Origin of the sequence: Pseudoselenomonas caprae, from assembly GCF_008271345.1 — a bacterium.
GTDB classification, from domain to species: Bacteria; Bacillota; Negativicutes; order Selenomonadales; family Selenomonadaceae; genus Selenomonas_A; species Selenomonas_A caprae.
The window spans coordinates 1-57,671 of sequence record NZ_VTOZ01000012.1 but is presented as its reverse complement, the minus strand read 5'-3'; the positions used below and the strand labels follow the sequence as shown (position 1 = coordinate 57,671).

At 56.2% G+C, this 57,671-nt stretch carries 45 protein-coding genes and 5 tRNA genes (1 of these 50 running past the window's edge); 6 read left to right on the top strand and 44 right to left on the bottom strand.

Annotated elements, in window-relative coordinates; translation table 11 throughout:
* Positions 1–165: the start of a tRNA 5-(aminomethyl)-2-thiouridylate-methyltransferase MnmM gene (gene mnmM / locus FZ041_RS07125; protein ID WP_149189073.1), read on the bottom strand. It extends 408 nt beyond the left edge of the window; only the first 165 of its 573 coding nucleotides appear in the window; its start codon is at positions 163–165; the stop codon falls past the left edge of the window.
* 160 nt (positions 166–325) lie between these two features.
* Between mnmM and FZ041_RS07120 the strand changes: the two genes are divergently transcribed.
* Both FZ041_RS07120 and FZ041_RS07115 read left to right on the top strand, forming a co-directional pair.
* Complete coding sequence (locus FZ041_RS07120; protein ID WP_149189072.1) at positions 326–1,441, top strand: SLC13 family permease; 1,116 nt, start codon at positions 326–328, stop codon at positions 1,439–1,441.
* A gap of 27 nt (positions 1,442–1,468) precedes the next feature.
* Entirely contained in the window at positions 1,469–2,395 is a 927-nt protein-coding gene (locus FZ041_RS07115) for a ketopantoate reductase family protein (protein ID WP_149189071.1), read from the top strand.
* Between the two features lie 75 nt (positions 2,396–2,470).
* Here the strand turns inward: FZ041_RS07115 and FZ041_RS07110 are convergent, their stop codons facing one another.
* The 29 genes from FZ041_RS07110 to pdxR form a co-directional block, all read right to left on the bottom strand.
* Positions 2,471–3,817 (bottom strand): threonine/serine exporter family protein, encoded by a 1,347-nt coding sequence (locus FZ041_RS07110; protein WP_082336167.1) that lies wholly within the window; start codon positions 3,815–3,817, stop codon positions 2,471–2,473.
* 8 nt (positions 3,818–3,825) lie between these two features.
* The gene (locus FZ041_RS07105) at positions 3,826–4,602 is read right to left on the bottom strand and encodes an alpha/beta hydrolase (RefSeq protein ID WP_149189070.1); all 777 of its coding nucleotides are present in this window, start codon (positions 4,600–4,602) and stop codon (positions 3,826–3,828) included.
* Positions 4,603–4,644: 42 nt separating this feature from the next.
* Positions 4,645–8,484: a PolC-type DNA polymerase III gene (locus tag FZ041_RS07100; RefSeq protein ID WP_149189069.1), complete on the bottom strand. Its 3,840-nt coding sequence runs from the start codon at positions 8,482–8,484 to the stop codon at positions 4,645–4,647.
* A gap of 30 nt (positions 8,485–8,514) precedes the next feature.
* On the bottom strand, positions 8,515–9,090 hold the full coding sequence (locus FZ041_RS07095) for a lytic transglycosylase domain-containing protein (protein WP_255449290.1): 576 nt from the start codon (positions 9,088–9,090) through the stop codon (positions 8,515–8,517).
* Between the two features lie 19 nt (positions 9,091–9,109).
* A complete protein-coding gene (gene coaE / locus FZ041_RS07090; protein WP_149189068.1) occupies positions 9,110–9,718 on the bottom strand; it encodes a dephospho-CoA kinase in 609 nt (202 codons plus the stop codon).
* 24 nt (positions 9,719–9,742) lie between these two features.
* Positions 9,743–10,570 carry a bifunctional DNA-formamidopyrimidine glycosylase/DNA-(apurinic or apyrimidinic site) lyase gene (gene mutM / locus FZ041_RS07085; RefSeq protein WP_149189067.1) on the bottom strand — a complete coding sequence of 276 codons (828 nt, stop codon included), beginning with the start codon at positions 10,568–10,570 and terminating at the stop codon, positions 9,743–9,745.
* A gap of 1 nt (position 10,571) precedes the next feature.
* On the bottom strand, positions 10,572–13,187 hold the full coding sequence (gene polA / locus FZ041_RS07080; protein ID WP_149189066.1) for a DNA polymerase I: 2,616 nt from the start codon (positions 13,185–13,187) through the stop codon (positions 10,572–10,574).
* 66 nt (positions 13,188–13,253) lie between these two features.
* Positions 13,254–14,486 carry a L,D-transpeptidase gene (locus FZ041_RS07075; protein WP_149189065.1) on the bottom strand — a complete coding sequence of 411 codons (1,233 nt, stop codon included), beginning with the start codon at positions 14,484–14,486 and terminating at the stop codon, positions 13,254–13,256.
* 139 nt (positions 14,487–14,625) lie between these two features.
* Positions 14,626–16,689: an elongation factor G gene (gene fusA / locus FZ041_RS07070; protein WP_075442637.1), complete on the bottom strand. Its 2,064-nt coding sequence runs from the start codon at positions 16,687–16,689 to the stop codon at positions 14,626–14,628.
* A 188-nt stretch (positions 16,690–16,877) separates the two neighbouring features.
* Positions 16,878–17,315 (bottom strand): nucleoside-diphosphate kinase, encoded by a 438-nt coding sequence (gene ndk, locus FZ041_RS07065; protein WP_075442636.1) that lies wholly within the window; start codon positions 17,313–17,315, stop codon positions 16,878–16,880.
* A 43-nt stretch (positions 17,316–17,358) separates the two neighbouring features.
* Complete coding sequence (locus FZ041_RS07060; protein WP_075442635.1) at positions 17,359–17,877, bottom strand: gamma carbonic anhydrase family protein; 519 nt, start codon at positions 17,875–17,877, stop codon at positions 17,359–17,361.
* 95 nt (positions 17,878–17,972) lie between these two features.
* Complete coding sequence (locus FZ041_RS07055) at positions 17,973–19,214, bottom strand: tRNA nucleotidyltransferase/poly(A) polymerase-related protein (RefSeq protein ID WP_149189111.1); 1,242 nt, start codon at positions 19,212–19,214, stop codon at positions 17,973–17,975.
* Between the two features lie 69 nt (positions 19,215–19,283).
* Positions 19,284–20,216 carry a homoserine kinase gene (thrB, locus tag FZ041_RS07050; RefSeq protein ID WP_149189064.1) on the bottom strand — a complete coding sequence of 311 codons (933 nt, stop codon included), beginning with the start codon at positions 20,214–20,216 and terminating at the stop codon, positions 19,284–19,286.
* Positions 20,216–21,514: a homoserine dehydrogenase gene (locus tag FZ041_RS07045; RefSeq protein WP_149189063.1), complete on the bottom strand. Its 1,299-nt coding sequence runs from the start codon at positions 21,512–21,514 to the stop codon at positions 20,216–20,218. Before FZ041_RS07045 ends, thrB begins: the two co-directional genes overlap by 1 nt.
* A gap of 22 nt (positions 21,515–21,536) precedes the next feature.
* Positions 21,537–21,983: an ACT domain-containing protein gene (locus tag FZ041_RS07040; protein WP_033170805.1), complete on the bottom strand. Its 447-nt coding sequence runs from the start codon at positions 21,981–21,983 to the stop codon at positions 21,537–21,539.
* Between the two features lie 141 nt (positions 21,984–22,124).
* Positions 22,125–22,721 carry a glycerol-3-phosphate 1-O-acyltransferase PlsY gene (gene plsY / locus FZ041_RS07035; protein ID WP_149189062.1) on the bottom strand — a complete coding sequence of 199 codons (597 nt, stop codon included), beginning with the start codon at positions 22,719–22,721 and terminating at the stop codon, positions 22,125–22,127.
* Complete coding sequence (gene der, locus FZ041_RS07030; RefSeq protein ID WP_075442630.1) at positions 22,721–24,052, bottom strand: ribosome biogenesis GTPase Der; 1,332 nt, start codon at positions 24,050–24,052, stop codon at positions 22,721–22,723. Before der ends, plsY begins: the two co-directional genes overlap by 1 nt.
* A gap of 34 nt (positions 24,053–24,086) precedes the next feature.
* Positions 24,087–25,481, bottom strand: a complete 1,395-nt coding sequence (locus FZ041_RS07025) for a DUF512 domain-containing protein (RefSeq protein WP_149189061.1) — start codon at positions 25,479–25,481, stop codon at positions 24,087–24,089.
* Between the two features lie 125 nt (positions 25,482–25,606).
* Positions 25,607–26,656, bottom strand: a complete 1,050-nt coding sequence (gene rpsA, locus FZ041_RS07020; RefSeq protein ID WP_255449292.1) for a 30S ribosomal protein S1 — start codon at positions 26,654–26,656, stop codon at positions 25,607–25,609.
* Positions 26,657–26,658: 2 nt separating this feature from the next.
* The gene (gene ispH / locus FZ041_RS07015) at positions 26,659–27,486 is read right to left on the bottom strand and encodes a 4-hydroxy-3-methylbut-2-enyl diphosphate reductase (protein ID WP_149189060.1); all 828 of its coding nucleotides are present in this window, start codon (positions 27,484–27,486) and stop codon (positions 26,659–26,661) included.
* Between the two features lie 114 nt (positions 27,487–27,600).
* Positions 27,601–28,197, bottom strand: a complete 597-nt coding sequence (locus tag FZ041_RS07010; RefSeq protein ID WP_075442626.1) for a lysophospholipid acyltransferase family protein — start codon at positions 28,195–28,197, stop codon at positions 27,601–27,603.
* Between the two features lie 9 nt (positions 28,198–28,206).
* On the bottom strand, positions 28,207–28,863 hold the full coding sequence (gene cmk / locus FZ041_RS07005) for a (d)CMP kinase (RefSeq protein WP_177207164.1): 657 nt from the start codon (positions 28,861–28,863) through the stop codon (positions 28,207–28,209).
* Positions 28,864–28,905: 42 nt separating this feature from the next.
* A complete protein-coding gene (gene aroA, locus FZ041_RS07000; protein WP_149189059.1) occupies positions 28,906–30,204 on the bottom strand; it encodes a 3-phosphoshikimate 1-carboxyvinyltransferase in 1,299 nt (432 codons plus the stop codon).
* A gap of 42 nt (positions 30,205–30,246) precedes the next feature.
* On the bottom strand, positions 30,247–31,491 hold the full coding sequence (locus FZ041_RS06995; protein WP_149189058.1) for a BaiN/RdsA family NAD(P)/FAD-dependent oxidoreductase: 1,245 nt from the start codon (positions 31,489–31,491) through the stop codon (positions 30,247–30,249).
* Positions 31,488–32,216: a pseudouridine synthase gene (locus FZ041_RS06990; RefSeq protein ID WP_149189057.1), complete on the bottom strand. Its 729-nt coding sequence runs from the start codon at positions 32,214–32,216 to the stop codon at positions 31,488–31,490. Before FZ041_RS06990 ends, FZ041_RS06995 begins: the two co-directional genes overlap by 4 nt.
* On the bottom strand, positions 32,216–33,445 hold the full coding sequence (locus FZ041_RS06985; RefSeq protein ID WP_149189056.1) for a D-alanyl-D-alanine carboxypeptidase family protein: 1,230 nt from the start codon (positions 33,443–33,445) through the stop codon (positions 32,216–32,218). The genes FZ041_RS06990 and FZ041_RS06985 overlap by 1 nt, the downstream gene beginning before the upstream one ends.
* Before the next feature lie 76 nt (positions 33,446–33,521).
* A complete protein-coding gene (locus FZ041_RS06980; RefSeq protein WP_255449289.1) occupies positions 33,522–36,920 on the bottom strand; it encodes a DNA polymerase III subunit alpha in 3,399 nt (1,132 codons plus the stop codon).
* 147 nt (positions 36,921–37,067) lie between these two features.
* Positions 37,068–38,576, bottom strand: coding sequence for a methyl-accepting chemotaxis protein (locus FZ041_RS06975; RefSeq protein WP_222931145.1), 1,509 nt, complete (start codon positions 38,574–38,576; stop codon positions 37,068–37,070).
* 305 nt (positions 38,577–38,881) lie between these two features.
* A complete protein-coding gene (pdxR, locus tag FZ041_RS06970; protein ID WP_255449288.1) occupies positions 38,882–40,294 on the bottom strand; it encodes a MocR-like pyridoxine biosynthesis transcription factor PdxR in 1,413 nt (470 codons plus the stop codon).
* Positions 40,295–40,399: 105 nt separating this feature from the next.
* Between pdxR and FZ041_RS06965 the strand changes: the two genes are divergently transcribed.
* On the top strand, positions 40,400–40,930 hold the full coding sequence (locus FZ041_RS06965; RefSeq protein ID WP_255449287.1) for an ECF transporter S component: 531 nt from the start codon (positions 40,400–40,402) through the stop codon (positions 40,928–40,930).
* Positions 40,931–41,026: 96 nt separating this feature from the next.
* Here FZ041_RS06965 and FZ041_RS06960 read toward each other — a convergent pair whose 3' ends face one another.
* The gene (locus FZ041_RS06960; RefSeq protein ID WP_255449286.1) at positions 41,027–42,625 is read right to left on the bottom strand and encodes a ribonuclease J; all 1,599 of its coding nucleotides are present in this window, start codon (positions 42,623–42,625) and stop codon (positions 41,027–41,029) included.
* A gap of 361 nt (positions 42,626–42,986) precedes the next feature.
* Here FZ041_RS06960 and dcuC point away from each other — a divergent pair, with 361 nt between their 5' ends.
* Positions 42,987–44,261: a C4-dicarboxylate transporter DcuC gene (gene dcuC, locus FZ041_RS06955; RefSeq protein WP_149189053.1), complete on the top strand. Its 1,275-nt coding sequence runs from the start codon at positions 42,987–42,989 to the stop codon at positions 44,259–44,261.
* A gap of 40 nt (positions 44,262–44,301) precedes the next feature.
* The gene (locus FZ041_RS06950) at positions 44,302–45,435 is read left to right on the top strand and encodes a M20/M25/M40 family metallo-hydrolase (RefSeq protein WP_149189107.1); all 1,134 of its coding nucleotides are present in this window, start codon (positions 44,302–44,304) and stop codon (positions 45,433–45,435) included.
* A 64-nt stretch (positions 45,436–45,499) separates the two neighbouring features.
* Here FZ041_RS06950 and FZ041_RS06945 read toward each other — a convergent pair whose 3' ends face one another.
* A complete protein-coding gene (locus FZ041_RS06945; RefSeq protein WP_149189052.1) occupies positions 45,500–46,897 on the bottom strand; it encodes a cache domain-containing protein in 1,398 nt (465 codons plus the stop codon).
* 167 nt (positions 46,898–47,064) lie between these two features.
* On the opposite strand from FZ041_RS06945, the gene FZ041_RS06940 reads away from it, so the two are divergent.
* Positions 47,065–47,814 carry a sulfite exporter TauE/SafE family protein gene (locus FZ041_RS06940; RefSeq protein ID WP_149189051.1) on the top strand — a complete coding sequence of 250 codons (750 nt, stop codon included), beginning with the start codon at positions 47,065–47,067 and terminating at the stop codon, positions 47,812–47,814.
* A 49-nt stretch (positions 47,815–47,863) separates the two neighbouring features.
* On the opposite strand, the gene FZ041_RS06935 is transcribed toward FZ041_RS06940, so the two are convergent.
* The 12 genes from FZ041_RS06935 to FZ041_RS06880 form a co-directional block, all read right to left on the bottom strand.
* A complete protein-coding gene (locus tag FZ041_RS06935) occupies positions 47,864–48,667 on the bottom strand; it encodes a class I SAM-dependent methyltransferase (protein WP_149189050.1) in 804 nt (267 codons plus the stop codon).
* A gap of 14 nt (positions 48,668–48,681) precedes the next feature.
* Entirely contained in the window at positions 48,682–50,673 is a 1,992-nt protein-coding gene (gene mutL / locus FZ041_RS06930) for a DNA mismatch repair endonuclease MutL (RefSeq protein ID WP_149189049.1), read from the bottom strand.
* Entirely contained in the window at positions 50,670–53,267 is a 2,598-nt protein-coding gene (gene mutS / locus FZ041_RS06925; RefSeq protein ID WP_149189048.1) for a DNA mismatch repair protein MutS, read from the bottom strand. Before mutS ends, mutL begins: the two co-directional genes overlap by 4 nt.
* Before the next feature lie 18 nt (positions 53,268–53,285).
* Complete coding sequence (gene miaB / locus FZ041_RS06920; RefSeq protein ID WP_149189047.1) at positions 53,286–54,593, bottom strand: tRNA (N6-isopentenyl adenosine(37)-C2)-methylthiotransferase MiaB; 1,308 nt, start codon at positions 54,591–54,593, stop codon at positions 53,286–53,288.
* A 16-nt stretch (positions 54,594–54,609) separates the two neighbouring features.
* On the bottom strand, positions 54,610–55,530 hold the full coding sequence (locus FZ041_RS06915; RefSeq protein WP_149189046.1) for a hypothetical protein: 921 nt from the start codon (positions 55,528–55,530) through the stop codon (positions 54,610–54,612).
* 143 nt (positions 55,531–55,673) lie between these two features.
* Positions 55,674–56,525 carry an RsiV family protein gene (locus FZ041_RS06910; protein ID WP_173372680.1) on the bottom strand — a complete coding sequence of 284 codons (852 nt, stop codon included), beginning with the start codon at positions 56,523–56,525 and terminating at the stop codon, positions 55,674–55,676.
* A 129-nt stretch (positions 56,526–56,654) separates the two neighbouring features.
* A tRNA-Cys gene (locus tag FZ041_RS06905) sits at positions 56,655–56,728 on the bottom strand.
* A gap of 8 nt (positions 56,729–56,736) precedes the next feature.
* Positions 56,737–56,811: transfer RNA gene (locus tag FZ041_RS06900), tRNA-Gly, on the bottom strand.
* A gap of 14 nt (positions 56,812–56,825) precedes the next feature.
* A tRNA-Cys gene (locus tag FZ041_RS06895) sits at positions 56,826–56,899 on the bottom strand.
* 7 nt (positions 56,900–56,906) lie between these two features.
* Positions 56,907–56,981, bottom strand: a tRNA-Gly gene (locus FZ041_RS06890).
* Positions 56,982–56,985: 4 nt separating this feature from the next.
* A tRNA-Asp gene (locus FZ041_RS06885) sits at positions 56,986–57,062 on the bottom strand.
* Between the two features lie 99 nt (positions 57,063–57,161).
* Positions 57,162–57,629, bottom strand: coding sequence for a hypothetical protein (locus FZ041_RS06880; protein ID WP_149189044.1), 468 nt, complete (start codon positions 57,627–57,629; stop codon positions 57,162–57,164).
* Positions 57,630–57,671: the final 42 nt, after the last annotated feature.

Here is a 57,671-nt window from a genome sequence, read left to right as displayed (position 1 = left end):
CTGGATATCAAAGGCATAGATCTGAGCCGTCTCTTTTGTATGCTCAGCTAAAAACAACGTATCATGGCCATTGCCAGCCGTCGCATCGACAACAACCTCCGCCCGCTCAAGCACGGGAACCAGCGCCATATGCATCAGCTTCAAAACATTACTTACCGTCTGCATCGTAAACTTCTCCTTCTCTTTTTGACCTATCGCTTTTATTTTACCGTCAATCACCGACTGGTTGCAAACCTTCTTGGAAAGCAGGCAGATTTTCCTTGGTCTTCACACGATTCTATATTAAAATAGGTCTATCGTTATTTTTAAAGGAGAATCGTTTACCATGTCCGTTACATCCTGCCGTCAATACTTGCGTCACAATCCAGATCTTGCCGCCGCACTCGTCTTTGCGCTTGCCGCCAGCTGCTTTGTCCCCTTCTCACCAGCTGCACTGCTTGGAAGCATCAACCTGCCGCTGCTCGGGCTGCTGTTCTGCCTCATGAGCATCGTCGCGGGTCTTAGGCAAAGCGGCCTGTTTGCTGCACTTTATCAGCATCTCTTCCAGGGCGAGACATCCAGCCGCACGCTCGGCCGCTTTTTCATCTTCAGCTGTTTTTTCAGCTCCATGCTGATTACCAACGATGTCGCGCTCATCATCTTCGTGCCGCTGGCCATCCTCGTGCTGACGGAGGTCCGCGCAATCCGCCTGCTGATTCCCGTCGTCATCTGGCAGACCATTGCCGCCAATATGGGCAGCATGCTGACGCCGATCGGCAACCCGCAGAATCTCTTCATCTACTCGTACTATGGCTTGTCGCTGCCAGATTTCCTGCGCATCACGTTCCCGATCGTGCTTATCAGCGGCGGCATCATCTACCTGGCTACCTTTTTCCTGCAGGACAAGCCGGTAACCATCGCCGCGCAGACCGGAGAGCACCTCGACTGGCACCGCATCCTTCCGCTGCTGCTGCTCTTCACCTTCTGCCTGCTCAACGTGCTGCGCCTCCTGCCTTTCCCCGCACTCATGCTTCTCGTCGTGCCGGCCATCGCCTTTCTCGACCGCCAGTTGTTCCGCGAGGTAGACTATAAGCTGCTGCTGCTCTTCACCTTCCTGTTCCTCGGCGTCGGCAGCCTTGCCCGCATCCCTTACCTGCAGACAGGGCCTGCCGAGCTGCTCACGGGACACGAGTTCTGGGTCTCCCTGCTGCTCAGCCAGGTCATCAGCAATGTGCCGACCACAGTCATGCTGACGCAGTACACAACGGCTTCGGCTCCGCTTCTGCTCGGCGTCAACCTCGGCGGGCTCGGTACCATCATCGCCTCGATGGCCAGTGTCATCTCCTTCAAGGCCTATCAGGGCACGCGTTTCCATAAAACCGGCCCCTACCTTTCGTTGTTCACCCTGGCCAACCTCGGCCTGCTGGCCATCCTGCTTGTTTATTATTATCTCTGCCTGTGATAGAATAGGCACCAAGGAGGGATTCACATGAAATTTGCAATCGTTGGCACGGGCGGCACGGGCGGCACGCTCGGCGCGTATCTCGCCGCCAGTGGCCAGGATGTGACGTTCATCGCGCGCGGCAGGCATCTTGCCGCTATGCAGCAGCATGGCTTGACGGTCCGCACGGAGCATCGCGGCGATATCGTCATCCAGCCGGTCAAAGCCTGCACCATGGATGACTACGCAGAAACACCTGACGTCATGCTTGTCTGCGTCAAATACTACGGGCTGGCAGATGCCATCGCACTGGCCCGCCGCACAGCCGACCCCAACACCTTGATTGTCCCGATCCTCAATGTCTTTGGTACCGGCGAAGTCATGCAACGCGAGCTGCCGGACTGCACCTGCCTCGATGGCTGCATGTATGTCTTTGCCAAGATTGGCAAGCCGGGCGTCATCCTGCAGCCCGAAAAGATCCTGCGCGTCTTCTTCGGATTCCGCCCGGGACAGGATCAGCGTCTGGCACCCCAAGCCCAGGAGCTTGAGCAGATCATGAACGCGGCTGGCATCCGCGCGCATTTCACGGCGCATATCCAGCGAGACGCCCTGCAGAAGTTCGCCTTCGTCTCGCCGATGGGAGCAGCAGGACTCTACTGCGATGCCGTAAGCGACGACTTTCAGCACGAGGGCGAGGTGCGCGAGCTGTTTGCCGGACTCATCGCCGAAGTCGTAGCCATTGGCCATGCGATGGGCATCGAATGGGAAAATGACCTCGTCGCCACGGGGCTCAAGATGATCGATGCCTTCAAGCCTGGCCTGCGCACATCGATGCAGCGCGATGTCCTGGCTGGAGGCGTCTCCGAGTTCGACGGTCTTGTCAACCGCATCGTCGCCCTCGGCCAGGAATACCATGTCCCCACCCCCCTTTACCAGAAGGTCAGCGACTGGGGCAAAGCCCATCATATCCAATAACCGCGAAAAACAAAAGGCGATGCCGCAAGCTTTTCTCTGCTTGCGGCATCGCCTTTTCCAGACCTCAGGCCTGCATCAATCGTCCATATCGCCGTAGCGCTGGGCAAGCAAGCGCTGTTCTGCACTGTACTTGCGCTGCTGGATATAACGATGGATGAAGATATTGGGGATCGCCACGCCAACGGCGATCGCGATGATGATGATGACGGCCGACACCCCGCTGCGGATTCCCGCGAGCAAGGCCTCCGAATTGATGGACTCGATATTGAGCAGGGCAAAGAGCAGCCGGTATAGCAATACACCTGGAATCATCGGGATAGCCGAAGGTATGGTCATGATGATGTTCGGTGTATGGAACCAATGGATGGCCCGGAGCGCGATGATACCGACAACAGCCGCGCCGAAGAAGGAACCTGCCGCCTGGGACCAGCCGAGCTCCAATACCGTGATATTGCGCAGCAGTACCGTGATGATGCCGCCCACAGCCACCACCGGCAGCAGGCGTTTCGGGATATTGAAGATGATGGAAAAGCCCATCGATGCAACGGCAGCGGCAATCGCCTGCGAGAGATAGAACGTATCCGGCGTCAGGCTCACGCTCGTGAAGTCAGTGACGCCGCCCAGGCGGATAGCCGTCACGATACCGAACGTCATGCTGCCGACGACGAGCAGCGTATGCATGGCCCTTGTCATGCCCGATACGATGAAGTTGTTGAGCAGATCATCCACCGCATTGATCAGCGGAATGCCTGGCACCAAGAACAGCGTGCAGGCTATGAGCGGATACCAGTTGAGTCCCCCCGTCAGGAACTGCGTCGCCCAGGCCAGCATCGTCGTCGCAAAGGAAGTGATAGCAATAGCCGCATAGGTGTTGAACCCATAGCCCACGCAGCAGCGGCGGATCAAAAAGCCCAGCAGTGCACAGACCGCCGTCAGCACAAAGTCAAGCCAGCTGCCGCCAAAGAGCTTGCAGAAACCGCCGCAGGCTGCCCCGGCCCCCAAGGCCGTGAGCCATACCGGATAATTGCGCGGCAGGTTGCGGATATTATCCAGCTGCCGCTCGTAATCCTGCAGCGAGTAGTTTTTCGCCATGGCCCGCCAGGTCAGCTTGCTGATTGCTGATAGCACCGTCATATTGACGCCATGTTTCGTGCATTTGCGGAACTCCGTATAAGAACGCTGCTCATCATTGACATTGAGCATCAGCGTCGTGTACATGACATGCTGATGGATATTCTCTTTCGGAATCCCCATGAATGCTGCCGCGCGCATCATATCGCGGACCGTGCGGTCCGAGTCCGCACCATTTTCCATCAGCAGCTGCCCCGTATGCAGGAGCAGATGCATCTTCGGCCCGATTTCTGCAAAGGGTTGGCTGAAGACCTTCTCCTTATTCTCCTGTTTCTCACCCAAGCGTTCCATGCTTTGGCTCATTCCTCCTTATCGCACTTGAAAAAATCCACGATCTGGCTGATAGCCAGCGCCATGTGGTTCTGGTTCTGGAAGGGATGGTTCGCCCCTTCGACAGGCACGAACTCGATGACATTGTTCTCGGCAAACTCCTGGGACTTTGCAAACGGAATCATCTCGTCCCTGGTCCCATGGATGATCCGCATTGCATCGGCAAAGTCGAAATACTCCTGCTCCATGACATCAAAGGCCGCCAGATCATCGAGAAAGCTCTGGTCGAGTTTCATCTTGCGCTCGAAGCCCACCTGTATCTCCTTGCCCTTGGCAAGTTTTGACCGGTCAGCCTCGCTGATATGATTGCACATCGAGTCCAGCATCGTGACAGCCGGGCTGCGCAGCGCTATCTTCGTGAAGGGATTCTCCTGCTCACGGATATAGCGCAGCGTCAGATATGCGCCAAAGCTCGTCGAATAGTTGTAGACATGTTTTGCCTGCAGCTCCTGCCGGGCATAAGCCGTCACCAGCCGCAGGTACGTCAGGCATTCGGTCACCGAAAGCTTCTTGCGCGCATCCTCGCCATGACACGGCCAATCAAACGCGATAGCCGCATAGCCCTTGTACTTGGCGACAAGATGCTCACCGAAATTTGCCGTACCCGCGGTGTCCTTGTGGCTGCCGAAACCATGCGTGATGATGGCGACATCCTCGAACGTCCGCGTGGTCTTGTCGCTGTCACGCACGAACAGCTTGCAGCGGATGCTATAACCTTCTTCGTTGATATCAAACTTCTTTTCCATGGGGTACTCTGACTTCCTTTTATCCTAGATAACTGATTTGCTTCAACTGAACAGCGCGATCTGATCGCTTTCGCCCATGCCCTCAAGGCAGCCATGTTCCCGCAGGATCTCGATGTTGGTCTTCGAGATGCCCGTGCGGCGGCGCATGTCCTCGATGCTCGTGAACTCGCCATCCTTGCGCGCTTCAACGATGCTCTGGGCCGCCTTCGTGCCCATGCCGCTGAGGCTGGCAATCGGTGGCAGCAGCGATTTTTCGTGGATGACGAATTTCTCCGCATCCGACTCGTAGATATCCACATACTCGCAGCTATAGCCGCGCAGATACATCTCCCAGGCCAGCTGGAGGACGATGAGCGTCGCGTTCTGCTTGGCATCAAGCTTCTTCTCCTTGGCCGCCAGCTCCAGCTGATGGATCTGCTCGCCGACATAGTCCTTGCCCCGGGCAATGACATTGGCGTCGAACTCGGCCGCACGGATCGAGAAATACGCAGCATAATAGGCCAGCGGGTAATGCACCTTGCAGAAAGCGATGCGGTACGCCATCATGACGTATGCCGTCGCATGGGCGCGCGGGAACAGATACTTGATCTTCTGGCATGACTCGATATACCATTCGGGGATACCGCCCTTACGCAGGATCTCGACCACATCATCGGCTATCCCCTTGCCCTTACGGACTTTCTCCATCGTCTTGAAGGAGAGCAGCGGATCGATGCCGTTGTGGATCAAATACATCATGATATCATCACGCGCCGAGATAGCGTTCTTGATGGTGCACTGCCCGCTGCGGATAAGGTCCTGGGCATTGCCGAGCCAAACGTCGGTACCATGCGAGAACCCCGATATGCGCACGAGATCCGAGAACACGTCCGGATTCGTATCGTCAATCATCTGCCGCGTGAACGGCGTGCGGAACTCGGGGATGCCAAAGGTACCCGAAGTCGCCCCAAGCTCTTCCGGCGAAAGTCCCAAGGCCACCGTCGAATTGAACAGCGACATCGTGGCCTTATCGTCAAAGGGTATCGTCTTCGGGTCACGGCAGGTGAGGTCTTCAAGCATCTTGATGACCGTCGGATCATCGTGGCCGAGGATATCGAGCTTGACCAGACGGCTGCTTATCGAATGATAGTCAAAGTGGGTCGTGATCGTGCCGCAATTCATATCGTTGGCCGGATGCTGGATCGGCGTGAAGAAATGCACATCCATGTTGCGCGGCACAACCATGATGCCGGCCGGATGCTGGCCCGTCGTCGACTTGACGCCCATGCAGCCATGGGCAAGCCTGTCGATATAGGAGATATGCTTCTTGACGCCCTTTTCCTCGAAGAACTTCTTGACATAGCCAAAGGCCGTCTTATCGGCGACAGTCTGGATGGAACCTGCGCGGTAGACGTTGTCCTTGCCGAAGAGCACCTCGGTGTACTTATGGGCCACCGGCTGATAGGTACCCGAGAAGTTCAAGTCGATATCAGGAACCTTATCGCCATCGAAACCGAGGAAAACCGCAAACGGAATATCGTGCCCATCCTTGATGAGCGGTTCGCCACAGACCGGACACGTCATATCCGGCAGGTCATAGCCGCAGCCATAGGAACCATCGGTAATGAACTTGCTGTACTGGCAGTGCGGGCAGCGCCAATGCGGCGGCAGCGGATTTACCTCGGTGATGCCCGTCATCGTCGCGATGAAGGACGAGCCGACCGAACCACGGGAGCCGACCAGATAGCCGTCGTCGTTGGATTTTTTGACGAGACGCTGGGAGATAAGATACAGAACCGAGAAGCCATGGCCGATGATCGGCTTCAGCTCCTGCTGCAGTCTCGCCTCAACGATCTCGGGCAGGTTCTCGCCATACATGGCCTTGGCCCGGTTATAGGACATCGTGCGGATCTCATCGTCAGCACCCGGGATCATCGGCGAATAGAGATCATCCGGAATCGGCTTGAAGGACTCGATCATCTCGTTGATCTTGCGCGGATTCGTGACGACAGCCTCATAGGCCAGCTCCCCGCCGAGATAGTCGAATTCCTGAAGCATCTCCTCCGTCGTGCGCAGGTAGAGCGGCGGCTGCAGTTCAGCATCATCAAAGCCCTTGCCCTTCATCAGGATAGCACGATAGATGCTGTCCTCGGGGTTCAGAAAATGCACATCGCAGGTCGCGACGAGCATCTTGCCCAGCTTCTGCGCCAGCTCTGCTACCTTGAGGTTGATATCGATAAGATCCTGATCCGTGGTGATGTCGGGGAACTTATCGCTGCGCTTCAAGAAGTCGTTGTTGTGGATTGGCTGGATTTCCAGATAATCGTAGAACTTCGCGATCTCGATAAGCTCCTCATCCGACTGGCCCTCGACGATGGCGCGGATGAGCTCGCCGGCCTCGCAGGCCGAACCGATCAGGATGCCCTCGCGGTACTCCTGGACAATCTTCTTGGGCAGGCGCGGCTGACGATGATAATACTTGACATGGGCCAGCGAAACCATCTGATAGAGATTGCGCAGACCGTTGGGATTCTTCGCCAGGAAGATGATATGGTTGGCGCGTTTCTGCTCATAGTCGTCACCGGTCAGATAGCCCTCCATGCCATAGATGACCTTGATGCCGGCATCCTTGGCGGCCTTGGCCGCATCCGGGTAGGCCTGCACGACGCCGTGGTCCGTGATGGCAATAGCCGGCCATCCCCAGCGCCCTGCCGTCTTGATGAGGTCCTTGACCGAAACGACAGCATCCATTGCGCTCATCGTGGTATGGGCATGCAGCTCGACGCGCTTGACCTCGGCCGTATCCTCGCGCTGCTGCTTCTCCTTCTTGGCCATCGCATCGATGAACAGTACATACTCGTTCATATAGGTATCAAAGCGAACCGAACCGCGCACGCGCACTTCCATGCCCTCTTTGAGCTGGCCGATGATCTCGTCGTAGTCCTCCTCAGGGCCGTTCTTGCCGCGCTTTGGCTTGAAGAACTTTTTGCAGGCAATGCCGTTGGACTCATCAGCCAGGCAGAACGTGAGCAGCTTCGTGCCCGTCTTGAACTCGATGGTCTTGAGGCCGGAGCCAGCGCCCTCGCCGATAAAGCCCTCGAGGATGACATTCTTCGCCTCACCATCGAGCTCGTCGATGAGCTTGCGCTCGCCCATGACGCCGCGGCCGAAGATCAGATTGCCTGCGCCCTGCACCACGACCGGCTTGTCAAAGTCATCATGATGCTTGGGCAGCTGCGGCTTGTCCGCTGCCTTCGGTGCCGGGCTGGGCGCACGTTTCGCCGCCGGCGCAGCCTTCGGGGCTGCCGCCCGCGTCTCAGCCACGCGCTCTTTCTGGCAGGCCGCCAGGTATTCGGGCGTATTGAAGCTGTCGTCCACCTCCAGGTTCTGCAGCACCTCATCGCTGGCATTGCACTCAACAGGGCAGCGATAGCCGAGCAGCTGCTTGATGGCACGGCTCATGAGCTGCGTGACCGAATGGGCGCGCATGATCTCGCCGCCGAGCTCGCCAGGCACGTCGATGACGAGCTTGCTGCCATCAACGCTGTACTTGGAGCGCTTGAGCAGCTGGAACACCGTCGGATTGCCCTCAGAGACCACAGTCACGAGCTTGGGCCAGATCTGCTGGATGCCGTCCTCGATATTGATGACATCCTGATAGAAGACGACACTTTCGAGCTGGCACTTGCGCCGTATCTGGGCAGCCGCCTCCTGCAGCAGCGCATCGGGGATAAGCGTCTGGCTTGTCAGGGCGATCTCCCAGCTACTCCGCTTCGTGCAGACCTCCACATGCCGGATGGTCGCCGCCTTCATCAGTTCCTTCTGCCCCTCATCGAGTGACATTCCCTGAACCAGCTGCCAGAACATATTCTCTTGTTTCGGTACGATCCGATACTTCTGCATGCTGCCAAACTCCCTCAAACTACACGCTGTTTACTCGGGATAGAGCTCCCGGTATTTCTTCTGGTCAGCCAGGACCTGACGGACGTATTCGCGCGTCTCCTTGAACGGAATCGCTTCGATATCCGCAAAGTCATAGGACCAGTCGTTCTCCTTCATCCATTCCTGCACATTGCCGCGCCCTGCGTTATATGCCGCCAGCGCCAGCACATCATTGCCATGGAATTCCTTCTGCAGGGTGGCCAGATACCAGGTACCATAACGGATATTGCGGTCCGGCTCATGGAGCCCCTCCTCTGAGTAGCCCGTATCGCCGAGCTGCGTCGATATCCATTTGGCCGTATCAGGCATGATCTGCATGAGCCCAACCGCCCCGCGGTGTGAATGCACATCGCGCTTGAACTTGCTCTCCTTCTTGATGACCGCTGCCGCCAGATTGCTGTCCACCCGGTACATCGACGCATATTTCATCACGGTATCATGATAAGGATACACATAAAAATAGCTGCGCTGCACAGGCTCGAACTGCAGGATGAGGTAGGCGCTGAGGCTCATCACCAATATGAACAACGCGACACAAAAGCAGGCAACCATGCGGCGATGCTGCATCTGCCTACTCTGCCGGACCCTATTGTGAAAATCCGTCATGCGTCCACTCCTTCCATAGGAGGTCAACCTGCCGCAGGGTCGCCGGCAAGTCGCCATTATTATCGATCAGGCGGTCGGCGCGCCGCCGCTTTTCCGCCAGCGGCATCTGTGCAGCAATGCGCGCACGGGCCGCCTGTTCGTCATAGCCGTCGCGCTGCATCAGCCGCGCAAGCTGCACCGCCTCGCTGACATCGACCAGACAGTTTTCTTCTGTCATTTTATCCCATCCGGACTCAAAGAGCAATGGAACATCCAACACGATAAGCGGCACATCTTGTCTTTTTTTCTCAGCGAGCTGCCGCTTGATCTCTGCCTGTATCAACGGATGTGCAGACCGGTCGATCCAGGCGCGTTCCTCCGGCTGAGCAAAAACGATCTTCCCGATGGCCGCGCGGTCCAGCCGGCCATCAGCCTGAAGCACCGCCGCCCCGAAATGCCTGCGATACGCTTGATAGAGACTGCCCCCTGGTTCGGCCAGTGCATGGGCGATTGCATCCGCATCGAGAATAGCTGCGCCCTTTTCACGCAAATACCGGGAAACGGTGCTTTTGCCGCTGGCAATGCCACCTGTCAGCCCGATTACCTTCATAGTTCTCCCCATTCCTTCTATCCCTTATGGCCGCTGGCATTGCGGGCATAAATGCGTCCCCCGCCCGCCAACGGTCATCTTCTCGATCTCTGTGCCACACCGGCGGCATGGCTGTCCTTGACGGTTATAGACATACAGCTGTTCCTGATGGCTGCCCTGCTTGCCCTCACCGTTCTTATAATCCCGGAAAGTCGTTCCACCGTCGCGGATACCCGCTGCGATGACCGTGTTGACCGACTGATGCAGTCTTTGGCACTCTGCCGCCGACAAGCTGCCAACAGGCCGCAGCGGATGTATCCCGGCCAGGAACAAGGCCTCATCGGCATAGATGTTGCCAATGCCGCCGATGTATTTCTGGTTGAGCAGGAACGATTTGACCGCCGTTCGGCGGCCTTTCGCCGTCTGCTGGATATACGCCGGCGTAAAATCCTCGGTGAGCGGCTCCGGCCCCATTTCCGCAAGGCCATGGATGCGCCAGCGCTCACCAGGGGATAGCGCATAGAGCGTCCCCAGCGTGCGCGTGTCACCATAAACCAGCAGTCCGCCGCCATCCAGATGGAACAGCAAGCGGGCATAACTGTCGTGATTCACGCCGTCCGGCTCATAGACGAGCCGTCCCGTCATGCGCAGATGAAAGACAAGCTCACTGCCGTTATCCAGCGCCATGAGCAGATATTTGCCGCGGCGGTTCATACCGGCGATCGTGCGGCCAATCGCCATCGCCCGGTACCCTTCCGGCTCCGGCCATTTGATCTGGCGCGGCAGCAGGAGTTCCACCCCCATGATGCGCTGACCGGTCAGCTGCTTATCCAGATAGCGGCAGATGATTTCTACCTCAGGCATTTCTGGCATATCATTTCGCCTCCGCCCAATCTTTACCACTATGGATATCAATGACGAGCGGCACGGAAAGATTGGCGACGTGCTCCATCGATTCCTTGAGGATTGCACGGACCTGCTCCAGTTCTTCCTGTGTCGTCTCCAGCACAAGCTCATCGTGTACCTGAAGCAGCATGCGGCTCTTGACGCCGGCGGCCTGCAGGCGCTTATAGGCATCTATCATCGCGAGCTTGATGATATCGGCCGCCGTTCCCTGGATTGGCGTGTTCATCGCCATGCGTTCAGCCAGCGAACGCTGCATGAAATTGCGGCTCTTTATGGCCGGCAACTCGCGGCGGCGGCCATAAAGCGTCTTGACCCCGCCCGTTTCATGGGCCTCAGCTACCGTATCATCGAGGAATTTCTTGACCCCCGGATAACGCGCGAAATAGTTCTTGATATACTCAGCCGCCTCTTTCTTCGGGATATGCAGATCACGCGACAGGCCATAGTCGCTGATACCGTAGACAATCCCAAAGTTTACGGCCTTGGCCTTACGGCGCAAGTCCGGTGTGACCTCAGCAAACGGCACATCAAAGACTTCAGCTGCCGTGCGCGCATGGATGTCCTGATTCTGGCAGAACGCATCGATGAAGCTGGCATCCCCCGACATATGCGCGAGCAGGCGCAGCTCGATCTGCGAATAATCCGCCGACAGCAGGCAGTCATAGCCTGCGCCCGGTTCAAACAAGGCGCGGATTGTCTTGCCCTCCTCGGTGCGTACCGGGATATTCTGCAGGTTCGGATCTGAGCTCGACAAGCGTCCCGTCGCCGTAACCGTTTGATTGAAGCTCGTGTGGACGCGGCCCGACTCGGGATGGATAAGCTCGCCGATACCGTCCAGATAGGTCGATTTCAATTTTGTCCACATACGGTAAGCCAGGATCTGCTCGACGATGGGATGCTGGAACCGCAGCGACTCTAACACCTCAGCATTCGTCGAATAGCCCGTCTTCGTTTTCTTGGTGGGCGGCAGCCCCAGGCGCTCGAACAATACTTCGCCCAGCTGTTTGGGCGAATTGATGTTGAACTCCATCCCGGCCAGCGTATAGATGTCCTGCTGGATTTCTGCAATCTTGCTCCCGACCTCTGCGGCTTTGCGCTCGAGATGCGCACGATTCACATAGACACCGTTCTGCTCCATAGCCGCCAGCACTTCCACCAGCGGCAATTCCACCGTTTCATACAGGTCCTTCATGCCAAGCGACGTAAGCTCAGCCATGAGTTTATCCTGCAACATGCCAAGTATCCTGGCATTCCAGACCGCCTGCTCGGTTTCATCAGTAAATTGCTCGGGAACAGACTGCTCCGGAAAATACTGATGGGAAAGATTAGCCAGCTCATATCTTGCCAGTTCCGGCTGCAGCAAATAAGCCGCCAGCTTCACATCAAAATATTTGTTTCCCGCCTTGAGACCGGCATGATAGTAGCGCTTGAGTTCAAATACCGTAGCAGGCTTTTGCTCCATCGCGGCTAAGACCAGCGAAAATGCCGGCGTGTCCGCTGCCACAAAACCAGCTTTGCCTACAGGTGCTGTCACCACGGCCAGTCCTTCGAGCTGCTCAAACGGCGCCTTGCCAGTAAAGATACCACTGACCGCCAAAGATTCCGCCTGCGCCAGCATAGTTTCGGCCTGCTCTTTCTCCCAACGGTCATAGGTCAAATCAAGCGTAACAGTCTCGGGAATATCCATCCCTGCAAACAAGCCATCGCCCTCGGCTCCATAGATTTTCGTGAAATTCTTCCAAACTGCCTTGAGCTCATAACGGTCGCAGAATTGTTTCATCCGCGCATGATCCGGCGTAATGGCATAGCTGTCCATCTGCAATTCCAGCTCTGGCACCTGCAATTCGATGGTAGCCAGTTCCTTCGACAAAATGGCCTGCTCGCGGTTCTCCGTCAGGCGCTCCTTTAGTTTCTTACCCGAAATATCCGCAATATGTGCCAAAACATTTTCCAGCGTGCCATACTCGATAAGCAGCTTGGTTGCCGTCTTCGGCCCGACCCCGGGCACGCCAGGGATATTATCGGACGTGTCGCCCATAAGCCCTTTGAGGTCAATCATGCGCAGCGGCTCAAAGCCGTATTCCTCCGTAAAGACTGCCTCATCGTAGGCCTTGAGCTCCGATATTCCCTTTTTGGTCAGCATGACGCGCAGATTCGGCCGCACAAGCTGCAAAGCATCCTTATCGCCCGTCACCACCATGACATCATGACCAGCCGCAGCTGCTTTCGTTGCCAGCGTACCGATGATATCATCGGCCTCATAGCGCTCCTTTTCGATGAATGAAATGCCAAAAGCTGCTGCAAATTCATGCAGCAGCGGGATTTGGGCGAGGAGCTCTTCCGGCGTCTTATCACGCGTTCCCTTGTACGCAGCGTAACGTTCCGTGCGGAACGTCTTTTTCCCCTTGTCAAAGGCGATGACCAGTGCGTCGGGCTCCAGCTCACTCAATAGCTTGGTCAGCATATTCGAGAAGCCAAAGATCGCATTGGTCGGCTCGCCCTGGGAATCTGTTAGCGGTGGCAGCGCATAAAACGCACGATACATAAGACTGCTGCCATCTAAAATCACAAAACGCTGGCTCAACAGGATTCCTCCTCATATTGTTCAATTAAAAATGTACCAAACGATCATCTGCCAGTGGCCCGGCGCTTACTTCGTTGCCTCCTGGTAGATTTCCGTCAACGATTTCTTGCTGGCACTGCCATCCGCCAGCACCGGCTTCTCCTCAGCCTTCACCTGGCTGGCAGCAGCCTTCTTGTCCCCGGCGATTTTCTGGTCAGCAGCCACAGGCTCCCGCTCCACGCGGGGCTCGGCAGCAGCTGCCTGCAGCGAATAATTCTTCTCCTTGTCAAGGCCGCCGGTCAGATGGAACAAAGTCCGTACATCTTTATCCGTGCAATAGAGCACATCGCGTTTGTCAACGCCTGGCGCCTTGCCATACGTGCTCATGAGGGTCTGCGCTTCAGGGATCCAGCCCAGGTTGACCTTCACGGCGTCTGCCAGATCGATGGCCGGCAGATACATCACACCATCCTGCTCGACGGCATTGTTCTTCAGACGTTTGCCATTGACATACAGCGGGTAGACCTTGCCGACATACGTCGGATTGCCATCCGACTCGGCGATTTTCTTGTCGATTTCCTCGTCGCTGACGAAATTGCCGACACCATAGCCGCCGAGCCATTTATGCACTTCCTCGGTCGTAATCTTCTGCCAGCCATACTCATCCGGGTAGATGTAATATACCACCGTACCATCAGCCGGCGCTTTCTCGACGACCACACGGTTATACGTGATCTCGATTGGCGTGCCGATATGGATCAGGCTGTAAAGCTCCTCGACATCCTTCTCGAACATGCGCATGCAGCCATGTGACGCATACGTGCCGATAGAACTCGGGTTGTTCGTGCCATGGATGCCGATATTGCCCTGGACGCCGATCCAGCGATAACCCAGCGGGCATTCCGGACCCGTCGGGATGGATATACCAGTCTCCGGATCTGTCCAAGTCGGATTGACTTCTTTTTCGCGTACCTTGTAATAGCCCGTCGGCGTCGGCGTCGAGGCCGTTCCCGGTGCGATCGGATACAGGCGGACCTTTTCCGCGCCACGGTACAGTGCCAGCGAACGCGCCGCCAGATTGATCGAGATCTTCAGCTGGTCTTCTTTCTTCTGCTCGTCCTTCTTCTCTTCTGCTGCCACATCAGCCACCGGCTCCTGCGCAGCAGGCTGTGCAGCAGGCTGCGCGGCCTGCTCTTTCTCAGCGGCAGGTGCCACGGCCACCTGCGGCTGCACACTGCCCTTCTCAGCAGCCGAAACACCGGCCGCCGTCCCCGTTATCATCATCGCGCCCAACATTCCAGCGCAAACTTTTTCCCACATAATACACTATCTCTTTTCTTTGTTTTTTTTGCCGCAGACACGGCAGCAATTACCTTATTAGCTTAACATCTTTACCCCGTGTTTGCAAGTGAAAAGGGCCTCTCCGCAAAAGGAAAGGCCCTGAGGCTTGCACATATTCCTACCGTGCCTGTGCTTCGGCAATGATGTCTGCGGCCGCGCGCTCCGGCACCGGCTCATAGCGGGCAAATTCCAGCTGATACGAGCCGCGTCCCTGTGTCAGCGAACGCAGGTCCGTTGCGAACTTATAGAGCTCTGCCAGCGGGATCAAGGCCTGGATTTCACTCATATCACGGTCTTTGCTATCGACGCCGAGCACATGGGCGCGCTTGCTGTTGAGCCGTCCCATGACATCACCTAGATAATACTCCGGCGTCAGGACCTTGATGGTCTCGATCGGTTCGAGCAGGATCGGGTCTGCCTCCATGACTCCTTTGCGGATGGCCAGGGCTGCCGCCGTCTTGAATGCTGCCTCCGACGAATCGACAGGATGATAGGAGCCATCGTAAAGATTGACCTTGACATCAACAACCGGGAATCCTGCCAACACGCCCTGGGCCAGCGTCTCAGCTGTCCCCTTCTCGACGGCTGGGATATACTGCTTCGGCACGCTGCCGCCAAAGATCGTCTCGGTGAACTCGTTGCCCGAACCAGCTTCGCGCGGCCCGATCTCGAGCCAGACATCGCCGAACTGTCCATGACCACCGCTCTGCTTCTTGTGGCGTCCCTGTACCTTGACACTCTGGCGTATCGTCTCACGGTATGGCACCCGTGGCTTGCTGAGCTCGATCTCCGCCCCGAATTTGCGCTGGAGCTTCTCGGCCAATATCTCCAGATGGACTTCGCCGACACCACGGACCAAGGTCTCCCCTGTCTCTTTGTTTTTGCTTACCAGGATGGTCGGATCTTCATCCTGCTGCTTGGCCAGCGCACCGAATACCTTATCCTCTTCGCCTTTTTTGTGGGCCGAGGCTGCCATTTCCAGCATCGCCTCCGGATACGCGATTGCTTCATACTGGATAGCATCGCTTTTATCGCAGAGCGTGTCGCCAGTCTTCACCTGCTGCAGCTTCGTCGTCACGACAATATCGCCAGCCGCCACCTGATTCAGATTGTGCTGGACCTTGCCCTGCATCGTGAACAGCGTGCCGATGCGCTCCTCGTTTTCCTTGTTCGGATGGAAATACGATGCATCCCCGCGCATATCCCCCGACAAGATACGGATGAAACTCTGGCGCCCGACAAAGGGATCGACGATTGTCTTGAATACCTGTGCCGAGAAGGCATCCTCGGTATGGCGCTCCTTGAGCTCGCCGCTCACGGGGTCAAGGCCGATTGATACCTTGAAATACGGCGTCGGCATGTACTCGACGATGCCATTCATCAGCTTGCGCATGCCGATGTTCTGCTTTGCTGACCCGCAGAACACCGGAAAGATCTTGCCAGCCTGGATGCCCTCGATGAGCGCCGCGGCAATCTCCACTTCTGTGATATCGGCCCCCTCGATATATTTCTCCAGCAGCTCATCGTTGAACTCAGAAATCGCTTCGATCATCTTCTGCCGTGCCTGCTCGACTTCTGCTGCCATGTATTCAGGCACCTCGTCCTTGATGACCTCCTTGTCATGGGTGACGATCTTCATATGCAGAGACAGCAGGTCCACAACACCTTGGAACGCTGCCTCTTTGCCGATTGGCAGCTGCACCGGCACGACGCCGTCGCCGAAGCGCACGCGCAGCTCCTCGACGACCCCGTCGAAGTCCGCATGCTCACGGTCCATCTTGTTGATGAAAAAAGCCCGCGGCAATTCGTTCTCCTCTGCATAGTACCATGCATTCTCCGTACCAGACTTGATGCCCGACGAAGCCGAAATGACAATCAAGGCACTATCGGCCGCCGCCATCGCATCCTTCACTTCGCCAACGAAATCCGGATAGCCCGGCGTGTCAATGAAATTGAGCTTGAAGTCCCGCCATTCGCAGGCTGCCAGTTTCAGGTTGACCGTCATACCGCGTTTCGTCTCTTCAGGCTCATAGTCCAAGGCACTGGTGTTATCCTCAACACTTCCGAGACGTTTCACGGCTTCCGTATTGAACAGGCAGGCATCCAGCAGGCTTGTCTTGCCTGTTTTCCCATGTCCCACGACAGCGACATTGCGGATATTGGTACTCTTATAGTTCTTCATTGACATTCCCTCCTATTGTTATGATATTATCTGTATTCTCCGAAAATTTATAATATCCTGCTGCCGCTGCTATATTTTCCCAGAAACTCTGCCAATCCCATAGATACCAGGCTCCACTGCCAAAGGCTCTACCGCAGGCAGCAAAAAAGCTCCAGGCCGTAACCTGGAGCCTCTGCTCCTATCGCAGATCACTCTTTGGCATGATACTGGCCATCGAGGATCTCCGTCTCATTGAAGAAGATATGTATCTCGCGGTTGGCATTCTCGACGCTATCCGACGCATGGACCGCATTGCGGCTGCCGCTGGCAGCAAACTGCTTGCGGATTGTACCCTCCTCGGCCTCAGCCGGATTCGTCTTGCCATGCAGCTTGCGGACGCGGGCAATGGCATCCTCGCCTTCAAGGACCAGCGCAATCAGCGGTGCTGACGTCATGAAGCTCACGAGATCGTCATAATACGGACGGCCAATATGCTCCTCGTAATGGATGGATGCCAGCCGCTCATCCATCTTGAGCAGCTTCATCGCCACGATGCGGAAGCCTTCCTGCTCATAGCGCTTGATGATATCCCCGCTGTAATGCTTGCTGAACGCATCCGGTTTGATGAGTACGAGTGTTTTTTCCATTGAAACAAATCCCCTTGCCTAAGTATAGAAATATTAAAATCAATCAAAGCATCTCTGCCTTGTAATTTTCTGCTACCTTGCGATAGTCGAGCGCCGAATCATGCAATGCCTCGATCTCGTCCTCGCGCAGTGCCCGGATGATCTGCGCCGGGTTGCCATAGACGAGCGAATTGCTTGGGATCTTCTTATGCTGAGTGATCATCGTCCCCGCGCCGATCACGACGTTGTCACCGATCTCGGTATAGCCCAGAATGATCGACCCCATCCCCACCAGGCAGTTGTTGCCGATCTTGCGTGCATGGATGATCGCATTGTGCCCGATCGTGACATCATCGCCGATCTCCGTAGGAACATTCGCCATGACATGAATCACCGCATTATCCTGGACGTTGGTATTCTTGCCGATCCGGAGGGGTTGGAAATCCCCGCGGACCACCGCATTGAACCAGATACTTGCTCCCTCACCGATTTCGACATCACCGACTACCGTAGCCGACGGAGCTAGAAAAACACTTGGATCGATCTTTGGTGCCACCGATTTATACGGAATGATGTAGCTCATGAGCTGTCGCCTCCTCAGCATCTCCATATCGACTGACGCTTTTCGTGCGCCATTTATTATCTTAATTATAGCGACTTTTTGAAAATTTGGCAACTCTAATCGGCACAATCCGAATCAATCAAGAGATTTCGATAAACTTTGACCTGCTGATTCCGTACCCATACGCCTACCTGCGGGCCTGTCATGCCTGCAGGACAATCGCGGCCGCTCACGCGCTTCAGCTGCCGGACGATGGCCGGAGCCTGCGCGAGATACCATGGCAGGCTGTGATGATCCGCACGGATCACCGCATTGAACTCCGGCCAGCTCAGGCAGCTTTTGTCTACTGCCAGCAGCAAATCGACGATCTTGGCCGCCTTGCCGATGCGCGGGGCCCGCATATGCTGGGCAATCACGAACAGGCCACCCTGGAGCCACTCCCTGGGCAGTGTCATGCGCGCGTTCCAAGCCTTGAGGATTGCCAGCCCCCGCTCCTCATGTCCGTAATGGTGCGGCTCCATTTCCTTGGGCGTCTGTCCTTTGCCCAAGTCATGCACCAGGCCGGCGAACCGTGCCAGCAGGGAATCCGTTTCGGCAGCCACCGTATCGACGACCAGCATCGTATGCGCAAATGCATCGCCCTCGGGATGGAACGCCACAGGCTGCGTTTTGCCGATTAATGCGGCCAGCTCCGGAAATACCACAGCCAACAGGCCAGCTCGGGCAAGGCTGCGGAAATACACGGACGGCTTTGGTGCCTGCAGGGCACGCCGCAGCTCAGCCAGCAGCCGCTCGGCCGGCTCTGCACCAAGCTCTTCTTGGCAAGCAGCCATCAGCGCATACGTGTCGTCGCTGATGGCGAAGCCGAACTCAGCCGCCTGACGCGCAGCCCGCAGGGCCCGTACAGGATCTTCGCAGAAATGCTCCGATACGGCGCGGATGCGCTGCTGCCGGATGTCAGCGATGCCACCGTAGAGATCGATGATTTCCCCCTGGGGCAGTTCCATGGCCAGGCTGTTCATGGTCGTATCGCGGCGGTAGAGATCCTCCTCCACCGTCACCTCAGGGTTATAGTCAACGGAAAAACCGTTATAGCCGCTGCCCGTCTTGCGTTCCTTGCGCGCAAAGGCGACCTCGGATCGCTGGCCGTCGATCGTGACCAGATAGACCGGGAACGATCGGCCCACCTTGACAGCCTCCGGCAGGAGCGCCGTGAATTGCTGCTCGGTGATGCCGGAGACCATATAATCCTTGTCATGGGGCGTGACGCCGCGCACATAGTCACGCACCCAGCCACCGACCAAAAACACACGTGCACCAGCCGCTCTCAGCCGCCGGGCAAATTCTTCTTCCTTCATCGTGTTCCCCTTACTCTCCTGTATCATCAAAAACACCTTCCCCCGCAGGAGAAGGTGTCGGTATGGCTCTTATTTCACGATATGCGCACCGCGCGTATCCAGATCCATGATGAGGATCTTCGCCTCCACATCATGCTGGCGGAAAGCAGCCTTCATCGCTTCCCCCACCGCCTCTTCACAGTGGCGACGCTCGAGCGCATAGGCAATCAGGCAAGGCCCGGCTCCACTGAGGTTAGCTCCGAGCGCTCCCGCCTTGCGGGCAGCTGCGAAGACATCATACATGCCCGGGATCAGCTTGGCACGATACGGCTGGTGCAGTGCATCATCAAACACATTGCGCAGGAACTTCTCATTGCCTTTGCAGAGTGCCGCCACGAGCATCGAAGCCCGGCTGATATTGTTCACGGCATCGGCCATCGGCACCTGTGCCGGCAGCACAGCGCGTGCCTTGCGCGTCGACAGCGGGAAATCCGGCACGGCCACGATGAGCTTCATGCGGAATTTCGGCAAGAACGAGAAGCACTCCACATCCCCCCGCGTCACGGTGCTCACGGTAAAGCCGCCAAAGATCGCCGGAGCTACATTATCGGGATGTCCCTCGATATCCGTAGCGAACTGCAGCAGCTCCCGCCGGTTGAAGCGGTTGCCGATCAATACATTGGCGGCCTTCAGGCCGGCGACGATCGCCGTGGCACTGCTGCCCAGGCCCCGCGACAACGGCACGTTGTTCTCCATATGGATGACCGCACCGGGATATTGGTCGAGAAGGCCTGCCTTGCGCAAAAGATACTGCACAGACCGCCAGACGATATTGCGGCCATCGCAGGGGATGTTTGCAGCTCCCTCGCCACTTATCGTGATCTTGACGCCTGCTTCCTTCTTGAGCGTGAGCTCCAGATCGTTATAGACGGTGCAGGCCAGTCCTATCGCATCAAAGCCCGGGCCGCAGTTGGCACTCGTGCCCGGAACACGGACTCTTATCGTATGATCTGCAAAAGACATCAAACCTGCTCCTTCTCTACGCGAATGACATTGCGGATCTCATCGACCACCGGCATCCCCTTGAGCTCCTGCAGAGCTGCCTGGATGCTCGCATGACGGACCGCATGGGTGATAGCGACGATCTCGGCATGGTCGACGATATTCCGCTGGGTCTGGATGACCGATTTGAGGCTGACGCCGGCATCGCCGAACGCCGTCGCGATAAGGCCGAGGACGCCGGGCTTATCATCCACCAGCAAGCGCACGTAGTAGGACGACTCCGTCTCTTCCAGCGGGCAGAGACGCTTCTGCTCATAGCAGGTGCAGCGCACGCGCCCAAAGGTATCATTGACGATATCGCGGGAGACATCGATGATATCTGCGACAACAGCTGAAGCTGTGGGCAGCGAACCGGCTCCCTGGCCATAGAACATCGCCTCGCCGATCGCATTACCGCGGACAAAGATCGCGTTGAACACGCCATTGACCGCTGCCAGCGGATGCTCCTTGGGCAGGAACACCGGATGCACGCGGACATCGACGCCATGCTCGGGCGAATCCTTGCCAACAGCCAGCAACTTCACGACATAGCCGAGGTTGCGCGCGTATTCGATATCATCTGGCGTGATCTTCGTGATGCCCTCCACCGATACGTCCTTGAGCTCCACGCGGGTATTGAATGCCAGCGAAGCAAGGATGGCCGCCTTGCGTGCAGCATCGAGGCCATCGACATCGGCTGAAGGATTCGCCTCGGCATAGCCCTTGGCCTGTGCCTCCTTGAGCACCTCATCGTAATCACTGCCGCACTCGGTCATCTTCGTGAGCATGTAGTTGGTCGTACCATTGACGATCCCCATGATCTCCGTGATCTTATTTGCCGTCAGGCACTGCTTGAGCGGCGTGATGATGGGAATGCCGCCGCCGACGCTGGCTTCAAACATGAAATCGACATCATGCTTCTCCGCCATGGCAAACATTTCCTTGCCGAACTGCGCGACGACGTCCTTGTTCGCCGTCACGACGCTCTTGCCATGCTCCATGGCCTTGAGCATATACTCACGGGCCGGCTCAAGGCCGCCCATGAGCTCGACGACGACATCAATCTCTTCATCCTTCACGATATCATCGATATTGTCCGTCAGCACATAGCCCTCAAGCTGCGGACGTTTCTTGGCCAGATTGCGGACCAGGACGGTCTTGAGCTGGATCTGTGCGCCGACGCGCTCGGTAATCTGCCGCCGATTCATCTCCAGTACTTGAATGACACCGGAGCCCACGGTACCGGCTCCCAGTAGACCTACACGAATCACTTTCTCCATATCGACGCACCTCCTTTTCTGCTTAAGCCTGTCCCAGTACTTCCAAACGCTTCACGCCATCAACCATGCGCAGCTTGTCGAGCAGAGCCTCGAGGTCTACGCTGAGGTTGGCCGTCTCGATCGAGACCGTAGCATTGGCTACGCCCTGAAGCGGAATGCCCTGATTGATGGTCATGATGCTGCCTGAATCCGAAGAGATCGTGTTGAGCACACTCGAAAGCACACCCTTCTTATGCTCAAGCAGGAACGTCAGCGTGACGATCTTGTTCTGGCTTGCCTCATAGAACGGGAATACATAGTCTTTATATTTATAATACGCACTGCGCGACAGCTCCATTTTTTCCACGGCTTCGTTAATCGTACGAGCATCACCGCGTTTGAGCATCTCTTTGACTTTGATGGTCTTCTTGATGGCCTCTGGAAGGATTTCTTCGCGAACGAGGAAGAATCCGCTCTTTTGATTATTCATATATTACGCCTCCAATGGATATATTTCTACTGACAAAAGATAGTATACCACAAACCGTGGACGATTGCCAATATATTTTTTACAAATGTCCATCACACTTGTAAAATTCATATGTTTTTGCGTGAATTATTGTAAATAGTGTCAACGATGTCCAGCTTTGATCTTACTTTCGGTTCCACTCAGAAGACGGCCGATATTCGCGTGATGGCGGATGATGATAAAGGCCGCGGCGAGCACGCCAAAGCCGATGTATTCCACCGGATAACCAAACTGCCAGGCCAGGACCGGTACCAAGGCAGCAGCGACGATCGACCCCAGCGAGACATAGCCGCTGATCTTGACGATGGCCAGCCAGACCAGGAAGACGATGAGCGCTGGCAGCGGCATCATCATGACGATGACACCGAGCCCCGTCGCCACGCCCTTGCCCCCCTTGAACTTCAGGAACAGGGAACACGAATGGCCAACAATCGCCAGGACGCCAGCCAGCACCATCGCCATCGGCGTACCAGCGAGCAGTGAGCCCAGCCAGACACTCAAGGCCCCCTTCAGGAAATCCAGCAGGAAGATCAAGAAGCCCGGCCCCTTGCCCAGGGTGCGCCAGGCATTTGTCGCACCGATGTTGTGGCTGCCATGCTCGCGCAGGTCAATGTGCCAGAGCAGCTTGCCAAAGACAAGGCCATTCGGGATCGAGCCGAGCAGATACGCAATGAGACATGCAATTGCCATATTCTCCATCAATACTCGTCCTCCTCATCCCGGGCGCGCACGATCAGGCGCAGCGGCGTTCCCTCGAAACCGTACATCTCGCGCAGGCGGTTCTCGATGAAGCGCAGATACGAGAAGTGCATGAGTTCCGGATCGTTGACAAAGATGATGAACTTCGGCGGCTTGACATCGGCCTGGGTCATGAACAGGATCTTCAGACGGCGGCCGCGGTGCATCGGCGGCGGATTGATCGATACCGCATCGCGGATGAGCTCATTGAGAACGCTCGTCTTGATGCGCATCGACTGCTGCTCGGCAACATACTTGACCAGCTCAGTCACGCGGCCGACACGCTGGCCCGTGAGCGCCGAAGCATAGAGAACCGGTGCATACTGCAGGAAGCCGATCTCCTCACGCAGCTCTTCGGTGAAGCGCAGCGTCGATTTGTCATCCTTGTTCGGATAGATATCCCATTTGTTGACGACAATGACGACACCACGGCCCGACTCATGCGCATAGCCGGCAATCTTCTTGTCCTGCTCCGTGATGCCCTCCGAGGCGTCAATCATCATCAAGACAACATCCGCACGATCGATAGCGCGCAGCGAACGCATGACACTGTAACGCTCCACCGGCTCGTCGATCTTGCCGCGGCGGCGCATGCCAGCAGTATCGATCAGCATGAACTTCATGCCATCCTTGACAAAATGCGTATCGATGGCATCGCGCGTCGTACCAGCCATATCACTGACGATGACGCGTTCCTCGCCGAGCAGCTGATTGACGATCGAGGATTTGCCCACATTCGGGCGGCCGATGACCGCGATGCTGATCTCATCCTCATCTTTATCCTCGAGCTCATGCTCCGGGAAAGCTGCGACGATGGCATCGAGCAGATCGCCGAGGTTCATCGCATTCGATGCCGACAAGGGAATCGGATCGCCCAGGCCGAGGTTGTAGAATTCATACGAATTCATCTCCAGCTGCGGGCTGTCGATCTTATTGACACCGAGGATGACCGGCTTCTTCGTGCTGCGCAGGATCTTGGCGACCTCTTCATCCGCCGTCGTCAGGCCAGCACGGCCATCGACAAGGAACAAGATGACATCGGCCTCCTCCATGGCAATCTGTGCCTGATCGCGCATGGATTTGAGGATATGGTTGCTCTCGTCGAGCTCGATACCCCCCGTATCGATCATCGTGAACTCGTGGTTGAGCCACTCCGCATCGAGATAGATGCGGTCACGCGTCACGCCCGGCATATCGTCGACGATAGATACGCGCTTCTTGCCAATCTGGTTGAACAAGGTGGATTTGCCAACATTCGGACGGCCGACAATGGCCACGATTGGTTTGCTCATGATATTACCTTCTTTCTAATTGAATATCTCTTCCTCAATACTGGATATTTTTCGTATAGCCTGCATTGCTCTGCCAGGTGTAGGCCGTTTCGCCTTGGCGATCCTTATGATACGTCGTCCAGCCGGACAACGCCTCACGGAAATCCCTGCCGCCCTGTACCGGCTCAATGCGAGCGTCCGGATAATGGGCCTGCAGCTCCTGCAGCGTCACATCGTCCAAAAAGATGTCTTCGCCCGACCGCAAGGCTGACTCAGGAATCAAGATGCCCGTCCGCCTGCCCTCCAGGCCGTCGAGCGTGCGCATGATATCCTTGGCTGTGAGCAGCCCCGAAACATTGACCGTGTGCCCGAAATGATCATTCTCGACCGGCACGATGCGTACATGCAGATTCTCCTTCGGCAGCGAGGCCGCGAGTTTTTCCAGCATCGGGGCCACCGATGTCCCCGAAACGACATCGAGATAAACCGGCTCGTCATAGGCAGCAGCCGCAGATGCAGTCTTTTCCCAATCGTTGATGAAATTACGCGTAAGACCAATGCCGTTATCGAGCTGCGGAAAACCGTCATAGAACTCGGACGGCGGTACCTCCCGGCCTGCCAGCAGATAGAACTCATCGCCCAGATAGATGAAGGTGCGGCCCTCTTCCTGCTGGATCTTGCGCTGCCACTTCTCCACCTGGTCGATGACGCGGGCAGCCCCGGCTGCGTCGAACTGGGTGAGCGGGAACGGATCGGTGCGGTACTTCGTGATGCCCACCGGCACGATGGCCAGTGACTGTGCATGGGGCCGCCGCGCGACGATCTCGCGGATTGTGCGCTCAAGCTCCTCCCCATCGTTGAGGCCGCTGCAGAGCACGACCTGCGTATGATAGTCAGCCCCAGCCCGCTCGAGATTGTCGAGCTGCTCAGCGATCCTGGCAGCCCCCTTGCAGCGCAGCATCTGGGCGCGCAGCTCCGGATTCATGCACTGGACCGAAACATAGAGCGGTGACAGATGGAACTGCTCGATGCGCTTGAAATCAGCCGGACCCATATTCGTCATCGTGACGAAATTGCCATAGAGGAACGAAAGACGATAGTCGTCATCCTTGATGGACAAGCTGCCGCGCATGTTCGGGGCAATCATGTCGACAAAGCAGAAATAGCAGTGGTTCGCGCAGTTGCGGATGCCGTCAAAGACAGCTGACTCGAATTCGACACCGAGTTCTTCGTCAAGTTCCTTGTCGAAGGAAATCATCTCCTGCTCACCATCGGCATGTTCGATCAGCAGATCGATCTCCTCATCGGCCATGGCAAAGCTCAGGTCGATGATATCCCGGAGCTCCTGCCCATTGATGGACACAATCTTGTCGCCCGGCACCAGCTCGAGCTCCTCAGCCAGGCTGCCGGGGTATATGCGCAGGATCACACCTGCATGTTGCTTGCTCATACATCGTCTCTTTCTTTCGGTTCAGTCCCGATATCCTTTATCTTTTCTCCCATCAAAAACAAAGGAGTGATGCTATATCATCACTCCTCTGAGTTATTCTATCCAGTTGATGTACCGATCAGTGATCAGTCTTTTGCTTTCGTGATGGACAGGGAGATGCGTTTACGCTTCGTATCGATGCGCAGAACTTTGACCTTGACCTCATCGCCAACATGAACAGCCTCATCAGCGCGCTCAATGCGTTTCTCAGCGAGCTCGCCCATCGGGATCAGGCCATCGAAGCCCGGCTCGATTTCCATGAATGCACCGAAGTCCGTCAGTTTGATGACTTTGCCTTCAATGATGTCGCCCTCAGCATATTTCTCTGCATTGTCGAGCCACGGATCGCGCATCGTATCTTTGATGGACAGGGAGATGCGTTTTGCTTCCGTATCAACGGATTTAACAAATACATCGAGTTCCTGGCCAACTTCGAGAACATCCGACGGATGTTTTACACGGTGCCAAGCGAGGTCGGAGATATGAGCCAGACCATCTACGCCACCGATATCGATGAATGCACCGTAGTCAACGATACGTTTGACCGTACCGCGAACCGTCGTGCCAGCCTCGAGGGTGGAGAAGATCTCGTCTTCTTTGGCAGCGCGCTCAACTTCGAGAAGTGCACGGCGGGAAAGAACGAGACGCTGTTTGTGTACGTCAATCTCGATGATTTCGCACTCAACCGTCTGGCCAACATAAACCGACAGGTCTTTTACGAAATGGAGCTCCATCTGGGAAGCCGGGATGAAACCACGCAGGCCATTGACCGATGCAACGAGGCCGCCTTTGACAACCTGGTTGACCTGAGCCTGAACGTGCTCACCGCGCTCTTTGACAGCTTCCATGTCTTTCCAAGCAACCATGCGGTCAGCTTTTACCTTGGAAAGGATGCCGCCGTTGTCGCCACCAAGGGAAACAACATAAACATCGATTTTATCGCCAACTTTGACTACGTCCTCAGCGGACTCCGGAGCCGGATAAGCAAGCTCTCTCTTCGGAATAGCAATCTCCTGCTTGTATCCGATATCAACATAGGCTTCATCGCGGGAAACCTGGATAACGGTACCTTCAACAACCGTACGCTCCTGGATATCCGGCATCGAGCTCTCTGCCTGTGCTAATAATTCTTCCATATTCATCTGTTCTGACACTTTATATATACCTCCTTGATAATCCAGTCAGGCGTAGAAGCGCCCGCTGTAATACCAATTTTTTCAATTTTATCAAACCACTCGTCCTGCAGCTCCGCTGCAGTTTCGATGTGATAAGTTCTGCATTTGTCTGCACAAAGCTGTGCAAGCCGCGTCGTATTGGCACTGTTCTTGCCACCAATAACCAGCATCATGTCTACCTTCGCAGCCAACTCCATAGCTGCTGCCTGCCGCTGATCTGTCGCTGTACATATCGTGCGCAATACTTTAATTTCACAAGATTTTTCGACTAAATGCGATACAATCTCGCGAAACTTTGCTCCTGAGAATGTGGTCTGACAAACAACACCAAGCTTCGCACATTTGGGCAATGCATCAGCTTCTTCGACTGTTTCAAGGATTACCGCCTTAGCCGCTGACCATTCAAATATGCTGCGAACCTCCGGATGTTCCTTCTCGCCGACGATGACGACCGAATAGCCTTCATCAACGAGAGATTTGGCAGACAACTGCGCTTTCTTGACATGCGGGCAGGTTGCATCGACCACTTCCAGGCCACGGGCCTCAGCCGCATCATATACCTGCGGGCCGACACCGTGGGAACGGATGATGACAGTTCCCTTCTCCATCTCATCCAACGCATCGACAGCACCGACGCCCTCTTGCTTCAGGCGTTCGACCATCTGCGGATTATGGATGATTGGTCCCAATGTACAGGCGGTTCCATCAGCGGAAGCATTTCCCTTGGCGATCGTTATCGCGCGCTTGACGCCATAACAGAATCCCAGATAGTCTGCTAAAATGACTTCCATACATCAACCACCAACATTCAATCATGCGAATTTGCTATATTAGCTATCATTTTTCGCAATCTAATGCTTAGTTTATCATATAATGCAGTGACAAGCAAACTATTTTTTAACAATTTAAAGATTTTTTTCCTTGAGTTCGGCAATCCGCTCCATGATCGCTTGCGAGAAGGCTTCGAGCTGCTCTTTGTCCTTGCGGTCACCGGTGAAATGCATCGGTTCGCCATAGATGACCTTGAGCTTGGGAAAGTGACCGCCGTTGGCAAAGATGCGGTCCGTGCCGATGATGGCGGCAGGTACGACCGGAGCATCCGTCAGCGAGGCGATCAAGCCGACTCCCGCTTCAGCCTTCTTCATCTTCCCCGTGCGGCTGCGCGTGCCCTCGGGGAAAAGACCGAGGCATCTGCCCTGCTTGAGCACCTGCATCGCCGCCTTGATGGCACCGCGGTCAGCAGCCCCGCGCTTGACAGGAAATGCGTGGCAGGAGCGGATTGCTGCACCGAAAATGGGATTCTCGAAGAGCTCGATCTTGGCCATGTAGCTGACAGGCCGTTTGAGGAACGTCGCCACAAACGGCGGGTCCCAGTTGCTCATATGATTGGCGGCCAGGATAACGGCACCGTCCTTTGGCATGTTCTCGCGGCCGATGATCTCCGCGCGGAAAAAAATCTTGAAGAATGCGCCGAAGACAATCTGAAGTATTCCGTATAGCATCGGCTCACCTCACTGGCACATCGAGAGGATCCGTGCGACAACCTCGTCAATCGAAAGGCCCGTCGTATCCAGGAGCGTTGCATCCTCTGCCTGCACCAGCGGCGAGATCTCCCGTTCACTGTCAGCCTTGTCGCGGGCAGCGATATCCTGCTGCAATTTCTCGAGGGTCATATCATAGCCCTTCTGCTGGAGTTCCTTCCAGCGTCGCTGCGCACGCTCCTCGATCGAGGCCGTGAGGAAGATCTTGACATCGGCGTTCGGCAGCACATTGGTCGCGATGTCACGGCCGTCCATGAGCACACCGCCGCGCTCTGCCATCTTGCGCTGCAAGTCAACCATCTTGACGCGCACCGGCCCCAACGCCGCTACCTGCGAGACAATGCCGCTGACTTCCGGCGTGCGGATAGCCGCACTGACATCCGTGCCGTCAACCGTGACCTTCGTCTTGCCATCCGCATACTGCAGATTGACATCGATGTTTTTGACGACTTCGAGGATCAGCTCGTCCGTGACCTCCTGGCCCTGCTGCAGCGTCTTCCAGGCCACAGCGCGGTACATCGCACCGGTGTCGATGTACGTATAGCCAAGCTGCTTGGCCGCCAGCTGGGCAACCGTGCTTTTGCCGGCACCTGCCGGTCCATCAATGGCAACAACTAAATTCTTCAAAATCAATTCCTCCTATTAATCCGGTCAACGCTCGACCGCTAATTACCGCAATTCCTCCAGCGTCTGGTAGAACGCCGGATACGAGATGTTGACGCACTCCGGCCGCTCGATGGTCACGCCCTCACCGGCAGCGCCCAGGATGGCCAGCGACATGGCGATGCGATGGTCATCATAGGAAAATGCCGCCGCCGGCTCGATTTTCCGGCCGCCATGGATGATAAGTCCATCCTCCTGTCCTTCGACAGCGCCCGGTGCCAGCTTATTGAACTGATCCGTGATGGCCTGCAGGCGGTCCGTTTCCTTGACGCGCAGCTCGCCTGCCCCTGTGATGACCGTATCGCCTTCCGCGAACAACGCAGCCACTGCAATGACAGGGATCTCATCGATAAGCCGCGGCATGATCTCAGCGCCAAACCGGGTGCCCTGCAGCCTGCTGTACCGCACGCGGATATCCGCAGCCGCCTCACCACCGCTCGTGCGTTCATTCAGTACCTCGATGTCTGCGCCCATATCCTTGAGCACATCGAGAATGCCCGTACGCGTCGGATTGACACCGACATTGCGCAGCATGAGGTCGCTGCCTGGAATGATGGCACCAGCCACCAGCCAGTAAGCCGCCGAGCTGATATCGCCCGGCACCTCTATCTCCTTCGGCGCACGGAACTCGTCCACCGGATGGATCGTCACCGCCGTGCCCTGCTTTTCCGTATGGACACCAAAGGCCTCCAGCATACGTTCCGTATGGTCGCGCGAGGTGAACGGCTCGACGACCGTCGTATCGCCTTCCGCGTACATGCCCGCCAGCAGGACAGCCGATTTGACCTGTGCACTTGCTACGGGGCTGTTGTACGTCATCCCCTGGAAACGGCCCTCGGCCGGCACGATCGTGATCGGCAGTTTCTGGTTCTGCTGGCGGCCAAAGATCTTGGCCCCCATCTGGGACAAGGGCTTTATGACGCGTCCCATCGGCCGTTTGTGCAGCGAAGCATCGCCCGTGAACGTCGTGAGGAAAGGCTGTGGAGCAAGAATGCCCATCATCAGACGCAGGGTCGTCCCCGAATTGCCGGCATCGATGATCATGTCCGGCTCCTTGAGACCATGCAGGCCATTGCCGGTCACGATGAGTTCCGTATCGCTGAGGAATTCCACCTTGGCACCGAGTGACTGCATGCAGGCTGCCGTCGACATGCAGTCCTGGGCATGCAGGAAATTCGTGATATGCACGGGCGTGCTGCCGAGTGCCGAGAACATCACACTGCGATGCGATATGGATTTATCGCCCGGAATCTGGATCTCACCCTTGAGACCACTTACTGCTTTTGCTATCGTTTTCGTATCCATTGCTCCACAACTCCTCTATTTTCTGCTGTAACAATCGCTGCATCAGTCGTTCCAGACGCTCCAGTTGCCGGCAGCTGCCCCCATCGAGAACGCCGCCTGCAAATTGTAGCCGCCTGTATAGGCATCGACATCCGTGACCTCACCGGCAAAGTAAAGCCCCGGCACGAGTTTCGACTCCATCGTCTTCGGGTTGATTTCCTTGACCGACACGCCGCCAACGGTGACTATCGCCTCAGCCAGCGGCCGGGTGCCTGCAATGACCAAGGTCAAGTCCTGCAGGGTCTCCACCAGACGGTGGCGCTCCTCCAGCGTGATCTGATGCACAGGCTTATCCGCCGCCAGGAATGCGCTGTCGAGCACAGGGGCGATAAGCTTATGCGGCAAAAGATCCACCAGCGCATTGCCCAGCTGCTTGCGCTGATACTTCTCGAAGTCGCGCTGGACGCGCGCATCGAGTTTCTCCTGGGACAGTGCCGGCTTGAGGTTCAGCGACAGTTCGACGAAATGACTGTCATCGGCCAGATACTCCGAGGCCATGCGGCTCATCGAAAGGATGATGGGCCCGGTCACGCCGTAATGGGTGAACATCATCTCACCGAACATCTCCTGCACCTTCTCGCCGTCGACACGCAGCGTGCCGCGCACATTGCGCAGCGACAGCCCCTGCACGTCCTTGACCCATTCCTCCTCGGTCACCAGTGGCACCAGCGAAGGGCGCACGGGGACAGTCGTATGACCGACGGCTTCCGCCATCGCATAGCCATCACCGGTCGAGCCCGTTCCCGGATACGATGCACCGCCGACACAGACAATGACCGCATCAGCCTTATAGATGGCCCCGGACTGAGTGCGCACGCCGGCGATGCGGCCTTCCTGGGTCAGCAGGTCCTTGACCGCCACCTCCGTCTCGATCGTCACACCGAGCTCATGCAGCCGCTGCACCATGGCATCGACGACGTCCTGGGCCTTGTCACTGACCGGAAACACGCGATTGCCGCGCTCTACTTTTGTCGGTACGCCCTGGCCCTCAAAGAAGCATATGACATCCTGGTTGTCGAACGCCCGCATCGAACTGTTGAGGAAGCGCCCGTTGCCATGGATGTTGCGGATGATTTCGGGCACATCCGCTGCATTCGTGATGTTGCAGCGGCCCTTGCCCGTGATCATCATCTTGCGGCCTGGCTTCTTCATCTTTTCGAGCAGTGTCACTTCGGCGCCGTTTTCCGCGGCCTTGATGGCAGCCATCATACCGGCTGGCCCCGCGCCTACCACTAAGATATGTTTCATCGTTTTATCCCCGCCAATCTGAACAGTGCCAGGAGCTCTGCCGGTGTCAGCTCGCGGTATTGGCCGCGTTTGACGCCCTGCAGGGTAAGCCCCGCGAATCTTACGCGCTTGAGTGCCCGGACATCACAGCCGATAGCGGCAAACATGCGGCGCACCTGCCGGTTGCGACCCTCATGGATGGCGATTTCCACGCGGCTCTGGCCGCCGCCCTGTTCCAGGAGCCGCACCTTCGCAGGCGCAGTCATGCCATCTTCCAGCCGGATGCCCTGGCGCAGCCGGTCGAGCGTCACCTCATCCGGCTCGCCCATGATGCGGGCAATGTAGGTCTTCTCGACCTCATATTTCGGATGCAGCAAACCATTCATCAGCGTGCCGTCGTTCGTGATCAGCAGCAAGCCCTCCGTATTGTTGTCCAGACGGCCCACCGGATAGACGCGCTCGGTCACCTCCGGCAGCAGGTCAAGCACCGTGCGGCGGCCGCGCTCATCGTGCGCCGTCGACAGATAGCCTTTGGGCTTGTTGAGCAGGAAATAGACATGCCGCTCGGCAGCGGATACCCGCTTGCCGTCCACGCGGATATCCGCCGTGGCGGGGTCAACCTTGCAGCCAAGTTCCGTCACCACCTTGCCGTCGACCTTGACCCGTCCCTCGGCAATCATTTTCTCTGCCGCCCGCCGGGAGGCTACTCCCGCCTGGCTGATGATTTTCTGCAACCGTTCCTGCATCAGAACAATCCTTTCGTAAGTCTTGCCCACCATTCCTTGATGGTCATCCACCAGGAATGATACGCCACATCCTCCGTTGCCAGCAAATCCACGCGGTCGACGACCTTGCCATCGGCATAGCAGATCATCTTGCCGACTACGTCGCCCTTTTTGACCGGCGCATCGATGCTGCCTGGCATATCGAGCTTCTTCTCGATCTTCGGCTTAGCGCCTGCCTCATAACCGATCACTGAATCGCGGGCAGCCACCGCCTGGATCTCGCCCTTGGCCCCCGTCGACACATCGACAGTGCCAGCGACCTCGCCCCGCTTGAGGATTGGCAGCGGCTCGACCTTGGAAAAACCGTAGTCGAGCATCGAGTAAGCGTCCGTCCACATGAAGTCGCTGTCCAGCACCACGGCTACCAGCTGGATGCCGTCGCGCTTGGCCGTCGACACGACGCAGCGGCCAGCCTTCTGCGTATAGCCTGTCTTGCCGCCATTGCCGCCTTCGTACTGCCAGAGCAGCTTGTTCTCGCTGATCACTTCCTTGGACGTATCGTTATACCAGTTGAATACCGCCCGGTCTGTGCTGACAATCTCCTCGTAGCCCGGAACCGTGAAGCCATATGCCGTGATGAGCGCCAGGTCGTGTGCCGTCGTGTAATGGTTGTCATCGGGCAGGCCATGCGAATTGACAAAGTGCGTATCGGTGGCACCGATTTCCTGCGCCTTGTCATTCATCATCTTCGCAAAGGCCGTCATCGAACCGGCCACATGCTCGGCTACGGCAATCGTCGCATCGTTGCCGGACCGCATCATCATCCCCATCAGGAGTTCCTTCATGGGGATCTTATCGCCTTCGGCCAGATTGAGTGACGAGCCCTCAGCCCCCACAGCCCGCGGCCCGACGGTAACGATCTCGTCCGGTTTGCTATGCTCCAGCGCAACGATAAGGGTCATGATCTTCGTCGTGCTGGCCGGATAACGGCGCGTATCTTTCTCGCGCTCATAAATGACTTTGCCCGTCTTGGCCTCAATCAGTACCGCTGAATGCGCCATGAGTTTCGGCAGTGCATCACCAGCCTTGACACGGATGCCAACCGTCGACGGATCTGGCAGTCTCGCCAGATCTGCTGCGGTGATTGCTGGTTTTGCGGTCCCAGCCGCCACTACTGCTCCCGGTGTCCCCATAAACATGCCTGTTCCCAGCAGGCAGATTGCCACACTCTTCTGGATCGATTTCCTCAAAAAACAAACACTCCAATTCCGTTAAGATATACCTTACTATTTTATCATCCGCCTCAGGGCTTGGCAACACCGGCCATCAACGCTTCTTGACGGCCTGCGGGCCCAAAAGCCCGGTGAGCTCAGTGAGCACCTCGTCGCTGTCATCCAGCCAAAAGGCCTCGCCGAGCTTCTGCCAGCGGCCGCCACTCTGCAGGAACACGGCCTGTTGCCCAGGATGGGCCGCCATGATATCCTTCAGTTTTGCCCGGAGTCCGGCCGTATCCTCCCCCTCAGGCAAGCGCAGATAGTATTCCGGCAGGTACTCCCGCAGCGACCAGACCTTGTCCGCCAGGATCTTCACCCCGTCGTCGCCGATATCGGTCTTGCCCTGGATGACCACGGCCATATCCGGCACCAGCAGGTTCGCATGCTCATAGAAGGTGCGCGGGAACACCGTGATTTCCATGCGCTCCGTATAATCCTCCAGCGTTGCAAAACACATCGTATCGCCCTTTTTCGTCGTGATGCGCTTCGTTTCCGTCAGCAGCCCGCCAATGCGGACGAGCTGCTTGTCCTTGACCGCCCCCTTCTCAAGGGTCGCGATGCCCGGCAGGTTCTCCAGCTTGCGCCGGAACTGGTCCAACGGATGGCCCGTGATGTAGAAGCCCGTCGTCTCCTTCTCCCACTCCAGCCGCTCGGCCTCGGGAGCCTCCTCGATATCGGGCAGCTGGAGCTCGCCAGCGTCCCCCATCGTCTCCTCCGTGAACAGGCCCAGCTGGCCGTTCTGGGCATCTTTCTGCTGGCGCTGCGCCTCGCCGACTGCGGCATCGAGCACAGCCACCAGCTGGCTGCGCTTAGCCCCCGACGAATCGAACGCGCCGCATTTGATCAGGCTTTCGACGACACGCTTGTTGACCTTGCCCATATCGACACGGCTGCAGAAATCCACCAGAGACTTGAACGCGCCATCACGGCTGCGCGCCGCCGTGATATCCTGGATGGCCGCATCGCCGACATTGCGCACAGCCGCCAGGCCAAAGCGGATAGCTTCGCCATCGACGCTGAAATTGGCCGAGCTCGCATTGATATCCGGCGGCAGAATCTTGATGCCCATGCGCTTGCAAAGCTCGATATAGGTCGGCACCTTCTGCGTATCCATGATGCTCGTGAGCATCGCAGCCATGAACTCAGCCGGATAATGGGCCTTGAGGTATGCCGTCTGCCAGGCGACCAGTGCATAGGCGGCACTGTGGGACTTGTTGAAACCATAGTCGGCAAAATGCGTGAGCAGGTCGAAGATCGTATTGGCAAGCCCCGGCTCGATATGGTTCTTCGCACAGCCCGACAGGAAGTTCGTCTTCTGCGCCATCAGGATCTCATGCTTTTTCTTGCCCATGGCACGGCGCAGCAGGTCTGCCTGACCCAGGGAGAACCCTGCGAGGACCTGCACGATCTGCATGACCTGCTCCTGATAGAGCACGACGCCAAAGGTCTCCTTGAGGATGGGCTCGAGCAAAGGATGCATATAGGTGACTTCCTTGCGTCCATGGCGGCCGCTGATGAAGTCCTCGACCATGCCGCTGCCCAGCGGCCCCGGACGGTAGAGTGCCACCGTCGGAATGAGGTCCGCGAAGTTCTTCGGGGCCAGGTCCTTGACAAGCTGGGTCATGCCCGACGACTCCATCTGAAACACCGCCCCCGTGCGCCCTTCGCAGAGCATCCTGGCCGTGAGCTCATCTTCGAGCGGGATCTTATTGATGTCGACCTTCTCCCCGCGGGTCTGCTCGATATTCTGCAGCGTGTCGCTGATGACTGTCAGCGTGCGCAGGCCCAAAAAGTCCATCTTCAAAAGGCCCAGTTCCTCGACGTGGTCCTTGTCGAACTCCGTCACCAGCGTGCCATCGGACACCGTCACCGGCAGATAGTCGGTCAACGGATTGCGCGCGATGACGACACCGGCCGCATGGGTCGAGGAATGACGCGGCAGGCCCTCGACCTTGCGGGCCAGGTCAATCAAGCGCTTGACCTCGGGATTGGCCTCATAGAGCACATGCAGGTCCTTGGACTCCTTGAGGGCCTTATCGAGGGTCATCTTGAGCTCATTGGGGATGAGCTTGGCGATATCGGCCACCTGAGCATAGGGCATATTGAGCACGCGGCCCACATCGCGCACTGCCCCCTTGGCCGCCATCGTGCCGAAGGTGACGATCTGGGCCACATGGTCATAGCCATACCGCTCCTTGACGTAGTCGATGACCTCCTCACGGCGGATATAGCAGAAGTCAATATCGATATCCGGCATCGTCACGCGGTCCGGGTTCAGGAAACGCTCGAACAGCAAATCGTATTTGAGCGGATCGAGATTCGTGATGCCGAGCAGATAAGCGACGATACTGCCTGCCGCCGAGCCACGGCCCGGGCCCACCGAGATACCCACCTCACGCGAATGGTTGATGAAATCCCAGACAATCAGGAAGTAGCTGTCATAACCCATGCGATGGATGATATCGAGCTCATAATCCAGCCGCTCCCGCACAGCTGACGTGACATCCGGATAGCGCGAGGGCAGTGCCTCTTCGCAGAGGGCGCGCAGGTAGGCCTCGTCGTCAGCATATGGTGCCGGGATCGGATAATACGGCAGCTGGATATTGCCGAACTCAAAATCGACCTGACAGCGCGCAGCGATCTTGGCCGTATTGGCCAGCGCCTCGGGATGCTCGGGGAAGAGCGCGGCCATCTCTGTCGGCGACTTCACATAGTAATCGTCGCTGTTGAAACGCATGCGATCCGGATCGTCGATGGTCTTGCCCATCTGGATGCAGAGTAGCACATCGTGGAACTCACTGTCCTCACGCTTCACATAGTGGCAGTCATTCGTGGCGACCAGCCCGATATCGTATTTCTCGGCCAGCTCGATAAGGCCGGCATTGGCCTTGCGCTCCTCGGGCAGGCCATGGTTCTGGATCTCCAGGAAGAAATTATCCTTGCCGAAAATCTCCAGGTACTCCTGCACCAGGGCATCGGCCTTGTCCTTGTTGTCCTGGATCAAGGCACGCGGAATCTCACCAGCGATGCAGGCCGACAGGCAGATGATGCCCTCGTGGTACTTGCGCAAGAGCTCCTTATCGATGCGCGGCTTGTAATACATGCCCTCGATGTTGGCCAGCGACACAAGCTGCACGAGATTCTTATAGCCCGTCTGGTTCTCCGCCAGCAGGATCAGATGGTAATACTTGACACCATTCACTTCCTGCCGGTCCTTGCGGTCGCCAGGTGCCAGATACACCTCACAGCCGACAATCGGCTTTATGCCCTGCTTCTTGCATTCTTTATAGAAATCGATGACGCCGAACATGACGCCATGATCGGTGATGGCGAGGGAAGCCATCCCGAGTTCTTTGGTCGCCGACACCAGCTCCTTGATGCGGCTCGCACCATCGAGCAGGCTGAATTCCGTATGGGTATGCAGATGACAAAAGGGTATCTTGCTGACCATCTAGCAATCACTTCCTCACTATATTAAATCTTTCATTAAATCTTCGTTCTCATATCAGTGACTACTAGTATAACACAAAATGAGCATAGCCGTATCGGTCTATGCTCATTTTAGACTGGATTAAAATGTTATGTCCTTTATTCCTTCTCAAATCTTGAACTTCCGCACTTCATTGCTTAAGAGCTCCGCCTGACGGCTTAATTCTTCACTAGCCGAGGCGCTTTCTTCGCTGGTAGCGGAATTGGCCTGTACCACTTGGGAAACCTGCAATACCCCCTGATTAATCTGCTCAATGGCTAAGCTCTGTTCCTTCGAGGCCTTGGCAATGGATTCGACCAGATCAGCCACCTCCGTTACATTGTCCACGATGGTCTTCAGTTTCTCAGCTGCTTGGTGCGCGGACGCCTGTCCATTGTCGACTTTGGCAATGGAATTTTCAATTAGCTCTGTGGTCTCTTTGGCTGCCTTGGCGCTGCGTGCCGCCAGATTGCGGACCTCCTCGGCCACCACCGCAAAGCCCTTGCCATGCTGCCCTGCCCGGGCAGCTTCCACCGCGGCATTGAGCGCCAAGATATTTGTCTGGAATGCGATTTCGTCAATGACTTTGATTATCTTCGAAATATCATCGGAGGAAGTATTAATCTCCTCCATGGCCTGCAGCATGCGCATCATATCATCATTGCCAGCTTCCGCATTAGTGCGGGTAACAACGGTGATACTATTGGCCCGCTCAGCATTCTCGGCATTGCTTTTCGTCTGGGAAGAGATCTCAGCAATCGAGGCAGACAGCTCTTCCACGGAGGAAGCCTGCTGCGCTGCTCCCTGAGAAAGAACCATACTCGAATCAGAAATATTCTTGGCCCCACCGGCCACCTGCTCCGCAGAAGAAGCAATGTTTTCCATGATAGCCTTCATTGCCTTCTTCATCCGATTGGTATCCTGACCAAGCTTTGAAATTTCATCGTTTCCCTTCAGTTCAATATCCCGACCGCTCAAATCACCGCTAGCAATCGCCGCTAAGGTCTTTTGCACTTCGAGGATGCGCATCATTTGCTTGGTGATAATCCCAGTTGCCAGGACTCCCATAATCATCACCAGCACGAGAATCGTAAGAATCATATTGCGGACAAAACGATGCTGGACTTCGATTACCGGCGCACTTGGTGCACCGACAAAGAACATGCCAATTCTTTCTCCACTCTCGGAAACAATGGGCAAATAGCAAGTAAAGTAGGGCACCCCAAGCACGTCCGTCTCAACGGCCAAGGTCTCGCCCCGGCCGATTACCGCCTCGACCACCTTGTCTCCCGCCTGAGTTCCCACGGCGCGGCTGCCCTCTTGTTTGATGGTTGTCGAAACCCGCATATTGCCACGGAAAATGGTTATCGCATCATCACCAGCAATGCCGTCAATACCGTCTGTCAAGTCTTCCATGAGCATATCGCCCTTGTACAGCCTGCCATCTTTGATCTGCCAATTTCCCGGATATTGTTTGTCCAGCAGCAAGTTAAGATGCCTGGCATCATCAGATACCTTGCCAATATACACAGCGGAAAAGGCATCATCGGCATTCTTGTAGGCCAGGATACCAACGCAGAGGCATGCGAACGCGATACATACGTTCAGGAATAATACTGTCTTCTTTTTCAGATCCATCTTATACCTCCCTGTCTCAGCCCGTTGGGCATACTTAATCTGATATTTGCCGAGCAGAACCATATTATGTTGCAATATTCGTCATCAGACGAAGGGTTTCCTGCGTAGAAATACCTGTGGCGCATATTATTTCACAGTCTTTTTTCAAACACAAAAAGCCTTCCCCCATCGGAGAAGGCTCAAGCCCCAGACGATCATATAGCAAGCAAAGATTTTTCCTCCATGCTTCGCATTCCCTCTGCGAGGATCATTATACCAAAGGCCCAGTATAACCTTGCGATGATCTGCCGCAGGATATCCTGTATTCATTCCACACACCGCAACAAACGCTGGACTGCGTCCTCGAGTACATCATCGGTCACCCCCGAGTAGTTGAGGACGAAGAGGTGCTGGCAGTGCTCGGGGCTGCCCTCGTAGTAGTCGGCCAGCGGACGCAGGCGGATGCCTTGGGCCGCAAGCTTTGCCCCAAAGGCCGCATCGCTTTCGCTCAACGCGAGCCGCAACAGGAAGTGCAGGCCCGAGCCGTGCTCGATGATCGTCAGCCTGCCTGCTGCCGCCGGTGCTTTCAGCAGGGCCAGCAGGCGTTCGCGCTTGCGGCGGTAGAAATTGCGCATGCGGTTGATGTGCTTCTCAAAGTAACCATCCTGGATGAAGCGCGCCAGCGTATACTGCTCGAAATTCGACACGGTGCAGCTGTAGAAGCCGAGCTTTTCCCTAAACGGCGCTACAAGCTCCTTCGGCAGCACCATGTAGCTGATGCGGATGGTCGGCGTCAGGCTTTTCGAGAAGGTGTTCATGTAGATGACACGGTCGCTGACATCGATGCCCATCATCGTCGGGATGGGCCGGCCAGTCAGTCGGAATTCGCTGTCATAGTCATCCTCGATGATGTAGCGATCCGGTGCCGCCGCAGCCCAGCCCAGCAGCTCGTAGCGGCGGCTCACCGGCATGATGATCCCCGTCGGGAAATGATGCGAAGGGCTGATATGCAGGATCTGCGCCTTCTGACGGTTCAATTCCGCCGGACGCACCCCCTGCGCATCCATGTCAGCCAGCACGCAGTCGGCACCACTGGCCGTATAGATCTGCCGGATGCGGTCGTAGCCGGGATTCTCCACGCAGAAACGCCGGTCGCGGCCGAAAAACTGTACGAGCAGATTGTAAAGGTACTCCGTCCCCGCACCGATGACAATCTGCTCCGGCTGCACCGTAAGCCCCCGGAAGCTGTGCAGGTGCTCGGCGATCGCCTGCCGCAGGAGCGGCACGCCAAAGGACGCCGACCGCTCCAGCAGCGCATCGGCATCTTCGTTCACCACCTTGCGCAGCAGCCTTGTCCACAGGTCGAACGGAAAGAGTTTTGTCGGGACGCTGTTGGCCGAAAAATCTGCCAGCCACTCTTTTCTGACCGTTGACCGGTCAACGGCCTGCCGCGCAGGCGGGAGGGGCGGCGGCACCTGCTCCTGGGGCGCGACATTCGTCACAAAAAAACCACGCCGCGGCGCGGACTGGCAATAACCTTCAGCGGTCAACTGGCCATAAGCACCTTCGACGGTGATCGTGCTGACACCGAGATTCCGTGCCAGTGCCCGCTTCGACGGCAGCTTTTCCCCTGCCCGCAAGCGCCCGGACAGGATATCGTCGCGGATGCAGGCATAGAGGTACTCATAGAGCGGCTTATCCCCCGCCTGTTCAAACGAATAGGTCAACAATCTTCTCATCCTCTTCTATCTGACATGTTTTTCTGTTTTACTTTGATTCTTTTACCATAGCCAGATTCAGTATACAATAGACCCATACCATTTACAAGAAAGAGGTTGAAGTTTATGTCGATGAACACCATATCCGTACAAACGATCCGCACCGGAAAGACACACTGGAGTGCACGTGAGCTCTGCCTGGCAGCCGTCATGACGGCCGTCGTCTTCCTCGCGACCTTCGTGCCGCGCATCCCGATTCCCCTCGGCTATGCCCACCTCGGCGATGCCGCCATCTTCCTGCTGGTGCTGCTGCTGCCCAGCCGCCCGGCACTCCTGGCCGCCTGCCTGGGCTCGGCCCTCTCTGACCTGCTCGGTGGCTTTGCCCTTTGGATCCTGCCGACGCTGCTGATAAAATTCGTCATGGGCTATCTTGTCCTGAAACTGGCACAGAAGGACAGCAGCATCCCGCGCACAGCCATAGCCTTCCTGCTTGCCAGCCTCTGGATGACCGCCGGCTACACGCTGTTCGGTGCCCTGCTCTACGCCAGTCTCAGCGCCGGCCTCGCCTCTGCTCCGGGCCTGTTCCTCGAAGGTCTCATCAACTCGGGCGCAGCGCTGCTCCTGCTGCCTGTCCTGCGCCGCAATATCCACCTTTGATCTGCCTTTCACCCGAGATACGAAAAAGGCTGCGAGAAGATAATGCAATCTTCTCGCAGCCTTTTCTTATGCACGAGCTACCTTGCGGCAGATACTTTAGATTTCCATGATGATCGGCAGGATCATCGGACGGCGGCGCGTCTTCTCGAAGAGATAGCGGCCAAGCGCATCGCGGACATTGGACTTGATAGCGGCCCACTCCTTGACGCCTTCGTCCTCACAGCGGTCGAGGGCCTGCTCGACGCGGGCTCTGGCCTCATCCATCAGCGCCTCCGACTCGCGGACATAGACAAAGCCGCGGGAGACGATATCGGGGCCGGCCACGACCGTATTGCTGGCCTTATCCATAGTGACAACGACGATCAGGATGCCGTCCTGGGACAGCTGACGGCGGTCACGCAGGACGATGTTGCCAACATCGCCGACGCCCAGTCCATCGACCATGACCATGCCAGCCGTCACCTTGCCAGCCACCGTACCCTTGTCGCGCGTGAACTCGAAGATCGTACCGTTCTCGCCCATGAAGATATGGTCCTTGGGCATGCCCAGCTCCTGCGCGAGCTTCGCATGCTGGACGAGATGGTGGTACTCGCCATGGACCGGAATGAAGAACTTCGGCCGCACGAGGTTGTGCATGAGCTTGAGCTCTTCCTGGCTCGCATGGCCCGATACATGGACGCCCTTATCGCGGCCATAGACCACGTTCGCACCCAGACGCAGCAGATTGTCGATCGTCTTGGAAACGAGCTTTTCGTTGCCCGGGATCGGCGTAGCCGAGATGATGACCGTATCGTTCGGCGCAATCGTGACCTTGCGATGGTCCGACATCGCCATACGCGTCAGCGCCGACATCGGCTCACCCTGGCTGCCCGTCGTCACGATGACAAGCTGCTCTGCGCGGAAGTTATTGATTTCATCGATATCGATGAGCGTCCCCTCGGGGCATGTGATATAGCCAAGCTCCAGCGAGATATTGACGACATTGACCATGCTGCGGCCCAATACGGCAACCCGGCGCTTATAGCGCACAGCCGTATCGATGACCTGCTGGATGCGATGGACATTCGATGAGAAGGTCGCGACGATGATGCGGCCGCGGGCATTGTGGAACGCCTTGTCAAACGAAGCACCTACCGTGCTCTCGCTCGGCGTATGGCCTGCGCGCTCGGAATTCGTCGAATCCGCCATCATGACCAGGACACCCTTGTTGCCAAGATCCGAGAAACGGCGGAAGTCCGTCATCTTGCCATCGATTGGCGTGTAGTCAAGCTTGAAGTCGCCCGTGTGGACAATCATGCCGACCGGCGTCTTGATGGACAGTCCCACAGCATCGGGAATTGAATGATTGACACGAATGAAACCAACGCTGAAGCAGCCGACATTGATGATATCGCCCTGCATAACGGAATGCAGATTACTCGAATCAACGCCATTTTCCTTGAGACGTCCCTCAAGGATGCCCAACGTCAAACGCGTACCATAGACCGGTACATTGATCTGTTTGAGAACATACGGCAGCGCGCCGATGTGATCCTCATGGCCATGCGTCAGGACAATCGCCTTGATTTTCTCACGATTCTCCAGCAGGTAGCTGATATCCGGGATAACAAGATCGATACCCAGCATATCCTCTTCCGGGAACATCAGGCCCGAGTCAATCACGAGGATTTCGTCATCCACGCGAATAACCGTCATGTTCTTACCAATTTCCCCTAGTCCACCCAGAGGAATAATCTGTAGTTTTTGTGCTCCTTTAGCCAAAAAATACACCTCCAACTATTTAATTTATATCCTATTGCGTATGAAGCAATTATCGTCCGAACAAAAAATAAAAAAAGTTTATAACGCTTATCCGATCAAATCATTCTTTTCTATTTTAGCATCACGGCTAAGATATTGCAACCGAAAAAGCAGAACAGCATTACACTATTACATAATCCCGCAAGCATATGTCCACGAATCAAGCGCATAGATATTATCCTGTGGTATTGTTGGATAAATATTATTAATGTATAATTGACTTGTCAAAAAACTATTATTGTTTGGAGGTTTTATTATGTTGATTGCTGGAGGTATTCTGGTAATTCTCACCTTCGTACTCATCGTCAAAAAGTACGAAGCCCGTCTGGTGCTGTTCAGCGCCGGTCTCATCATGTGTCTGATTGGCGGTTTGCCTGGAGATGTCATGAAAGCCTTTACGAAGGCCATGGTCAATAACTCGCTGGTACCGACGATCTGTACGGTCATGGGTTTCTCCTATGTCATGAAACTCACGCAGTGCGACCAGCACCTCGTCCAGTCCATATCGGGTATCCTCAAGCGCGGCCGCGCCCTGCTCGTGCCGCTGTCGTTCCTGCTGACCTGGTGGATCAGTCTCGCGATTCCCTCAGCTTCTGGCTGCTCGGCTGCCGTCGGCAGTATCCTGATCCCGACACTTATCGCAGCTGGTGTCCATCCTGCCATGGCTGCTGCCACGGTGCTTGCCGGTACCTGGGGCAGTGCCATCAGCCCGGGCAACGCCCATAACCCATTCGTAGCCGACCTTGCCGGCACCGATATGATGACTGTCATCCTCAATGAGACCCCGGCATCGATTGCCGCATCGATTGCCTGCATCGCCGTCATGACGGCCTATGCCTTCTTCTTCCACGAAGGCGCCTCTGCCGAACGCAGCAAGGCATATCAGCAGAAAATCGCTGCCGAAGAGCACCTGCAGCTGAGCACCTTCAAGGTCAATCCGCTGCGTGCTCTCGTTCCGATTGTCCCGCTGTTCCTGTTGATCCTCGGCTCGAAACAGGTTGCTGTGCTGCCGGAAATCAGTGTGCCGCTGTCGATGCTTATCGGCGTGGCGCTCGGCCTTATCGTCACCTGGTCGGATGCGCAGGAAGTCTGCCGCAATTTCTTCAAAGGTATGGGCAGTGCGTATAGCGATGTCATCGGCCTTATTGTCTGCGCCAGCGTATTCACGACAGGCATGACAGCCATCGGCCTTACGGGAGCGCTCACCGATCTCATGAAAGGCTCAGAGTCGATTGCTGCTGCCGCTGGTACATTTGGCCCCTTCTTCATCGCCGTCATCTCCGGCTCGGGCGATGCCGCTGCCTTTGCCTTCAATGGTGCGGTAACGCCATATGCTGAGCAGTTCGGCATGAGCATCATGGATCTTGGTTCACTGGCCCAGATTGCCGGTGCTATGGGCCGCTCCATGTCCCCGGTTGCCGGTGCCGCTATCATCTGCGCCGGCCTTGCCCATGTAAATCCGATTGAAGTATCCAAACGCAATGCACTGCCCTGCCTGGCCGCTGCCATTGTGCTGATGATCCTGCTCTAAGGCAGTTTCTCTTAGAAAGGAAGTCTTTTTCATGTCTGACCTGATCAATGAAGCCCGCGTACTTGACGAATTCCTCGAACTCGTGCAAGTCCGCTGCTCTACCCGCAACGAACGCGAAATCGGCGATATTTTAACCAAACGCCTGACAGCGCTCGGCGGCATCGTCCATGAGGATAACGCTGGCGAAAAACTCGGCGGTAATTGCGGCAATCTCGTAGCTGATTTCCCAGCTTCGGATGCGGCGCACAACGATTTACCGACTATCATGCTGACCGCCCATATGGACTGCGTCGAGCCCTGTGGCGGCGTGCATCCGATTCGCGAAAACGGCATCATCCGTTCCGATGGCACGACAATCCTCGGCGGCGATGACAAAGCCGGCGTCACGGCCATCCTTGAAACTTTGCGCCAGCTGCGCGAGCAAAACCTGCCGCATGGCCCCTTGCAGATTGTCTTTACGATTGCCGAGGAAAATGGTGTCCACGGTTCCCAGAATCTTGACACCAGCCTGTTGCATGCCGATTTTGGCTACACCCTCGACACCCATAACCATCCGGGCTGCATGACCTTCATGGCCCCGGGCAAGAACCAGCTGCATATCCATATCCAGGGCAAGGCCGCGCATGCCGGTGTTGCGCCAGAATCTGGCAACAATGCCATCATCGCCGCGGGCAAGCTGCTGGCCGATGCCCCCCAGGGCCGCATCGACGAGGAGACCACCTGCAACGTGGGCAGGATTGCCGGCGGCAGTGCCACCAACGTCGTTGCCGATACCTGTGACATCTACTACGAGAGCCGCAGCCGCAACAAGGCCAAGCTCGACAAGATCACGCAGGATATCATCGACCACTTCACCCAAGGGGCAGCCGCCACGGGCTGCCAGATCACCGCCGAGGTAAGTCCGGACTACGGCCCCTACGAGCTCGCTAAGGACTGCCCCGCCATAAAGCTTGCCAGCCAGGCTGCCCAAAAACTCGGTTTCCCGGTGCAGCTTGAAGAATCCGGCGGCGGCTCCGATGCCAACCACTTCAACACCTATGGAGTACCGACCGTCGTCCTTGCCGTCGGCATGGAAAACTGCCACACCAAGGAAGAATACATCGCAGAAAAAGACCTCTACGACGCCGCCCGCTGGGCTTTGCAGATTGTCGTGGAAGGTGCCTCGCTAAAGTAAATTGTTTTATTCCATAAAAATCCCCGTTGACGTTCTTGTCAACGGGGATTCGTTTTATAAGCCATTAGCCAACAGTATCCTCTTGGCTCTTTTCCTCCTGATAGACGCGGTAGCAGGAACGGCCACAGGCCTTGGCCTCATAGAGGGCTTCATCGCTGTGGCTCATGAGCACCTCGATGGGCACCGGCCGGTCCTCTGCATAGGCAATGCCCGCACTCACGGTCAAGCCCTGCAGACCCTCATCCAGCTGGTAGACAGCGATCAGCTGGCGCATGAAGGCCTGCAGCCGCCCTTCGAGGGTCCCATGGTCTACCCGCCCCGTGAGCACCACGAGGAATTCATCGCCGCCCATGCGGACATTCAAGGCATCGGCGAACTGGCTCTTCAAGACCTCAGCCAGGATCAGAAGTGCCGCGTCGCCTGTCTGATGGCCAAAATTGTCGTTGACCTCCTTGAAGTGATCGAGATCGAGTGAAATCAGCGTGAACATGGTATCGTCTGAACACTTCTGGATGAACTCCGTGAAATGACGGCGATTGGCAAGGCCTGTCAAGGCATCCCGCTGGGCCATGCGCAAGATGAGCTGCTGATTGTCGTAGAGCTTCTGATTCATCTCATTCATGGCGCGGCTCATGGCACCGAACTCATCGTCGCGCTTGGCAAGCGCCTCCATCTCTGCCTCGGTCTGGCTGTCCATCCTAAGCTTGCCATTGCCGAGTTCCCGCATGCGCTTCGTTGCCACCATGATCGGATAGGCCAGCCGCCGCCCGACAAAGATGGCCAGCAGCACAAACAGGATTTCCAGCAGGAGGAGGCCCGTGAGCGTGCGGATGACCTGCTCCTTCATATTCTGGACAAAAGCCTTCTCACGCAGGGCTACGCGACGGTCAATCTGATCAAGCCAGATTCCCGTGCCAATCACCCAATGATACGGCGCAAACTCCAGCGTGTAATAGCGTTTAGGCAAGGGCTCCGAAAAACCGGGCTTCGGGAACATGAAATCAGAAAAGCCGCCACCGAGCTTAGCCTGATGGATCATCTCGCGGATGAAGTAGCGCCCCTCGGGATCTTTGGCATCGATGCGCAGCTTGCCCTCGGCCTCTGTGCCCAGCAGCACGACATTTTTTCCTTGATCCGTATCGATGGTAAAATATCCCTTGCCGTTGTCGTAGCGCATATTGCGTACGAGGTCGGCCGCACGCTGCATGGCCTCTTCCTGTGTAAGCTCGCCGCGCACCTGCGCCTGATAGCAGTTTTCGATGACACTCAGCGCCGAGTGCGTCTGCCACTCAAGCTGCAGCTGGGCATTTTCTTCCATATCCTTGCGGAATTCCGCAATCAGACGGTTGTTTTCCTGCACAGCACCATAAATACCGCAGCTGCCTAAAAAAAGCATGGTAAAGAACGATATACCGATAAATATTGTCGTCAAACGAGATTGCATAGATTTGAACTTCAACATCGAAATCCTCCTGGCGAAAGAATTACACAGAAAGACACGAAAAACCGCAAATAATTACTGTAACTTTAGTCCCATTATACTCTCATTGAATCTGATAAGTCAAAAAGATTCCATATTCTGTAGTATAATGAAGATATATTACGCACAACAAGGCAGGTGTAGATTTTATGGAGACCTATCTTATAAGCCTTTCACTGCATATCGCGCCACTTTTCTGCGTCTTTCTCGCAGCTTTCCTGCAATCCATCACAGGGTTCGGTCTTGTCATCGTCGCAGCGCCGCTTTTGATGTTCTTCTACGATCCCAAGCTTGTCATCCCCATCATGATCCTGCTGGCCACCTGCGGCAACATCGCCCAGACCATCCTGCTGCATCGCGAATGCCAATGGAAAGTCATCGGCTGGCTGCTCTTAGGCGCTGTTATCGGACAACCGCTCGGCTACCAGATCTATGCAGCCATTCCCGCCCATTACCTCAAAATCCTCATCAGCTGCGTGGTTCTTGTCTCGCTTGCCATCATGCAGCTCAGGCAGCAGCAGATCCGTATCTGTCCGCGCAACACCATCCGCACAGGCATAGCCGCCGGCATCATGGCCATGACGACAGGTATGGCGGGGCCGCCCGTGGCCATGTATCTGGCAAGCACTGCAATGACCGCCCGCGAGCTGCGTGCCACCTCCATCGGTTTCTTTTTCTTCTCCAATCTGGTCTCGCTTGCGACGTTTGCACTTGGTGGCGTAAGCCTTACCCCCTGCCTGCACGAATTTATCTATCTGTTGCCAGGCCTGGCTTGCGGCATCCTGCTCGGACAGCTGACCTTCCGTTTCTTTCCCGTGCACATCATCAAGCGCATCATCTTCACGCTACTATACTTCACTTGTTTCTATACGATATACCGCGTGCTCATCACCATGTAAAAAACGGCTGCCCACAAGTAAGTCCTGTGGACAGCCGTTTTATGCTGACTTATTCTTCATCCAGCGCCATGACGCCGTAATGCACTTTGCTGTATTTGCCGCCTTCGATGCGCGTGAAGCCGAGCCGCGCAAATTCGCCGCTGCGGGCGTTTTCCTTGAACACGACGCGGTGACGAGCCACGCGGCGCGCCTCTTCGATATGCTCGGGGCTAAGCGCCGCGTGATTGGCCACGGTGCGCAGCGGCGTGAGGCTCGCGCTGTCCAGCAGCGGATGGCGGAACATCGGATCGAAGTAAACCACATCAACCGACTTGTCGGGCTGGCGTTTCAGATAGTCCAGCGAATCCGTGCAGACGGTCTTGACGCGGCGCATGGCTTCGATGATGCGCCAGGTATCGCCTTCAAAATGCGCCAGCCCGCGGCTCACGACGGCCTCGATAAGCGGCTGCGATTCCAGTCCTGTGACACTGCCCTCAGGACCGACGACGAAGCTGGCGACAATCGCGTCAGCACCAAACCCTAACGTGCCGTCAAGCACCGACATGCCTGGCTTTAGGTCCATGGCTTCAGCCATGCGGTCGCCATCGCCCTTGCGGATATTCTTGAGCCGCAGATGGGCCATGTTTGGATGGAAGAACAGCTCTCCCTGGGGCGTATCGAGCACCAGAAGATCCTGCTTGGCCACGAGCACGAAATCCACATGATAGCGTTCACGCACCTCATCGACCGAGAGCCGCTGGCGCGGTGCGTAGGCAATGCCGAGCTTATCCGCCGTTGCCTTGGCCAGCGCGATCGTCTCATCGTTCCATTTACGCGCCGTCGTAACCGCCGCTGCAAGTTGGTTATCTGTCATAATCTCTCCCTTTATCAAAAGCCAAACCCTGTCCGCTTGAACATCTTGGCTAAATCCTCGCTGGAAAATTTCAAGATTGTCGGCCGGCCATGGGGACAAGTATACGGAAACGGCGTATGCGAAAGCTCCTCCAGGAGAATCTGCATCTGCCGCAGATTGAGTTCCTCGCCGGCCTTGATAGCCGCCCGACAGGCCGTCGTCGCCAGGCAGTGCTGGCGGATTTCCTTGGCCGTCGTCTCGTGCATCTCGTTAAGTCCCGTAAGGATTTCGCGGATGATATCCTCGGCCTCGCTGACCGGCACATCAGCCGGCACTTCCATGAGGCGGTAATCCAAATCCCCTGCCGGCTCCATATGGAAACCGAGCTTTGCAAAAAGCTCCTTATTCTCCTCGACGAGGGCGGCTTCCTTGCGGTCAAAAGTCAGCAGCTGATGCACCAAAAGCTGCTGCGAAGGAATCCCATCAGCCATAGCCGACAATTTATCGAACAAGATGCGCTCATGGGCCGCATGCTGGTCGATAAGGTAGAGTCCCTTGGCGTCCTGCGCGATGATATAGGTAAGGTCAACCTGACCTATGGGGATAATCGTACCCTCGGCATCGAGCAAGGCCTGCGCCTCGCAGTCAGACTGCGGCGCAGCCGCCCCACCCTGCCCGGAATCTGACCAGTCAGCTTGACTTGTCAGATTTGACTTGTCAATTTGACTTGTCAATGTTGACTGGTCAGCTGCGCCAAAGTCCTTGGCACCTTCTGCCACCCTTTCCTGGGGCTCTGGCGCCGGATAATGGGTCTGCCGCGCCTGCCGGAGCTCGGCCTGGGCATCGGCAAAGCCAATCGACGGCTGGCTGGCTGGCCGGTGCACGGCCTCGTAAATCGTGCGCGGCGCACTGTCATGGCTGCGGTCTGCCGAAACCTGCCGTACTGGTTCCGTTGCCGGCACGAAGTGCATCGGCTCCATCGTATAGTTGGGCCGCGGCTTTTCGACAACCGCTGCAACTTCGCCAAGCCCGCGATCCGACGCCGGACGGATGGCGTCAAGCACCGCCTTGTAAACGGCCTTGAAGATAAGCCCCTCGTCCTCGAATTTCATCTCGCTCTTCTGCGGATGGACGTTGACGTCAATCGTGCGCTGCGGCACCTCGATCTTCAGCACCGCCAGCGGGAAGCCGCTTTTCGGGATCAAGGACTTATAGGCGTTGTCGATGGCCTTGGCAATCGCCCGGTTCTGGATGATGCGCCCATTGACGATATAGGTTTGCCAGCCGCGGCTACTCTTGAGCAGCGACGGTTTCGTGATATAGCCGCTGATTTTGACTTCTTCACTTTCCAGGCTCAATGCCAATAGCGAATCGGCGACATTTGCGCCATAGATGGCCTGTATCGTATCAAACAGATTGTCATTGCCTGGCGTCACAATCGATACCTTGTTGTTGTTGATGAAATGGAACTCGATATCGGGCCGCGACAAAGCGAGTTTTACGATAAAGTCGTTGATTTTCGAACCCTCGGTGTGGTTCGTCTTGAGGAATTTCTTGCGGGCCGGCGTGTTGAAAAATAAATCCTCTACCTTGATGGTCGTGCCTAGACCACAGCCGGTCTCGATGATATCGGGCGTCTTGCCGCCGCTGATATCGACACGCGTGCCGAGGTCATCGCCCTTTTGACGCGTGAGCATCGTAAAGCGCGAGACCGAGGCAATCGTCGGCAGGGCCTCGCCGCGAAAGCCCAGCGTGCCGATGGTATTGAGATCACCGACTTCGCGAATCTTACTCGTCGCATGGCGAAGGATGGCAAGTTTTGCATCCTCCATACTCATGCCCTTGCCGTTATCGGTAACGCGCATGAAGCTGGTGCCGCCGGCCATGATCTCGACTTCAATACGGTTTGCGCCAGCATCCATAGCATTTTCTATCAGCTCTTTGATGACCGACGCCGGCCGTTCTACCACCTCACCGGCAGCAATCTTGTTGATGGTGTTATCGTCCAAAACATGGATAAGACTCATGCCTGTCCAGCCTCCCTCTTTGCCTGCTCCTGCAGTTTGTAAAGTTCATTCATCGCCTCTAAGGGCGTCATCGTCATAACGTCCAGCGACAGCAAAGTGTCGCTCAAGCTGCTCGCAAACAGCGAGCCCATCATATCATCTGGTTCGGCAGCCTTTGACGAAGGTTTTGCGACCTGTGCCACGGCGGCAGCTGCTTCAGCGCCCTGCTCAGATTCCAGGGCAGCCAGGATGTCTTCCGCCCGTTTCGTCACGGCCTTGGGAAGTCCCGCCAGCCGCGCGACATGGATGCCGTACGACTTATCGGCTGAACCTGCGACAATGCGGCGCAGGAACGCCACCTGCGTGCCGCGCTCCTTGACGGCCACACAGAAATTCTTGACCTTATCGTCCTCGAGGTCCGTAAGCTCATGGTAATGGGTGGCAAACAGCGTCTTGGCATGGACCTTGCTTTCGATATGCTCGATGACGGCGCGGGCAATGCTCATGCCGTCAAAAGTACTGGTGCCGCGGCCGATCTCATCGAGAATCACGAGGCTGTCCTTGGTCGCATATTTCAGGATCTGCGCCACCTCATTCATCTCGACCATGAACGTACTCTGGCCGCTGACGAGGTCATCGCTGGCCCCGATGCGCGTAAAGATGCGGTCAACGGGCGAAATCGCTGCCTCGCGCGCGGGGATAAAGCTGCCGATCTGTGCCATCAATGTCAGCAGCGCCACCTGCCGCATGTAAGTAGACTTACCGGCCATGTTCGGGCCCGTAATCAGCATGATTTCGCAATCGTTATGGTTGAGCCGCGTATCGTTCGGCACGAAGAGATCCCGCGTCAAGATGCGCTCCACCAGCGGATGGCGGCCGTCCTTTATGTCGATGGCGCCATCATTTGTCATGCGCGGGCGCACATAGTTATGGGTACTTGCCGCCTCCGCAAGGCTCGTGAGCACATCGACAATCGCAATCTCGTGAGCCGTAGCCTGGATTTCCGTCAGCTGGCCCTTGATGGTCTCGCGGACTTCGGTGAACAGATTGTACTCAATCTGCACGATTTTTTCCTGTGCACCGAGGATTTTCGTCTCAAATTCCTTGAGCTCCTCGGTGATATAGCGCTCGGCATTGGCCAGAGTCTGCTTGCGAATGTAGCGGTCGGGCACGAGGTCGGTGCCGCTGTGGCGCACCTCGATATAGTAGCCGAAGACCTTGTTGTAGCCAATCTTCAGCGACTTGATGCCCGTCGCTTCCTTTTCGCGCTCCTCGATTTCCTGCAGCATGGCCTTGCTGTCATGGGCAATGCGGCGGTATTCGTCAAGCTCGGCATTGTAGCCGGATTTGATGATGCCACCCTCGCGCAGCGAAATGCCCGGCTCCTCGACAATCGATCGCTGCAAAAGGTCCACGAGCGCATCAAAGGACTGAATGCCCGCCTTGCACTCGGTAAGCACCTGCGACTTGACATTTGCCATATGCTGCTGGATGCCCGGCAGGCACATGAGTGAAATCTTCAGCGCGATAAGGTCGCGGGCATTGGCCGTGCCGACCTCAATGCGCGTGAGCAGCCGCTCGAAATCGTGGATTTCCTTGCAATCTGCCCGCAGGCCGCCGCGCAGGGCAAAATCCTGCGTGAGTTCCTCGACCGCATCGAGACGGCGGTTTATCGGCAATACATTCAACAGCGGATACTCCAGCCATTTTTTGAGCAGACGGCTGCCCATGGCCGTCTCGGTGAAGTCGAGCACATCAAGGAGCGTATCCTTCTTGCCGCCATCACGCAGATTGCGCGTGATTTCGAGATTGCGCAGCGTATACGTATCGATAACGAGATTCTCTGACGCATCAAGATAGGTGAGCTTGTTCAGATGGGTAAGATCCGTCATGACCGTTTCATGAAGGTAGTCCAGAAGCGTTGCGACAGCCTCCCGGGCCTCCTGATTATCGGGCCGCGTCGCCGCATCGAAATGCTGGATGATGCGGTCGTCAACGGCGCGCGAAATCTCCTCGCGCAGCGTATACGAACAATTCGGCAACCGTAAATCAGTAAACTCCTTAAGCGCGTCCATAAAGGACGGCTTGCCGACGACCAAGAGCTCCGGCATCGCAAGGCGGTAGAGCTCATCCAAGAGCATCTGCAGGCGGTTGCCCCCCGTGTAGATGCCATAGAAACACTCACCCGTCGAGATGTCAGCACCGGCCAGCACGATGTCCTCATTTTTTTCGTAGACCAGCGCGATGTAGTTGTTCTGCGCATCTTTGAGCGCCGACTCGGAGAGCACCGTGCCCGGCGTGATGATCTTGATGATTTCGCGCTTCGTGAGGCCCTTGGCCTTCGGGTCGCCAATCTGCTCAGCAATCGCCACCTTATAACCACGGCCCACGAGCTTATTGATATAGGTCTCCGCCGCATGATACGGTACGCCGCACATCGGCGCTTTATCTTTATTGCCGCTGCGGCTTGTAAGGGTCAGCCCCAGCTCCTTGGAGACAATCCGGGCATCATCAAAAAACATCTCGTAAAAATCGCCCAAGCGGAAGAACAAGATACTTCCGGGATTCTGCTCCTTCGTAGCCAGATACTGCTGCATCATCGGCGTAAGTTCCATGGATATACCTCCGGTCTATTAAACCCGCTCGCCCTTCAATACCCAGGTTTGCGGCTGTGTAATCTTGACATTGATGAAATCGCCCTCCTGCTCATCACCATGAGCAAACAGTACGATCTTATTCGTGCGCGTGCGGCCCGTCCAAGTGTCCGCATCGTTCTTGCTCGGCCCCTCGACCATGACTTCCAGCACCTTGTCCTGGAGCCCCTGATTGATTTCGAGGCTGATTTCATTCTGCAGGGCCATCAGCTGTTCGAGGCGCTGATGCTTGACCTTGTCGTCCACCTGATTTTCCATCGTCGCGGCCGGCGTCCCCGAACGCTTCGAGTAGATGAACGTATAAGCCGAATCATAGCGGATTTCCTTGAGGAACGCGAGCATCTCGGCAAAATCTTCCTCAGTCTCACCCGGGAAGCCAACGATAAGGTCTGTAGTCAACGAAGCATTCGGAATCTCCTGACGGATGCGGCGCACCAAATCCTTATAGCTTTCCACCGTATACACGCGGTTCATCGCTTTGAGCAGCTTGTTGCTGCCATACTGTACCGGCAGATGGATGTGCTCGCAGATATGCTCGCCGTCGCGAATTACCGCAATGACCTTATCGCTCAAATCCTTCGGATGCGACGTCATAAAGCGCACGCGCTCGATCCCCGGCACCTCGTCGACCATTTTCAAGAGATCGGCAAAGTCGGCCTGCTTATGGTCCTTACCATAGGAATTGACATTCTGGCCCAAGAGCGTGACTTCCTTATAGCCCTGGGCCACGGCCTCACGGACTTCCTGCACGACATCTTCGGGCAGACGGCTGCGCTCACGGCCGCGCACATAGGGAACGATGCAGTAGGTGCAGAAATTATTGCAGCCGTACATGATAGGTACCCAGGCCGAGAACTTGCCCCCGCGGGCCACCGGCACATCGTCGGGAAGCTCTGTCTCGCCCAGCTGCGTATCGACGATATGACCGCGCTCCCGCTCGATTTCCTGTACAACATGTGTCAGTTCATGGACCTTATTGGTACCAAGCACAAAGTCAATGTGCGGGGCGCGCTTGATGAGCCCGTCACTCTCCTTCTGGGCCATGCAGCCCGTGATGCCGAAGATCAGGTCCGGATTGGCCCGCTTCAAATGCTTGATTTCGCCGATCTTGCCATAGACCTTGTCCTCAGCCGTCTCACGCACGCAGCAGGTGTTCAGGAGGATGAGGTCTGCCCCCTCCATCTCTGCCACGCGCTCATAGCCGATGGTCCGCAGCTGGCCCTCCATGCGCTCCGCATCACTGATATTCATCTGGCATCCATAGACGCCAATAAAAGCCTTCTTCATGTAGCTAAACTTCTCCTTACTCTTCTTCGCTTGCAAACGCTTCCAGCCGCTTGGTCACCAAATCGATCCACTCGCCATGGAATCCGACCTCCATAAGCAGCTCGTCGAGGGTCTCGACCCGCGGCTGTTCCAGGAACATCAGCACGCGCTTCTTCTCGATATTCCGATAGATATAGTAGTCCTCCGGCAGCTGCCCCGGTGCGGGGAACACCACCGTGTATTCGTGGTACATCTTGTCATTCATCGACTCGAATACCGCCGTCGAACGGGCCGCATAGGCCTTCCACTCCTCCGGCAGCCCCTCGAGCAGCTGCTGCAGTTTCGCCTCGATGGCCGCGATCTCCTCGCGGTACTCGCGCAGGATTGCCGCTTCCGCTGCGGTGTCCTCCAGCATGACTGCACAGATGAAGTCACGCAGTGCCGCAAAATCCGTCAGATCGTACTGCAGGAACGCCTCCGGCTTCTCCACCTTGTCCAGCCAATCCGTCAAGGACTTCTCCATTGCCGCCCGGGCCTTGGCCACGACGAGCTCATCGGCCCGATGCAGCTGCTCGGAAAGGTTCACCACCTGCTGCTCAGGCGTCTCCCCCGTCAGGACTTGCTTGGCCGCGCAGGCACAGCAGAGCCCGACTGCCTCATTGGTGAACGGCGTGCCCGCCGTAAGCTGCCCCATAAACGGGAACTCCTTGCCCAGCGCATCATATACGCGCCGCTGCTGCGCCAGTTTCCCCTTGGAAAAATACGTCAGCGGGCGCGGGTTGTATCTGACATTCGTCACCTTGCCACAGGCCTCACAATGATATTCCTTGTCGACAAGCTTTACCGGAATATCCCGCTCCGGATTCGGCTTGAAGAACGCATAGGGAACGGTCTCCACGAAACAATAATTATAGACATTCAGCAGATTATCCGTAATCCGGGACGGTTCATTAGCCATTGGCGAACAACTCCTCATATCATTAATAAAACAATATTTAATTATATCAGTTCTCTCCCAGAATGAAAAGGGCACAAAAAAGCCGAAACGCATCCATTCTGCCGTTCCGGCTTATCGTCTCTATCCTATTTGCCGCGTACCTGTTACCCCTTCGCCATGATTCCGGTAAAGACGTATTGCGGGCAGAAGAACTCCGCATGTGTCTTATATGGCACAGTGACCACCATAGTCCCCATTGCATAGCTGCCGAGGGCATAATTGCCAAAGTACACCTTCATGCCGTCATTGTCGAGGCCAAACACCAAGGAATCACTGTCTATCATCTCCTGGATCAGCCGGATCGATTCGCTGCGCTCCGGCAATTGATCGCGATACTCCTGCTGGGCGATGGCTTCATCGGCAATGACAGCGGCAAAGCCTGCTGTTTTCTGCAAAACATCCGTAAGCTTCAAAACCTTGCCCGTGCGCGTATCAATTGTCACTGCGTCGTAATAGAGTGTTGGATGCGCCCCGCCGAAGTAACTGTACGCACTGCTGGCAAAACTGAAAACATGCGAGTCAGCCCGCAGCCCCATGAAGCTATTCTCGTAAGAAAACGGCGTGCTCGTATCAGCTGGCATCGCTTGCTTGCGCTGTTCATAGATGGATTGGAAATCCTGTTTCCAGTTCCGCAGCAGCTTATGCAACTGTGATTTTTTCTCCTTGGAGATACGCGTAAGCGTCTGCTGCAGCTGCGGATAATACTCTGCATATTTTCCCGAAAGCGTCACGGCATACGTCTTTGCTTCAATCATCAGCTTGCCATCCTGTTTGTCCCTAAGCGTTTCGGTCACGACCTCGGATGAATACGCCAGCGGCAGGCAAAACGGAGTCCTTGCCTCCTGCCCCTCCTCGCAAGCACTGGCCGTCATCTGCCAAGGGCTGTCCACGGCACTTGGCACAAATACAGTGCATAAGCCTGCCAGCAGCCCTGCCGCAATCATTCGCTTTTTCATAATCCTGCCTCCTTTACCGCACAGATAAACTTCGCTACATCTATTATATGATAATTTACAATTATTTGAAATCTTTTTCTGGCAATAAAAAAGCCTGAAAGATTCTCTTTCAGACCTGCTCATTTATTTTGGAGGCGACACTCAGAATCGAACTGAGGATAGAGGATTTGCAGTCCTCGGCCTTACCACTTGGCTATGTCGCCAAAAAAAATGGAGCGGAAAACGAGGCTCGAACTCGCGACCCCCACCTTGGCAAGGTGGTGCTCTACCACTGAGCTATTTCCGCATCAGATATAAAATTGGAGGCGACACTCAGAATCGAACTGAGGATAGAGGATTTGCAGTCCTCGGCCTTACCACTTGGCTATGTCGCCGAAAAAATGGAGCGGAAAACGAGGCTCGAACTCGCGACCCCCACCTTGGCAAGGTGGTGCTCTACCACTGAGCTATTTCCGCATAATGGCGACCCGAAGGGGACTTGAACCCCTGACCTCCGCCGTGACAGGGCGGCATTCTAACCAACTAAACTACCGGGCCGTTTTCATTTTGCCGCCGTATCTCTCAGCGACAAATATTATTATACGGATAAGGGTATGACTTGTCAACACCTAAAATGAAACTTTTTTGATTTTTTTCCTATTTGCCTACAATTTCCTGGATTTTGTTGAAGATCGAGCGGTCCATCTCGTCGACCGGACGCCATGGGCCATCGTCGTTGCGCGTCATAAGCTTTGCCCCATCCTGCTTGAACTCGACCTTAGACAACTTGCCAGCCTCACCATGGCGAAGCGATGCGGTCCACTGCGTTCCCGTCTTTGTCCCGGTCACTGAGCCTGCGACAATGTAGGTTTTCGTGCCCTCAAACGTCATCGCGACAACATCCTTGGCCGGCAGGTTCTGCTTCTTGGCCGCTGCCTCCTCGGCCTTGGCCTTCTCATCGCTCACAGCCTGCGGCTCCTTAGCCTGCTCCGCCGATGTGGCAGTGCTGTGCTCCACCTGCGCATTCTGCGCCGGCTGCGAACCATTCCACAGATAACCGCCAGCTGCCACAGCAGCAGCCACTACCACCCCAGCCAGCACATAAAGACGTTTCTTATCCTTCATTACCGGTTACACCTCATCATTTCTAAATTACTATTCCTATTA

Bases quoted from the DNA above. Each gene is read 5' to 3' on its own strand.
- FZ041_RS07120 (WP_149189072.1), top strand. From the start codon at position 326: ATGTCCGTTACATCCTGCCGTCAATACTTGCGTCACAATCCAGATCTT.
- FZ041_RS07115 (WP_149189071.1), top strand. From the start codon at position 1,469: ATGAAATTTGCAATCGTTGGCACGGGCGGCACGGGCGGCACGCTCGGC.
- FZ041_RS07110 (WP_082336167.1), bottom strand. From the start codon at position 3,817: ATGGAACGCTTGGGTGAGAAACAGGAGAATAAGGAGAAGGTCTTCAGC.
- FZ041_RS07105 (WP_149189070.1), bottom strand. From the start codon at position 4,602: ATGGAAAAGAAGTTTGATATCAACGAAGAAGGTTATAGCATCCGCTGC.
- FZ041_RS07100 (WP_149189069.1), bottom strand. From the start codon at position 8,484: ATGCAGAAGTATCGGATCGTACCGAAACAAGAGAATATGTTCTGGCAG.
- FZ041_RS07095 (WP_255449290.1), bottom strand. From the start codon at position 9,090: ATGCAGCATCGCCGCATGGTTGCCTGCTTTTGTGTCGCGTTGTTCATA.
- coaE (WP_149189068.1), bottom strand. From the start codon at position 9,718: ATGAAGGTAATCGGGCTGACAGGTGGCATTGCCAGCGGCAAAAGCACC.
- mutM (WP_149189067.1), bottom strand. From the start codon at position 10,570: ATGCCAGAAATGCCTGAGGTAGAAATCATCTGCCGCTATCTGGATAAG.
- FZ041_RS07075 (WP_149189065.1), bottom strand. From the start codon at position 14,486: ATGTGGGAAAAAGTTTGCGCTGGAATGTTGGGCGCGATGATGATAACG.
- fusA (WP_075442637.1), bottom strand. From the start codon at position 16,689: ATGAAGAACTATAAGAGTACCAATATCCGCAATGTCGCTGTCGTGGGA.
- ndk (WP_075442636.1), bottom strand. From the start codon at position 17,315: ATGGAAAAAACACTCGTACTCATCAAACCGGATGCGTTCAGCAAGCAT.
- FZ041_RS07060 (WP_075442635.1), bottom strand. From the start codon at position 17,877: ATGAGCTACATCATTCCGTATAAATCGGTGGCACCAAAGATCGATCCA.
- FZ041_RS07055 (WP_149189111.1), bottom strand. From the start codon at position 19,214: ATGAAGGAAGAAGAATTTGCCCGGCGGCTGAGAGCGGCTGGTGCACGT.
- thrB (WP_149189064.1), bottom strand. From the start codon at position 20,216: ATGTCTTTTGCAGATCATACGATAAGAGTCCGTGTTCCGGGCACGAGT.
- FZ041_RS07045 (WP_149189063.1), bottom strand. From the start codon at position 21,514: ATGGAGAAAGTGATTCGTGTAGGTCTACTGGGAGCCGGTACCGTGGGC.
- FZ041_RS07040 (WP_033170805.1), bottom strand. From the start codon at position 21,983: ATGAATAATCAAAAGAGCGGATTCTTCCTCGTTCGCGAAGAAATCCTT.
- plsY (WP_149189062.1), bottom strand. From the start codon at position 22,721: ATGGAGAATATGGCAATTGCATGTCTCATTGCGTATCTGCTCGGCTCG.
- der (WP_075442630.1), bottom strand. From the start codon at position 24,052: ATGAGCAAACCAATCGTGGCCATTGTCGGCCGTCCGAATGTTGGCAAA.
- FZ041_RS07025 (WP_149189061.1), bottom strand. From the start codon at position 25,481: ATGAGCAAGCAACATGCAGGTGTGATCCTGCGCATATACCCCGGCAGC.
- rpsA (WP_255449292.1), bottom strand. From the start codon at position 26,656: ATGGAAGAATTATTAGCACAGGCAGAGAGCTCGATGCCGGATATCCAG.
- ispH (WP_149189060.1), bottom strand. From the start codon at position 27,486: ATGGAAGTCATTTTAGCAGACTATCTGGGATTCTGTTATGGCGTCAAG.
- FZ041_RS07010 (WP_075442626.1), bottom strand. From the start codon at position 28,197: ATGCTATACGGAATACTTCAGATTGTCTTCGGCGCATTCTTCAAGATT.
- aroA (WP_149189059.1), bottom strand. From the start codon at position 30,204: ATGGATACGAAAACGATAGCAAAAGCAGTAAGTGGTCTCAAGGGTGAG.
- FZ041_RS06995 (WP_149189058.1), bottom strand. From the start codon at position 31,491: ATGAAACATATCTTAGTGGTAGGCGCGGGGCCAGCCGGTATGATGGCT.
- FZ041_RS06990 (WP_149189057.1), bottom strand. From the start codon at position 32,216: ATGCAGGAACGGTTGCAGAAAATCATCAGCCAGGCGGGAGTAGCCTCC.
- FZ041_RS06980 (WP_255449289.1), bottom strand. From the start codon at position 36,920: ATGGTCAGCAAGATACCCTTTTGTCATCTGCATACCCATACGGAATTC.
- FZ041_RS06975 (WP_222931145.1), bottom strand. From the start codon at position 38,576: ATGGATCTGAAAAAGAAGACAGTATTATTCCTGAACGTATGTATCGCG.
- pdxR (WP_255449288.1), bottom strand. From the start codon at position 40,294: ATGAGAAGATTGTTGACCTATTCGTTTGAACAGGCGGGGGATAAGCCG.
- FZ041_RS06965 (WP_255449287.1), top strand. From the start codon at position 40,400: ATGTCGATGAACACCATATCCGTACAAACGATCCGCACCGGAAAGACA.
- FZ041_RS06960 (WP_255449286.1), bottom strand. From the start codon at position 42,625: ATGACGGTTATTCGCGTGGATGACGAAATCCTCGTGATTGACTCGGGC.
- dcuC (WP_149189053.1), top strand. From the start codon at position 42,987: ATGTTGATTGCTGGAGGTATTCTGGTAATTCTCACCTTCGTACTCATC.
- FZ041_RS06945 (WP_149189052.1), bottom strand. From the start codon at position 46,897: ATGTTGAAGTTCAAATCTATGCAATCTCGTTTGACGACAATATTTATC.
- FZ041_RS06940 (WP_149189051.1), top strand. From the start codon at position 47,065: ATGGAGACCTATCTTATAAGCCTTTCACTGCATATCGCGCCACTTTTC.
- FZ041_RS06935 (WP_149189050.1), bottom strand. From the start codon at position 48,667: ATGACAGATAACCAACTTGCAGCGGCGGTTACGACGGCGCGTAAATGG.
- mutL (WP_149189049.1), bottom strand. From the start codon at position 50,673: ATGAGTCTTATCCATGTTTTGGACGATAACACCATCAACAAGATTGCT.
- mutS (WP_149189048.1), bottom strand. From the start codon at position 53,267: ATGGAACTTACGCCGATGATGCAGCAGTATCTGGCTACGAAGGAGCAG.
- miaB (WP_149189047.1), bottom strand. From the start codon at position 54,593: ATGAAGAAGGCTTTTATTGGCGTCTATGGATGCCAGATGAATATCAGT.
- FZ041_RS06915 (WP_149189046.1), bottom strand. From the start codon at position 55,530: ATGGCTAATGAACCGTCCCGGATTACGGATAATCTGCTGAATGTCTAT.
- FZ041_RS06910 (WP_173372680.1), bottom strand. From the start codon at position 56,525: ATGAAAAAGCGAATGATTGCGGCAGGGCTGCTGGCAGGCTTATGCACT.
- FZ041_RS06880 (WP_149189044.1), bottom strand. From the start codon at position 57,629: ATGAAGGATAAGAAACGTCTTTATGTGCTGGCTGGGGTGGTAGTGGCT.